Origin of the sequence: Streptomyces sp. LUP30, assembly GCF_001746365.1 — a bacterium.
In the GTDB taxonomy this organism is placed as follows: domain Bacteria; phylum Actinomycetota; class Actinomycetes; order Streptomycetales; family Streptomycetaceae; genus Streptomyces.
This window is the reverse complement of the sequence record NZ_MJAJ01000066.1, coordinates 1-43,495: the sequence shown is the minus strand read 5'-3', so window position 1 is coordinate 43,495 and position 43,495 is coordinate 1. Positions and strand designations below refer to the sequence as shown.

At 72.9% G+C, this 43,495-nt stretch carries 34 protein-coding genes, 1 tRNA gene and 1 pseudogene; 10 read left to right on the top strand and 26 right to left on the bottom strand.

Annotated features, from left to right (window positions below):
• On the bottom strand, window positions 1-637 hold a 637-nt coding region (locus BG482_RS35830; protein ID WP_141746697.1), incomplete at its 3' end, for a DUF2510 domain-containing protein.
• 302 nt (window positions 638-939) lie between these two features.
• On the opposite strand from BG482_RS35830, the gene BG482_RS35825 reads away from it, so the two are divergent.
• On the top strand, window positions 940-1,458 hold the full coding sequence (locus BG482_RS35825; RefSeq protein ID WP_069773394.1) for an SsgA family sporulation/cell division regulator: 519 nt from the start codon (window positions 940-942) through the stop codon (window positions 1,456-1,458).
• 17 nt (window positions 1,459-1,475) lie between these two features.
• Here BG482_RS35825 and BG482_RS35820 read toward each other — a convergent pair whose 3' ends face one another.
• Window positions 1,476-2,882, bottom strand: coding sequence for an FAD-binding oxidoreductase (locus tag BG482_RS35820; protein ID WP_069773393.1), 1,407 nt, complete (start codon window positions 2,880-2,882; stop codon window positions 1,476-1,478).
• A 92-nt stretch (window positions 2,883-2,974) separates the two neighbouring features.
• On the opposite strand from BG482_RS35820, the gene BG482_RS35815 reads away from it, so the two are divergent.
• Window positions 2,975-4,366 carry a lipopolysaccharide assembly protein LapB gene (locus tag BG482_RS35815; RefSeq protein ID WP_069773392.1) on the top strand — a complete coding sequence of 464 codons (1,392 nt, stop codon included), beginning with the start codon at window positions 2,975-2,977 and terminating at the stop codon, window positions 4,364-4,366.
• 93 nt (window positions 4,367-4,459) lie between these two features.
• On the opposite strand, the gene hppD is transcribed toward BG482_RS35815, so the two are convergent.
• Window positions 4,460-5,605, bottom strand: a complete 1,146-nt coding sequence (gene hppD, locus BG482_RS35810; protein WP_069773391.1) for a 4-hydroxyphenylpyruvate dioxygenase — start codon at window positions 5,603-5,605, stop codon at window positions 4,460-4,462.
• 125 nt (window positions 5,606-5,730) lie between these two features.
• Between hppD and BG482_RS35805 the strand changes: the two genes are divergently transcribed.
• From BG482_RS35805 to BG482_RS35785, 5 genes are all read left to right on the top strand, one after another.
• The gene (locus tag BG482_RS35805; RefSeq protein ID WP_176741552.1) at window positions 5,731-6,225 is read left to right on the top strand and encodes an Lrp/AsnC family transcriptional regulator; all 495 of its coding nucleotides are present in this window, start codon (window positions 5,731-5,733) and stop codon (window positions 6,223-6,225) included.
• Between the two features lie 6 nt (window positions 6,226-6,231).
• Window positions 6,232-6,879: an ABC transporter permease gene (locus BG482_RS35800; protein ID WP_069773390.1), complete on the top strand. Its 648-nt coding sequence runs from the start codon at window positions 6,232-6,234 to the stop codon at window positions 6,877-6,879.
• Window positions 6,872-8,110: a betaine/proline/choline family ABC transporter ATP-binding protein gene (locus tag BG482_RS35795; RefSeq protein ID WP_069773389.1), complete on the top strand. Its 1,239-nt coding sequence runs from the start codon at window positions 6,872-6,874 to the stop codon at window positions 8,108-8,110. Before BG482_RS35800 ends, BG482_RS35795 begins: the two co-directional genes overlap by 8 nt.
• Before the next feature lie 68 nt (window positions 8,111-8,178).
• On the top strand, window positions 8,179-8,991 hold the full coding sequence (locus BG482_RS35790; RefSeq protein WP_069773397.1) for an ABC transporter permease: 813 nt from the start codon (window positions 8,179-8,181) through the stop codon (window positions 8,989-8,991).
• Window positions 8,988-9,941, top strand: a complete 954-nt coding sequence (locus BG482_RS35785; protein ID WP_069773388.1) for a glycine betaine ABC transporter substrate-binding protein — start codon at window positions 8,988-8,990, stop codon at window positions 9,939-9,941. Before BG482_RS35790 ends, BG482_RS35785 begins: the two co-directional genes overlap by 4 nt.
• Window positions 9,942-9,948: 7 nt before the next feature.
• Here BG482_RS35785 and BG482_RS35780 read toward each other — a convergent pair whose 3' ends face one another.
• The 4 genes from BG482_RS35780 to BG482_RS35765 all read right to left on the bottom strand — a co-directional run bounded on the left by BG482_RS35780 (window position 9,949) and on the right by BG482_RS35765 (window position 15,897).
• Window positions 9,949-10,740, bottom strand: coding sequence for a PDZ domain-containing protein (locus tag BG482_RS35780; protein WP_069773387.1), 792 nt, complete (start codon window positions 10,738-10,740; stop codon window positions 9,949-9,951).
• A gap of 48 nt (window positions 10,741-10,788) precedes the next feature.
• Complete coding sequence (locus tag BG482_RS35775; protein WP_069773386.1) at window positions 10,789-11,439, bottom strand: IclR family transcriptional regulator; 651 nt, start codon at window positions 11,437-11,439, stop codon at window positions 10,789-10,791.
• A gap of 542 nt (window positions 11,440-11,981) precedes the next feature.
• The gene (locus BG482_RS35770) at window positions 11,982-13,781 is read right to left on the bottom strand and encodes a DEAD/DEAH box helicase (RefSeq protein ID WP_069773385.1); all 1,800 of its coding nucleotides are present in this window, start codon (window positions 13,779-13,781) and stop codon (window positions 11,982-11,984) included.
• Between the two features lie 652 nt (window positions 13,782-14,433).
• Window positions 14,434-15,897, bottom strand: a complete 1,464-nt coding sequence (locus BG482_RS35765) for an MFS transporter (RefSeq protein ID WP_069773396.1) — start codon at window positions 15,895-15,897, stop codon at window positions 14,434-14,436.
• Window positions 15,898-16,119: 222 nt separating this feature from the next.
• Between BG482_RS35765 and BG482_RS35760 the strand changes: the two genes are divergently transcribed.
• Window positions 16,120-16,191, top strand: a tRNA-Cys gene (locus BG482_RS35760).
• Window positions 16,192-16,445: 254 nt separating this feature from the next.
• Here the strand turns inward: BG482_RS35760 and BG482_RS35755 are convergent.
• The 8 genes from BG482_RS35755 to BG482_RS35725 form a co-directional block, all read right to left on the bottom strand.
• The gene (locus BG482_RS35755; protein WP_069773384.1) at window positions 16,446-17,627 is read right to left on the bottom strand and encodes an SUKH-4 family immunity protein; all 1,182 of its coding nucleotides are present in this window, start codon (window positions 17,625-17,627) and stop codon (window positions 16,446-16,448) included.
• A 173-nt stretch (window positions 17,628-17,800) separates the two neighbouring features.
• A complete protein-coding gene (locus BG482_RS45570) occupies window positions 17,801-17,932 on the bottom strand; it encodes a hypothetical protein (RefSeq protein ID WP_256096584.1) in 132 nt (43 codons plus the stop codon).
• Entirely contained in the window at window positions 17,929-20,238 is a 2,310-nt protein-coding gene (locus tag BG482_RS35750; RefSeq protein WP_069773383.1) for a xanthine dehydrogenase family protein molybdopterin-binding subunit, read from the bottom strand. The genes BG482_RS45570 and BG482_RS35750 overlap by 4 nt, the downstream gene beginning before the upstream one ends.
• Window positions 20,235-22,013: a 2Fe-2S iron-sulfur cluster-binding protein gene (locus BG482_RS35745; RefSeq protein WP_069773382.1), complete on the bottom strand. Its 1,779-nt coding sequence runs from the start codon at window positions 22,011-22,013 to the stop codon at window positions 20,235-20,237. Before BG482_RS35745 ends, BG482_RS35750 begins: the two co-directional genes overlap by 4 nt.
• Window positions 22,010-22,903, bottom strand: a complete 894-nt coding sequence (locus BG482_RS35740; protein ID WP_069773381.1) for a xanthine dehydrogenase family protein subunit M — start codon at window positions 22,901-22,903, stop codon at window positions 22,010-22,012. Before BG482_RS35740 ends, BG482_RS35745 begins: the two co-directional genes overlap by 4 nt.
• 250 nt (window positions 22,904-23,153) lie before the next feature.
• A complete protein-coding gene (locus BG482_RS35735; RefSeq protein WP_069773380.1) occupies window positions 23,154-24,791 on the bottom strand; it encodes a beta-N-acetylhexosaminidase in 1,638 nt (545 codons plus the stop codon).
• A gap of 466 nt (window positions 24,792-25,257) precedes the next feature.
• Window positions 25,258-25,557 (bottom strand): DUF3039 domain-containing protein, encoded by a 300-nt coding sequence (locus tag BG482_RS35730; RefSeq protein ID WP_069773379.1) that lies wholly within the window; start codon window positions 25,555-25,557, stop codon window positions 25,258-25,260.
• A 42-nt stretch (window positions 25,558-25,599) separates the two neighbouring features.
• Window positions 25,600-26,172 (bottom strand): YqgE/AlgH family protein, encoded by a 573-nt coding sequence (locus tag BG482_RS35725; RefSeq protein ID WP_069773378.1) that lies wholly within the window; start codon window positions 26,170-26,172, stop codon window positions 25,600-25,602.
• 289 nt (window positions 26,173-26,461) lie between these two features.
• Between BG482_RS35725 and murA the strand changes: the two genes are divergently transcribed.
• Window positions 26,462-27,808, top strand: a complete 1,347-nt coding sequence (murA, locus tag BG482_RS35720; RefSeq protein ID WP_069773377.1) for a UDP-N-acetylglucosamine 1-carboxyvinyltransferase — start codon at window positions 26,462-26,464, stop codon at window positions 27,806-27,808.
• Between the two features lie 81 nt (window positions 27,809-27,889).
• Here murA and BG482_RS35715 read toward each other — a convergent pair whose 3' ends face one another.
• From BG482_RS35715 to BG482_RS35665, 11 genes are all read right to left on the bottom strand, one after another.
• Window positions 27,890-28,171, bottom strand: a complete 282-nt coding sequence (locus BG482_RS35715; RefSeq protein ID WP_004000874.1) for an HU family DNA-binding protein — start codon at window positions 28,169-28,171, stop codon at window positions 27,890-27,892.
• Between the two features lie 298 nt (window positions 28,172-28,469).
• The gene (locus BG482_RS35710; protein WP_069773376.1) at window positions 28,470-29,888 is read right to left on the bottom strand and encodes an NAD-dependent malic enzyme; all 1,419 of its coding nucleotides are present in this window, start codon (window positions 29,886-29,888) and stop codon (window positions 28,470-28,472) included.
• 321 nt (window positions 29,889-30,209) lie between these two features.
• Window positions 30,210-32,603: a UvrD-helicase domain-containing protein gene (locus BG482_RS35705; RefSeq protein ID WP_069773375.1), complete on the bottom strand. Its 2,394-nt coding sequence runs from the start codon at window positions 32,601-32,603 to the stop codon at window positions 30,210-30,212.
• Between the two features lie 69 nt (window positions 32,604-32,672).
• Window positions 32,673-33,455, bottom strand: a complete 783-nt coding sequence (locus tag BG482_RS35700; RefSeq protein WP_069773374.1) for an anti-sigma factor — start codon at window positions 33,453-33,455, stop codon at window positions 32,673-32,675.
• A gap of 50 nt (window positions 33,456-33,505) precedes the next feature.
• On the bottom strand, window positions 33,506-34,027 hold the full coding sequence (locus tag BG482_RS35695; RefSeq protein WP_010039908.1) for a sigma-70 family RNA polymerase sigma factor: 522 nt from the start codon (window positions 34,025-34,027) through the stop codon (window positions 33,506-33,508).
• Between the two features lie 350 nt (window positions 34,028-34,377).
• The gene (locus tag BG482_RS35690) at window positions 34,378-34,968 is read right to left on the bottom strand and encodes an ABATE domain-containing protein (RefSeq protein WP_069773373.1); all 591 of its coding nucleotides are present in this window, start codon (window positions 34,966-34,968) and stop codon (window positions 34,378-34,380) included.
• Window positions 34,969-35,176: 208 nt separating this feature from the next.
• Window positions 35,177-36,352, bottom strand: coding sequence for a uroporphyrinogen-III synthase (locus tag BG482_RS35685; protein WP_069773372.1), 1,176 nt, complete (start codon window positions 36,350-36,352; stop codon window positions 35,177-35,179).
• Window positions 36,353-36,451: 99 nt separating this feature from the next.
• Entirely contained in the window at window positions 36,452-37,846 is a 1,395-nt protein-coding gene (locus BG482_RS35680) for a NarK/NasA family nitrate transporter (protein ID WP_069773371.1), read from the bottom strand.
• Window positions 37,847-38,006: 160 nt separating this feature from the next.
• Window positions 38,007-38,948: a hypothetical protein gene (locus BG482_RS35675; protein ID WP_069773370.1), complete on the bottom strand. Its 942-nt coding sequence runs from the start codon at window positions 38,946-38,948 to the stop codon at window positions 38,007-38,009.
• Between the two features lie 195 nt (window positions 38,949-39,143).
• Window positions 39,144-40,388, bottom strand: coding sequence for an acyltransferase family protein (locus BG482_RS35670; RefSeq protein ID WP_069773369.1), 1,245 nt, complete (start codon window positions 40,386-40,388; stop codon window positions 39,144-39,146).
• Window positions 40,385-42,466, bottom strand: a complete 2,082-nt coding sequence (locus tag BG482_RS35665; protein ID WP_256096585.1) for a glycosyltransferase — start codon at window positions 42,464-42,466, stop codon at window positions 40,385-40,387. Before BG482_RS35665 ends, BG482_RS35670 begins: the two co-directional genes overlap by 4 nt.
• An 879-nt stretch (window positions 42,467-43,345) precedes the next feature.
• Between BG482_RS35665 and BG482_RS35660 the strand changes: the two are divergent.
• A pseudogene (locus BG482_RS35660) lies at window positions 43,346-43,495 on the top strand (AAA family ATPase); the annotation flags it as partial.

Here is a 43,495-nt window from a genome sequence, read left to right as displayed (position 1 = left end):
CCTGGTGGGCCGAGCGCGGGGCCGGCGCACGGAAGGTGACGGTGCCCTCGTCGGGGACGAACCCGGGGGCGCCGGACGGGGCCGGGCCGGACTGGGCCGGGCCGGGCTGCGATCCGGCCGTCCCGGCGCCCGGCGTCGGGCGGCGGAAGACGAACGTGCCGCCGGAGACCACGTCCCCGCCGCCGGGGACGCCGCTGTCCTCCGGCTCCGCGGGCGGGATCGTCGCCATGCCGTCCGTGCTGGTCGACCGGCCCTCGGGCTGTGCCGGGGCGGGCGAGGCGGCCCGCGGGTCGGCGCCCTGCGGAGCGCCCCATGAGACGCGGCGGTCCTGTTCGCCGCCGAAGCCGGACTGGTGGGCGCGGTCCGCGCCCCAGGCGGAGGCCGGCTCGGAGCGGCCGCCGAAGGGGTCGGCCGGCGCGGGGTCCTCGTCGAAGAAGTGCGGGCCGGTCTCCTCGACGGAGGGCGCGGGCCCGCCGGACGGGGACGTGAGCGGCCGGCCGTCGGACGGCGCGGGCCGGCTGGTGCCCGGCACCCAGGAGGCGCCGTTCCAGTACCGGACGTATCCAGGGATGGAAGGGTCCGGGTAGTACCCCTCGCGGGGCCTGTCGTCGCCGGGGGCCGGGGTTGGGGCGCTCATGTCCGTCGTCCCGTATCTGCTCGGGGGTGGGATGGGGGACCACATTTATCAGACGCGCGCGTGAGCCAGGGCGGCTCTGGCCATACGGCCACCTTTCCGGGCAACCCCGTGCACGCTCTTCACACGTTCGAAACCGCCCGCCGGGGCCCGGCGCACACGGCCGACGGAAAAGTTCTCCGAACCCGCGTAATGGTTCCGGGTCCACGCCCTCTCCACTCGTACGGGCCCGCACGAAGGCCCGTACGACAGTCCGTGACGGCCCCCGGGGCCCGTCGCGGGTTCCGTTCCGAGAGGAGAACGTCATGCATCACACCGTGGTGGAACGCGAGCTGGAGCTGAAGCTCATCCTGTCGCCCGAGCGTGGCATCCCGGTCCCGGCCAGGCTCGGCTACCGCAGCGACGACCCGTTCGCCGTCCATGTCACCTTCCACATCAACTCGGAGCAGCCGGTCGCCTGGACGTTCGCCCGCGAGCTGCTCGTGGAGGGGGTCTTCCGGCCGTGCGGACACGGGGACGTGCGGGTGTGGCCGACGAAGGCGGAGGGCCGCAGCGTCGTGCTGATGGCGCTGAGCTCACCCGACGGCGACGCCCTCCTGGAGGCGCCCGCGGCCCAGGTCTCGGCCTGGCTGGAGCGGACGCTGCGGGTGGTGCCGCCCGGCTCCGAGGGCGAGCAGCTGGGCATCGACGACGCGCTGGCCGAGCTGCTCGCCCCCTCCCCCAGGCTCTCGCCCTCGCTGGAGCAGGGGGGACCGGTCCCGGCGGACGACGCGTGGCTGCGCGACCCGTGGCCGGGCGAGGAGACGGGGGACGCGGGTGAGTGAGCGAGGACCGTCGGCCCTCAGAACAGCTTGCCCGGGTTGAGGATGCCCAGCGGGTCGAACGCGGCCTTGACGGCGCGCTGCATCTCCACGCCCACCGGGCCGATCTCGCGCGCCAGCCACTCCTTCTTCAGCACGCCCACGCCGTGCTCGCCGGTGATGGTGCCGCCGAGTTCCAGGCCGAGGCCCATGATCTCGTCGAAGGACTCGCGGGCGCGCCGGCGTTCGTCGGGATCCGCCGCGTCGAAGCAGACCGTGGGGTGGGTGTTGCCGTCTCCGGCGTGGGCGACGACCCCGATGGTCAGCCCGTGCTTGTCCGCGATGCGTTCGACGCCCTCGAGCATCTCGCCGAGCCTGGAGCGGGGCACGCACACGTCGTCGATCATCGTCGTCCCCTTGACGGCGTCCAGCGCGACGAGCGCCGAACGCCGCGCCTGGAGCAGGAGTTCGGACTCGGCGACGTCCTCGGCGGGGACGACCTGTGTGGCGCCGGCCGCCTCGCACAGCGCGCCGACCGCGGCGAGGTCGGCGGCCGGGTCGGGGGTGTCGAAGGCGGCGAGGAGCAGGGCCTCGGTGGTCTCCGGCAGGCCCATACGGGTCAGTTCGTTGACGGCCCGGACGGTCGTGCGGTCCATCAGTTCGAGGAGGGAGGGCACATGCCCGCCGGCCATGATCCGGCACACCGCGTCGCAGGCCGCGGCGCCGGACGCGAACTCGGCCGCCAGCGCCAACTGGCGCGGCGGCTGCGGCTTCAGCGCCAGGATCGCCCGCACGACGATTCCCAGCGAGCCCTCGGAGCCCACGAACAGACGGGTGAGGTCGTACCCGGCGACGCCCTTCGCGGTGCGGCGGCCGGTGGACATCAGCCGTCCGTCGGCGAGCACCACGTCGAGTCCGAGGACGTACTCGGCCGTCACCCCGTACTTGACGCAGCACAGGCCGCCGGACGCGGTGCCGATGTTGCCGCCGATCGTGCACGTCTCCCAGCTGGAGGGGTCGGGCGGGTAGTACAGGCCGTGTTCGCCCACGGCCCGCGACAGGACCGCGTTGACGACGCCGGGTTCGACCACGGCGACGCGGTCCACGGGGTTGATCTCGATGATGCGGTCCATCCTGGTCAGGGACAGGACGATGCAGCCCTCGGTGGCGTTGGCGCCGCCGGACAGGCCGGTGCGGGCGCCCTGCGGCACGACCGGGACGCGCAGCTCGGTCGCCGTGCGCATCACGTGCTGGACCTCTTCGGCCGTGCGCGGCAGCACGACCACGGCCGGGGCGCCGGCCGGGCAGAAGCCCGCCATGTCGTGGGCGTAGGCGACCGTGACGTCCGGATCGGTGAGGACGGCCTCAGCGGGCAGGCCGGCCAGCAGGCGGTCGAGAAGGTTGCCCGTCACGTCGTCGCGCGGCGCTTCCAAACGGCTCATGATCACAGGTTCGCACTCGGGGCCATCGGTGTGAACCCCGCCCGGCGGACCCTTCCGCTGACGTCATCCGGTCGTCGTACCGACGCAGAGTGAACGCCATGGAGAAGGTCTCTCGGTTTCGTCGGCGGCTGCTCGTGGGCTCGCTCGTGGGGTGTCTCGCGCTGGGCGGCGGGGCGCTGATGTGTCTGTCCGGCGACGGGCCGGCCGGGCGGGCGCCCGTGGCCGCTCCCGGGGCGCAGGCGGGCTCGGCGGTCCGCGCGGGCACGCCGGCCGCGCTCGCGGATCTCGCGGAGCTGGTCGACGAGCGGGAGAGCCGGGTGCGGGCCCATCCGCGGGACGCGCGGTCGTGGGCGGTGCTCGGGGCCGCCTACCTGGAGCAGGGCCGGCGTACCGCGGACGTGGCCGCGCTGTACCCGAAGGCCGAGCGGGCGCTGCGGACCTCGCTGAAGGCGCGCCCGAGGAACAACGCCGACGCGCTCGACGGTCTGGCGGCGCTGGCCAACGCACGCCGTGACTTCCCGGCTGCCCTGGCGTGGGGTGAGGCCGCGCGCAAGGCGGCGCCGAAGCGCTGGACGACGTATGCGCAGCTCATCGACGCGTACACCGGGCTGGGCGACTACAAGAAGGCCCGCAAGGCCCTCGGCCGGCTGACGGCGCTGCACTCGGGGCCCGTCGTGCGGGCGCGGGCGGCGGGCGTGTACTGGGACCAGGGCCGGCGCGAGGACGCGCAGGCGGCGCTGGCGGACGCGGCGGCGGCCGCTTCGTCGCCGGCCGAGCAGGCGGCCTGGCTGGAGCGGGGCGGGGAGCTGGCGTGGGAGCGCGGCGAGCGGGAGAACGCGCTGCGGCACTTCCAGGAGGCGGTGCGGCTCGACCCCGACATGCGGGCCGCGCAGGCCGGGCAGGGGAGGGCGCTGGCGGCTCTGGGGCGGACGACGGAGGCGCTGAGCGCGTACCGGACGGCGCTGGCCGAGCAGCCGTCGCCGCAGTACGCGCTGGAGCTGGGCGAGCTGTACGAGTCGCTGGGGCTCGCCCAGGCGGCGCGGGTGCAGTACGACCTGCTGCGAACGCTGGTGCGGGAGGAGGCGGCGGGCGGGGTGGACGGGGAGCTGGTCCTCGGCCGGTTCGAGGCGGACCACGGGGATGCGGCCCGGGCGGTGCGGCGGCTGCGGGCCGAGTGGCGCAGACAGCCGGGGATCGCGGTGGCGGACGCGCTGGGCTGGGCGTTGCACCGGGCCGGGCAGGACCGGGAGGCCCTGAGGTTCGCCATGACGGCCACCGACCGGGTGCACGGGGGCGCGGTGCGCAGCGCGCCCTACGTCTACCACCTGGCCATGATCGAGCGGGATCTGGGCGCGGAGGGCCCGGCCCGGCGGCATCTGCGGGAGGCGCTGCAGATCAACCCGTACTTCTCGCCGCTGCTCGGACCGGTGGCCCGGGCGGCGGCCGGCCAGCTGGGCGACGAGCCGGCCCCCGCGGAACTGCCGTCCTGAGCGCGGGCCCGGGGCCGTCCTGGCCACCGGTCGCCGCTGCCGTCCCGCGGCGGCCGCCGCCGTCCTGGCGACTGTGTGTCGCGGGCCGCCCGACTACAGGTTGCCGCGCTTGGCCTGCTCGCGTTCGATCGCCTCGAAGAGGGCCTTGAAGTTGCCCTTGCCGAAGCCCATCGAGCCGTGGCGTTCGATGATCTCGAAGAAGACGGTCGGCTTGTCCTGGACCGGCTTGGTGAAGATCTGCAGCAGGTAGCCGTCCTCGTCGCGGTCGACGAGGATCTTCAGCTCGCGCAGGGTCTCGACGGGGACGCGGGTCTCGCCGGCCCACTCGCCGAGGGTGTCGTAGTAGGAGTCGGGGGTGTCGAGGAACTGCACGCCGGCCGCGCGCATCGTGCGGACCGTCTGCACGATGTCGTTGCTGTTGAGCGCGATGTGCTGGACGCCCGCACCGCCGTAGAACTCCAGGTACTCGTCGATCTGCGACTTCTTCTTGGCGATGGCCGGCTCGTTGATCGGGAACTTGACCTTCAGGGTCCCGTCGGCGACGACCTTCGACATCAGGGCGGAGTACTCGGTGGCGATGTCGTCGCCCACGAACTCCTTCATGTTGGTGAAGCCCATGACCTTGTTGTAGAAGCCGACCCACTCGTTCATCCGGCCGAGCTCCACGTTGCCGACGCAGTGGTCGACGGCCTGGAAGGTGCGGCGGGAGGGCGGTTCGACGATCGGGTCGGCGCTCGTGTAGCCCGGGAGGTACGGGCCGTCGTAGCCGGACCGGTCGACGAGGGTGTGGCGGGTGTCGCCGTAGGTGGCGATCGCGGCGAGGACGACCGTGCCGTGCTCGTCCTTGAGCTCGTACGGCTCGGCGATCGAGCGCGCGCCGTGCTCGACGGCGTAGGCGTGGGCGGCGCGGGCGTCCGGGACCTCGATGGCGAGGTCGACGACGCCGTCCCCGTGCTCGGCCACATGCCGTTCGAGGAAGTGACCCCAGGGGCCGGCGGCCTTGACGACGGAGGTCATGACGAAGCGGGCGGAGCCGTTGGTGAGCACGTACGAGGCGGTCTCGCGGCTGCCCGTCTCCGGTCCGGAGTAGGCGACCAGCGTCATGCCGAAGGCGGTGGAGTAGTAGTGCGCCGCCTGCTTGGCGTTGCCCACGGCGAAGACGACCGCGTCCATTCCCTTGACCGGGAAGGGGTCGGCCTGCCGGGCGGTGTCGGGAGTGTGGTGTGTGGTCTGCGTCATAGCCGAAGGGTCGCCCCGCTCGGCAAGGTGCGCAATAGTTCGCTTCATCACTGGGCAAGGTGTTCAGCGGCGGGGCGGTTTCGCCGGGCTTTCTGTACAGGATGACCATCTCGGAGGCGGGCGGTATGGCGATCGATCATCTGGACGGCCGGATCATCGTGCTGCTGGCCCGGGAGCCGCGGCTGGGGGTGCTGGAGATGTCCCGTCGGCTGGGGGTGGCCCGCGGGACCGCGCAGGCGCGGCTCGACCGGCTTCAGTCGAACGGAGTCATCCGGGGCTTCGGGCCGCAGGTCGATCCGGCGGCGCTCGGCTACCCGGTCACCGCGTTCGCCACGCTGGAGATCCGGCAGGGCCAAGGGGCCGATGTGCGGGCGCACTTGGGATCCGTGCCGGAGGTGCTGGAGCTGCACACCACGACCGGCAGCGGGGACATGCTGTGCCGGCTGGTGGCGCGCTCCAACGCCGATCTCCAGCGGGTCATCGACCGGGTCGTGGGCTTTGATGGCATTGTCCGGGCCTCCACCGCGATCGTGATGGAGAACCCCGTTCCGCTGCGGATCATCCCGCTGGTGGAGCAGGCCGCGGACGACCGGGAAAGGCCTGGCAGACCTGTGGGGTGAGCATCGTTGAGCTTCTGGGAGTACCTGGACGACCGGCGTCAGCAGCTCCTCACCGATGCCTGGCAGCACGCCGGTGTCGTCTTCCAGTGCATGGTCGCCGCGACCCTGATCGGGGTGGTGATCGGCGTCGTCACCTACCGCAGCAGCTGGGCGGCCGACCTGGCCACCACCTCCACCTCGACCCTCCTGACCGTCCCCTCGCTCGCGATGATCGGTCTGCTGATCCCGGTGGTCGGGCTCGGCGTGCCTCCGACGGTGATCGCGCTGACGCTGTACGGACTGCTGCCGATCGTGCGGAACTCCATCGTCGGACTGCGCGGCGTCGACCCCTCGCTGGTGGACGCGGCGAACGGCATCGGCATGTCCCGGCTGACGCGGCTGGCCCGGGTGGAGCTGCCGCTGGCCTGGCCACCGATCCTGACGGGGATCCGGGTCTCCACGCAGATGCTGATGGGCATCGCCGCGATCGCCGCGTACGCCTCCGGGCCCGGTCTCGGCAACGAGATCTTCCGCGGGATCGCCTCGCTGGGCAGCAAGAACGCCCTCAACCAGGTGCTCTCCGGCACGCTCGGGATCATCGTGCTGGCCCTGCTGTTCGACGCCGCGTACGTCGTCGTCGGACGCCTGACGATTCCCAGGGGGATCCGTGTCTGAGTCGCACGGCGCGTCGATCGAGCTGGAGAACCTCACCAAGCGGTATCCGGGCAACGCCGAGCCGTCCGTCGACGACGTCACCCTGGAGATCAAGGCGGGTGAGACGGTCGTCTTCGTCGGGCCCTCGGGGTGCGGGAAGTCGACCACCCTGAAGATGATCAACCGGCTGATCGAGCCGAGCGGCGGGCGGATCCGCATCGGCGGCGAGGACGTCACCGACATCGACCCGGTCAGGCTGCGCCGCAAGGTCGGCTACGCCATCCAGTCGTCCGGGCTCTTCCCGCACATGACCGTCGCGCAGAACATCGCGCTCGTGCCCAGGATGACCGGCTGGCCGAAGGCGCGGATCCGCGACCGGGTGGACGAGATGCTCCACCTGGTCGGGCTCGACCCCGGCGAGTTCCGGCACCGCTACCCGCGTCGGCTGTCCGGCGGCCAGCAGCAACGGGTGGGCGTGGCACGGTCGTTGGCGGCGGACCCACCGGTGCTGCTGATGGACGAGCCGTTCGGCGCGGTCGACCCGATCACCCGGGAACACCTCCAGGACGAACTGCTCCGGCTCCAGCGCGAGCTGCACAAGACGATCGTGTTCGTCACCCACGACTTCGACGAGGCGATCAAGCTCGGCGACCGGATCGCGGTGCTGCGCGAGCGCTCCCGCATCGCCCAGTTCGACACCCCGGAGGCGATCCTCACCCACCCGGCCGACGACTTCGTGTCCGGGTTCGTGGGGGCCGGAGCGGCGTTGAAGCGGCTCGACCTGAGCCGGGTGCGGGACGTGGAGATCACGGACTATCCGACGGTCACCGTGGACGATCCGCTGCAGACGGTCTTCAACCGGCTGCGGTCCTGCGGCAGGAACGAGATCCTGCTGCTGGACCGTCGGGGCCGGCCCTGCAAGTGGCTGCGCCGCGGGGACCTGATGCGGGCCGGGGGCTCCCTGGCACGGGCCGGGACCCCGGTCGGCGGCACGGTGACCCGCGACGCCACCCTGCGCGACGCGCTGGAGGCGGTGCTCACGGACAGCACCGGGCGGGTCGCGGTCACCGGGCGGCGGGGCGAGTACACCGGGGTCGTCGACATGGAGACGCTGCTGCACTCCGTCCACGAGCTGCTGGAGGCCGACCGGCTGGAGGCGCTGGCGGCGCGACACGCACCGGAGGAGGCCCGGACCGCGCAGACGCACACGCACACGCACCAGGAGGGGCCGGCCGGGAAGGCGCCGGTGTGAGCGCCTCCGAACTCGACGGCCGGCTGGACGACCCGCCGGACGACCCGCCGGACGATCTGCCGGGCGACCTGCCGGACAGCCTCCCGGGCACGTCGGCGCGGGAGAGGACGGAGCCCGCGTCCCGCCCGTCCGCTCCCCCACGGCGACGGCTGACCTGGCAGAAGCTGACCCTTCTGCCCGCCTTCCTGGTCGCGCTCCTGCTGGCGACCTGGCTGTGGTTCGAGCAGGCGGGCCTGGACACGATCACGGAGAACGCGCTCTCCGGCGGCCAGGTGTCCAAGGCGCTGTGGCAGCACATCCAGCTGACGGTGATCTCCACGTTCTTCGTGCTGGTCATCGCGATACCGCTGGGCATCCTGCTCACCCGGCGCAGGTTCCGCGGAGCGACCCCGGTCGCGCTGGCCCTCGCCAACGTCGGGCAGGCGACCCCGGCGATCGGTCTGCTGGCGCTGCTGGTGATCTGGCTGGGCATCGGCCGCCGGGCGGCCCTGGTCGGCATGATCGCCTACACCGTCCTGCCCGTGCTCTCCAACACGGTCGCCGGGCTGAAGGCGAACGATCCGACGCTGCTGGAGGCGGCCCGCGGGATCGGCATGTCCCCGTCCGGCGTGCTGTCCCGGGTGGAGCTGCCGCTGGCGGTCCCCCTCATCCTGGCCGGCGTCCGCACGGCGCTGGTGCTGAACGTCGGCACCGCGACCCTGGCGACCTTCGGCGGGGGCGGCGGCCTGGGCGTGCTGATCACGGCCGGCATCACCAACCAGCGCATGCCGGTGCTGGTGCTGGGCTCGGTCCTCACCGTCGCCCTGGCGCTGCTGGTCGACTGGCTGGCCTCGCTCGCCGAGGTGCTGCTGCGGCCGCGGGGACTGGAGACGGACGCATGAGAGCGGCGGGGTTCCTCGCCGGGGCGCTGCTGCTGACGGCCGGCTGCGGCCTGAGCAGCGGCTCCCCCATGGCCGACGACGTCTCGCCCGGCTCGATCGGACGGGGCGAGCCGCTCCGGGGGGCCCGGCTGACGGTGACGTCCAAGTCGTTCACCGAGAACCTGATCCTCGGCGCGATGATCGGCATCGCCTTCCGGGCGGCCGGCGCCGACGTGCTGGACCGCACCGGCATCCAGGGCTCCATCGGCAGCCGGGAGGCGGTCCGCAAGGGGGACGCCGACGCCATGTACGAGTACACGGGCACGGCCTGGATCACCTACCTGGGCAACAGCCGGCCCGTCCCCGACCCGCGGCGGCAGTGGCGGGCGGTGCGCGACGCCGACGCCGGCAACGGGCTGACCTGGCTGCCGCCGTCCCGGCTGGACAACACCTACGCGCTCGCGATGAACCAGGCGAACCATCGCAGGTACCGCACGAGAACGCTGTCGGCGGCGGCCGCGCTGTCCCGGTCGGACCCGGGCGCCGTGACACTGTGCGTGGAGGGCGAGTTCGCCAACCGGGCGGACGGGCTGCGGGGCATGGAGAAGGCGTACGGGATGGACGTGCCGGCGTCCCGGGTCACCCAGATGGACACCGGGATCATCTACACCCAGGCGGCGAAGGGGAGTTGCGCCTACGGCGAGGTGTACACCACGGACGGCCGCATCAAGTCGATGAAGCTGGTGGTGATGGACGACGACAAGGGCTTCTTCCCCCACTACAACGCCGCGCCCGTGATCAACTCCGGGACGCTGAGGAAGTGGCCGGCGATCGCGGGCCTGCTGGACCCGATCACCAGGAAGCTCGACAACACGGTGGCGCGGGAACTGAACGCCGAGGTCGACGTCGACGGGGAGGACCCGCACCAGGTGGCGCTGGAGTGGATGAAGGACCAGGGGTTCGTGACGTAGCCGCCGATCAGCAGCTGGGGACCGGGCCCTTGCCGTGTTCCATCGCGACCAGCGCCTCGACCGCGCCCTGGAGCGTGGTGACGGGGATCAGCCGCAGGCCGCCGGGCAGCTCGGACTTCGCGTCGGCGCACTCGTCCTTGGGCACGAGGAACACGGTCGCGCCGTCCCGCCTGGCGGCCTGCGTCTTCAGGGCGACGCCACCGACCGCGCCGACCTTGCCGGCGGCGTCGATCGTCCCCGTGCCCGCGATCGTGCGCCCGCCCGTGAGGTCGCCCCCGCTGCCGTCGCCGTCGAGCTTGTCGACGATGCCGAGCGAGAACAGCAGTCCGGCGCTGGGGCCGCCCACGTCGGCCAGCTTCAGCGTGACCTTGACCTTGTCGTCGCCGAGGTGCAGGTACTTCAGCGCGGCCTCCGTCGCCGCGTCCTGGGACTGCCGCATCTGCTCGGTGTTGTGCTGCTCGATCTCCTTGGTGCTCTGCCCGCTGGGGTAGACGGAGTCGCGCGGCATGATCGCCTGGTCGGTGCGGAACCAGCCGTCGATCACGTCGGGGAGCCTGACGTCGGTGTCGGGGTTGGTCGCCTCGATCGTCGTCATCCGCAGCTGCCCGCTCGTGTGCCGGGTGGGCGCGCCGGAGATCGTGATCACCTCGGCTCCCTTGTTCTCGCCCAGGACGTTCGCCGTCATGCCCGGCTGCGCCACCGAGAACGGCAGGGGCGCGAAGGCGGCCGTGGCGAGCAGCGCCACGACGGGCAGCGCACAGACGGCGAGGGCCTGGGGGCGTGAGAGGCGTGAGAGCACGGAGTCAATCTAACGCGGCGAAGCCCCGCTCCCGTGGCCGCCCGCCGGTCAGCGCAGGGCCTCGGCCACTTCCCGGGCCGCGTCCACGACCCGCTGGCCCACCCGCTCGGGCACCGCGTCCGCGAGCATCACCACGCCCACGCTGCCCTCGACGCCGGTCACGCCCAGCAGCGGAGCGGCCGCACCGCTCGCGCCGGCCTCCAGTTCCCCGTGCGTCAGGGTGTAGCCGGGCTCGTCCGCGGTACGCGCCGTCTTCTGCCGTGCGGAGAGGATCGCCCGGCCGGCCGCCCCCCGGTCCAGCGGATGCCGGAACCCGGCCCGGTAGGCCACGTGGTAGTCCGTCCAGGACGGCTCGACGACGGCGACGGCGAGCGCCTCGGTCCCGTCCACCAGCGTGAGGTGCGCGGTCGCCCCTATGTCCTCGGCCAGCGAGCGCAGCGCGGGCAGCGCGGCCTCCCGCACCAGCGGATGCACCTGACGGCCGAGCCGCAGCACGCCGAGGCCGACCCGGGCCCGGCCGCCCAGGTCGCGTCGGACCAGGGCGTGCTGCTCCAGAGTGGCGAGCAACCGGTACACGACGGTCCGGTTGACGCCCAGTTTGTTGGACAGCTCGGTGACGGTCAGCCCGTGGTCGGTATCGGCCAGCAGCTTGAGTACCTTCAGCCCTCGATCGAGCGTCTGGGAGGTCTCCGCGGTCACGACGCCCACTCCTTAAGTGGTGAGGTCGGCGGCCCTCCGTCGCGGCGGATGCGTCACCGAGTCCCGTCAGTGACGCGCCACAGAGGCCGCCGATCGACAGACGGGTCCGGCGTGTCCGGGCCCGGTCGCTTCACGGCTGCGCTCCGCGGCGGCGCTGCCACGGGGCGTGTGCGTAGCGGGACAGTAGCGAAGCAGGTTCGCTGAGCGGAAGGCTCCGTCCAGAATCCGGTCAGTGGCCGGTGGGGACTTCCTGCATTTATCCCGATACGTACGGAGCGCGGCCCAGGCGCGCGCGCCCCTGCCGGGGGGGGCGGGGAGAAGGCGGGGGACGGGGGCCGGAAGAAGGCGGGGGAAGGGGGCGCGAGCGGGTGGGCTCGATGCGGGTGGGCGGAGAGGACCGTCCGGTGAGCGGTGTCGTGGCACTCGCGCCGGACGCGCGGCGGCTCCCACGCGCCGGGGACGCCTCGGTGCCGGGTCCCCCGGCCCGTCGCCGGGCCGTCGGCGCAGGGTCCGTGGACCCCTCGGGACCCGTCGCCGGGCCGTCACCGCATCCGGGTCGCCCACTCCTGCACCTTGGCGATCCGCTGCCGCAGCTGTCCCGCCGTCGCCTCCGCGCTGGGCGGGCCGCCGCACACGCGCCGCAGTTCGGTGTGGATCACACCGTGGGGCTTGCCGCTCTGATGGACGTACGCGCCGACCATCGTGTTGAGCTGCTTGCGCAGCTCCATCATCTCCTTGTGCGAGACGACCGGCCGCCGCTCGGCGGGCAGTTCGAGCAGGTCCGCCTCGGTGTCCGGCTTCTTCCTGCTGTGCGCGATCTGCTTGGCCTGCCGCTTCTGCAGCAGCAGCTCCACCTGGTCGGGTTCGAGCAGTCCCGGAATGCCGAGGTAGTCCTGCTCCTCCTCGCTGCCCGGGTGGGCCTGCATGCCGAACTCGGCCCCGTTGTACATCACCCGGTCGAAGACGGCCTCGGACTCCAGCGCCTCGAAGGCGAACTGCTCCTGCTCGCCGGTGTCCTCGTCCTGCTCCTTGTTCGCCTCGTCCATCTCCTTCTCGGACTCGGCGTACGGATCCTCCTCACCCTCCTTCCTCGGCTTGTCGAGGGCGTGGTCGCGCTCGACCTCCATCTCGTTGGCGAAGGTGAGCAGGTCGGGCACGGTGGGGAGGAAGACGGAGGCGGTCTCGCCGCGCCGCCGGGACCGCACGAAGCGCCCGACGGCCTGGGCGAAGAAGAGCGGGGTGGAGATGGTGGTGGCGTACACCCCGACCGCGAGGCGCGGCACGTCGACGCCCTCGGACACCATCCGCACCGCGACCATCCACCGGTCGGTGCTGCCGCTGAACTCGTCGATGCGGTTGGACGCGCCGGTGTCGTCGGACAGGACGACGGTGGCCTTCGAGCCGGTGATCTCCCGGATGAGCTTGGCGTAGGCGCGGGCGGAGTCCTGGTCGGAGGCGATGACGAGCGCGCCGGCGTCCGGGATGGCCTTCCTGACCTCGGTGAGCCGCTGGTCGGCGGCGCGCAGCACGCTGGGCATCCACTCGCCGCGCGGGTCGAGGGCGGTGCGCCAGGCCTGGCTGATCGCGTCCTTGGTCATCGGTTCGCCGAGCCGGGCGGCGATCTCGTCGCCGGCCTTGGTCCGCCAGCGCATGTTGCCGCTGTAGGAGAGGAAGATGACGGGCCGGACGACGTTGTCGGCGAGCGCGGACCCGTACCCGTAGGTGTAGTCGGCGGCGGACCGCCGGATCCCGTCGTTGCCCTCCTCGTACGTCACGAAGGGGATGGGGTTCGTGTCGGAGCGGAACGGCGTGCCGGTGAGCGCGAGGCGACGGGTCGCGGGTTCGAAGGCCTCGAGACAGGCCTCGCCCCAGGACTTGGAGTCACCGGCGTGGTGGATCTCGTCGAGGATGACCAGCGTCTTGCGCTGCTCGCTGCGGTTGCGGTGCAGCATCGGCCGCACGCCGACGCCCGCGTAGGTCACGGCGACGCCGTGGTAGTCCTTGCTGAGCGGCCCGGCGCTGTACTCGGGGTCCAGCCGGATCCCTATCCTCGCGGCCGCCTCCGCCCACTGCTTCTTCAGGTGCTCGGTCGGCGCGACCACGGTCACCTGCTGCACCACGTGGTGGTGCAGCAGCCAGGAGGCGAGGGTCAGCGCGAAGGTCGTCTTGCCGGCGCCGGGGGTGGCGACGGCGAGGAAGTCGCGCGGCTGCTCCTGGAGGTACTTCTCCATCGCTCCCTGCTGCCAGGCGCGCAGCTTGCTGGCGGTGCCCCAGGGGGCGCGGCCGGGAAAGGCGGGCGACAGGTGGTGGGAGGAGGAGCTGGTGGCGGCGGTGATGGTCACGGTCTCCGGGTTCGGGGTCGAATCAAGAGGGTCCGCGCGAAGCGCGTCGGAAGGGCGGCAGCGGGTGACGGGCGGACGGGCGGGCGGCGTTTCGTCGACGGGCGACTCGGTGGACGGGGGACTCGGCTGTGTATGACAACCGGGCCACCCTACCGGCGGCCCGCCCGTGCCGACGCGCGAACGACGCGCGGTCGCCCGTGGTTGGGATCCAGGTCACAACGCCCGCAGCGGCCGCGCGATCGCGGGGATCCCGGACTCCACGCCCGACGCCACGTCGATGACCAGGTCGGACGTCGTCGTACGCGACCGTGCCGAACATCCTGGCCCTCGGCCGGTGCACGGCGGAGGTGAGGAGCCCGCGCGCCCGCGCCTCGGGCGCCCGTCCACCGAAGGCGACCCCCGCGGATCCCGGCGACCTCGGCGACGGTGAGATGGCGGGTGGGCCCGGAAGCCCCCGGTGCCGGGTGACCGTTCACTCCCCCGGCCTCCGCAGCAGGTCCGCCTGGGCCTGCGCGAGCCGCTCGGCCTCCGCGCGCACGCGCGCCTCCTCCGCCCGCAGCAGGTCGCGTACGGCGTCCAGCGCGATGTCCTCGGGCCCGCCGACCGGTGGCGTCGGCGAGATCGTCCAGGACGCGGCCGAGGGACTTGCACGTCACGGATGTCGCTCGTGCAGGCGGGTGGTCACCCAGGCTCCCAGGAGGGCCACCGTGGCCATGGGGAAAAAGACGGCGGCGAAGGCGGCGGGATGCGAGGCGCCGTCGGCGGCAGCGGCCGTCGTCGCGTGCGCCACGCTCCCGCCGCCCAGCGCGGCGAACGCGGCGCCGCCCACGGCCAGCAGCAGCACGTTGGACAGTCCGTCCGAGATCTGGAGGGCGGCCGAGTTGGCGCCCGCCTCTTGCGGGGCGGACAGCTTCAGCAGCAGCACGCTGGTGGAGGAGATGACGAGCCCCATCCCGAAGCACCCGAAGCCCCAGGCGACGGCGACCGTCCAGGCGGGCACGGCGGGCAGCAGCACACTGGGCGCGGCGGCGATGGCGGCGGCCGCCAGCACCATCCCGAGTGCCATCAGCCGCTCGCGGTACGGCTCGGCCCAGGTCCGCGACTGCAGCCATGACCCCAGGGCCCAGGTGCCGCCGCCGGCGGCGAGCGAGAACCCGGCCAGGGTCGGGCTCAGCCCCCGCTGCGTCACCAGCATCAGGGGCACGAAGGACTCGGCGGCGATGAAGGACCCGGCGGCCACACCGCGCAGCAGCACCACGGAGGGCAGGCCGCGGGCGGCCCGCCAGGTGCCGCGCGGCAGCAGCCCGCGCACGGCGGGCACGAGCAGCGCGAGCCCCGCGGCGGCGGGCACGGCCGAGACCGGCCGCAGATCCTGGGCGGCGTACTGCAGGAGCCCCGCGCCGAGGGAGATGGCGAGGGCGAGCCGGATCCGCCGCCGGTCGAAGGGCGGGGCGACCGTCCCTTCCACGGGTCCGCTCGCCCGCCGGCGTATCTGCGGCAGGGCCAGCGCGAGCGGTCCGACGACGAGGACGGGTATCCCCAGGAAGACCCACCGCCACCCCAGATGCTCGGTCACCGCGCCGGCGGCCAGCGGCCCGACCACGGACGGCACCACCCAGCAGGCGGCGAACGCGGCCATGATCGCGGGCCGCAGCCGCTCCGGATAGGCCCGTCCGACGACGACGTACAGCGCGACGATCACCAGCCCGCCGCCGAGTCCCTGCACGGCCCGCCCCAGGATGAACACCCACATGGCCTGGGCGCTCCCCGAGAGCAGCAGCCCCGCCGCGAAGGCCCCGATCCCGCCTCCCAGCGCCCCGAGCGGTCCCCGCCGGTCCGACAGCTGCCCGGCGAACACCATTCCGAACAGACTCGTCGTGAAGTACCCGGAGAACGCGAACGCGTACACCGACACCCCGTCGAGGTCCCGCGCCGCGACCGGCATGGCGGTCCCCACGGCCGTCGCCTCGAAGGCGATGAGCAGCACCACGGAGACGATCCCGACGGTGAGGGCCCGATGGGCCCGCCCCAGGACGGTCCCGTCCTCCTCGGGTCTCACGGCGCGGGACAGGACTTCGTCTGCGACACCGGTGTCGCGGGGTTCGAGGGCGGCCATGGTCGTCAGCGTAAGGGGCGTCACCGACATCGGCCCCTGTCGGAGGGCGGGTTCGCGCCCGGGACCTTGGTCCTACGACCACGGCCGTGCCGCCCGCTTCATGAACGGCGTGTGGCAGTCCCGTTGCGGCCCCGGCGCAGCCCTTGAACCCCTTCCCGCCCGGCCCGTACGGTCGGCGTACCAAGTCCGGACGGGGCGCACCACGAACCCCCTTCCCGACCCGGCCGTGTGCCCGAGTGGCTTAGGGACTCGCCTGCAAAGCGAGTTACGCGGGTTCGATTCCCGCCATGGCCTCGATCTCGCTCTGCCCTACCGGGCGGCGCGCAAGGGCGGTTCCCCTCGGGGGGCCGTCCTTTCGCGTGTGCGGGGACGGTTGAGGGGGCGTCAGCCTGCTGGGCAGCGGCCGTCGGTCGGGCGGCGGACTGACGTGGACCGCGGCCGCGGAGGCGATCGCGGCGGCCGTGGCGAGTGCGGTGACGACTTCCGCCGCACGCCGGGCGCCGGTTCTGTGCTTCCTCAGGGGGCGCCTCGGATCGGACCGTGCCCGGTCAGGCGGGCAGGCCGCCGCCCGTCTCGACGTCGAACACCGGGCCGCAGGACGTCGGGTCGACCGCGGCCAGGGTGCGGCACATCGTGTCGGCGAGCCGGTCGTAGGCCTCGGTCAGCGCGTGTACCGCCTCCAGGGCGCGCTCGCGCCGGATCAGCCAGAAGGTGAAGGCCAGGGTCGAGATGTCGGCGTTGAGCGGACGCAGCCCGAGGTCCGGCTCGCTCCAGGTCAGCACCGCGCCCGTGGCGCCGTCCAGGACGAGGCAGGTGTCGGCCGGCAGGCTGCCCAGCCGGATCAGCCGGTCGGCGCCGGCCGGGAGCCGCTGCTCCGTCAGGGCGTCGCCACGGACGTCGGCGCGGTACTCGGCGAGGGTCTGCAGTGGTGTGTCCGTCTCCAGCGAGAACCGGCAGACCTCCTCCGGCAGGCCCTGCTCGCGCAGGAAACGGCGGGTCGGGGCGTGCGTGAGCGTCCTCGGGAGGTCGACGTCCTCGAAGCGGACGACGGCGCCGGAGCCGAACTCCTCGTCCAGGAGACGGGCGGGCAGGTCAAGCGCCAGGCCGGATGTGGTGCAGGGGCCGGCCGCCAGGGCCAACGGGCGGACCACCGCGCCCAGCTGCCGGAAGAGGCCGGATCCGCCGGACCCGCCGTTCGAGCTCTGCGCGCGTTCCGTGCCGCCCGCGCCCGCCTCGAACACGGCCAGCAGTCGCCGCGTGGCCTCCGCCCTCGCCCGCGGGGCGAGCCGGCCGGCGTAGGAGGCGAACTGGCCGCGCAGGGCCGCCAGTTCGTCCGCCGCCGTCGCGAAGCGCGCCAGCTTCTCCAGGGAGGGGGCGAGCGGGCGGGCGTCCATCCGGTCGGGGTGGGCGTGCAGGAAGTACGTGGCCGAGATCTCGCCCCTCACTCCGTCGAGCAGGACGGCCGAACGGCCCTCCGGGTCACCCGCGGCGCCGACGACCGTGCGCGAGCGGTCCGTGTGCGAGCGGTCCCTGTGCGAGCGGTCCGTGTACGGCAGCGCGAACGGCAACAGGCCGCCGTCCACTGGCAGTCCGTGCAGGTGTGCCAGGCCGGGGCCGGTCGGCCAGTGGTGTGTCGGCAGTTGCGTGGCGTACGGGTTCAGCTCGTCCTCGGTGAAGATGATCGTCGGTGTGGCCGTCGTCGTGGCGGTGGTGGTCCTGGTCGTGCCCATCGGTCCCCCGTGCGGAAAGTTGCGTGCGCCGTCCCACTGCTCCGCAGCCTATGCGGACCCACTGACAACGGCGGTGACCGGCGACAGCGCCCGGCACCCGACACCCGGCACGCCCGACACCGGTCCCGCACTGAAGACGTCGGGACGTGCCCGAGAGTTCCCCCGACGGAGCCTCAGGTGAAGTAGATGCCGCCCAGCACCACGGCCACCGCCGCCGCCACGAACAGCAGGATCCAGGCCAGCAGCTTGCCGAGGCCCGGCGGGGGCTCGTAGCGCTGTCCGGGGTCCGGATCCGGCTCGCTCATCGGTCCGTCACCACGGCCGCCTGCGGCCTTATCGGCAGCCGGTTCACCGGGCGGCCCGTCGCGGCGCGCACGGCGGAGGCGATCGCCGCGGGCGAGGTCACCACCGGGACCGCGCTGGCCGCCTTCGCTCCGAACGGCGCGACCACGTCCCGCTCCTCGACCAACTTGACGATCCTGATGTCCGGGGCGTCCAGGGCCGTGGGCAGCGCGTAACCGGTGAGGTCGGGGTGGCGGATCAGGCCGCGCGGGGTGCGCAGGTTCTCCGTGAGCGCGATGCCCACGCCCTGGGTCACGCCCGCCTCGATGCGCGCGGTGAGCTGCGCCGGGTTCAGGATCCGGCCGACGTCCTGGGCGACCGCCAGTTCGACGACCCGCACCGAGCCCAGTTCGATGTCGACGTCGACGACCGCGCGGATCGCGCAGAAGGCGAGACCGACGAAGGCATCGCCCTGGCCGGCCGCGTCCAGGGGCTCGGTGGGATGCGGGCGGCACTGTGCCGTCGCCCACAGCTCCTTGCCCCGCATCTCCTCCGTGACGGGCGTCGACAGGACGCCGTCGTAGGAGGTGATCTTTCCGTCGGTGATCTGCAGCAGTTCCGTGGACATGCCGAACTTGTGCGCCAGGGGCTGCAGGAGCTGGGTGCGGACCATCTTCGCCGCGCGTTCCACCGCGCCGCCCGAGACCCATGTGTGGCGGCCCCGGCAGCCGGGACCCGCGGGGGGCTGGTCGGTGTCCACGGGGGCCACGTGCACCTCGTCGACGCCGAGCGTCTCCTGGACGATCTGGCGGGCCAGCGTCGTGAAGCCCTGGCCGGTCTCCACCGCCGCGCACAGGACCGTCGCGACGCCGTCCTGGACCTTCACGGTCGCCGTGGAGACCTCGTCGGCGCCCTCCGCGCCCAGCATGTGCACCATGCCGAGGCCGTAGCCGACACCCCGGCGGACCGCGCCCGGTTCGCCCGCGCCCTCGGGGCCGCCGGGCAGCAGCCAGTCCTCCTCGGGCGTGTCCTTGGGGAGCGCCGGAAGGGGGAACTCCTGGACGGCCTGGAGGAGTTCGGCGACGGGCGCGGGGCAGGTCACCGTCTGGCCGGTCGGCAGGACGTCACCGGTCGCCATGACGTTGCGCAGCCGCAGCTCGGCGGGGTCGACGCCGAGCTTCTTCGCCAGCTTGTCCATCTGCGCCTCGTAGGCGGCGCAGACCTGCATCGCGCCCTCGCCGCGCACATGGCCCGACGGCGGGTTGTTCGTGCGCACCGCCCAGCCCTCGATGAAGGCGTTCGGGACGACGTAGGGGCCGCAGGCGAAGGAGACGGCGGCGGCCAGGGCCTCGGCGGAGGTGTCGGCGTAGGCGCCCGCGTCGAGCAGGATCTGCGCCTCCACCTTCACCAGCCGCCCTTCGGCGTCGGCGTGGTGGCGGTAGCGCAGGAGCGTGGGGTGCCGGTGCACGTGGCCGAGGAACGACTCCTCGCGGGTGGCCGTGAGCTTGACCGGGCAGCCGGTCTTCAGGGCGAGCAGCCCGAGCGGGAGCTGGAAGCCCTGGTCCTCGCGGTCGGCGGTGGCGCCGGGCACTCCGGTGACGACGATCTTCACGCGTTCGGGTTCGAGGCCGTAGCAGGCGGCGGCCGTGTCCCGGTCGGTGTGCGGGTCGGTGGACGCCAGGTAGAGCTCCACGCCGCCGTCGGGACGGGGCACGGCGAGGCCGGCCTCGGCGCCGATCGGGGCGGGGTCTGCGCGGCCGATGCGGTACTGGCCCTCGACGACGATCTCGCCGGTCGCGGCCGGGTCGCCGTGGTGCAGCGGGATGTGCCGGATCAGGTTGCCGTCGGGGTGCAGGGCCTCGGCCTCGAAGGCCTGCTCGGGGTCGATCACCGGGTCGAGCACCTCGTACTCGACGATGACGGCGGCGGCGGCCATCCGCGCGGTGTCCGGGTGGTCGGCGGCGACGGCCGCGATGGGCTCGCCGTGGTGGCGTACGACGTCGGAGGCGAACACCGGCCGGTCGGCCGTGCCGCGGCCGTGCAGGGCGCGGCCGGGGACGTCCTCGTGGGTGACGACGGCCCGTACGCCGGGCATCTCCCGCGCGTGGGACGTGTCGACGGACAGGATGCGCGCGTGCGGGTGCGGTGAGCGCAGCACGGCCGCCCACAGCAGGCCCTCGGCCCACAGGTCGGCCGCGTACGGGAAGGTGCCCTCGGTCTTCGCGCGGGCGTCGGCGGGCTGCAGGGAGGCGCCGATGCCGTGCGGGACCGGCTCGGGGGGCGGGGACGCCTCCACGGGGCTCGTCGCGACGACTGCTTCGTTGCTCACGCCTGGCCTCCGTCCTGGCCCTGCCCGTACGCGGGGTCGTGCGGGTGGGGCTGCGCCGGGTTCTCGAAGGCCGACACGTGGACGCCGCCCCCGCCCGGGCCCGCCTGGTGGGGGATACGGGCCTCGTCGCCGTCCGTCTCGGCCTCCGCGGCGGCGTGCGCCTCGCGTTCGGCCACGACGTCCTGGACGGCCCGCAGGACGCCCCGGTATCCGGAGCAGCGGCACAGGTTGCCGCACAGGGCCTGCCGGGCCTCCAGTTCGGTGGGCGCCGGGTTGCCCTCCAGCAGGTCGTGGACGGTCATCGCCATGCCGGGGACGCAGAAGCCGCACTGCACGGCCCCGCACCGGGCGAGCGCCCGCTGCACGTCGGAGGGCTGTCCGTCGACGGCGAGGCCCTCGACGGTGCGGATCTCGCTGCCGGCGGTGGTGACGGCCGGGACCAGGCAGGAGGCGACGAGCCGGCCGTCCACCTGGACGTTGCAGGCCCCGCACTCGCCCTGCGAGCAGCCGTCCTTGGCGCCGGCGAGGCCGAGGCGCTCGCGCAGGACGTAGAGCAGCGACTCGCCGATCCAGGCGTCGGCGACGGGCCGGTCGGAGCCGTTGACGCGCAGCACGTAGGCGGCGAGGGGGTGTTCCTCGTGGAACGGCGGCAGGGCGTCGTCGGGGGCCTCGGCGGCGTCGGCGCCCGCCGGGGCCTGCGGGTCCCCGTCGGCGGCGTCGGGCTCGGTGGCGGTTCCGGGGTCGCCCGGGGTGTCGTCGACGGCCGGGGCGTCCTCGGGGGCGTCGGCCGGGGCGTGGGCGTCCGCGGGCGCGGCGGTGGGCGCCGGGCTCGGCTCGGCGGGGCCGTGGGAGGCCTCCGCGGGCTCGTGGAGGGACTGCCGGGCGTGGCCGGGGTCCCCGGCGGGCTCGACGCTCCCGTCGGCCTCGGCGGCCCGTCGAGCGGCCTCCGGGGGGCCGTCCGGGGCCACCGTGTACGCCTCGGGGGAGATCTCCGGGGCGTACGTCCCGGAAGTGTGCGGCTCGCTGTGCTCGGGGGCACGGCGAGGGTCGTGTTCCGCTGCCGCGGGGTCGTGGGGCGGCGCGTGCCCGGCGCTGCCGTGCGGGGGCGTGTGCTCCGGCGCGTGGCCGAACGGGGGCCGGTCCGCGCTCTGTGGGCCGGCCTCGTCGGCGTGCGGCCCCCAGGGCCCCTCGGCAGGGTCGGGCGCGCCGGTCGCCCAGGGCGCGGCCGCGCCGCCGGGCAGGGTGGCGGGGGGTGTGCCGCCCCACTGCTCGACCAGGGACGACGTGGTGAACTCGCCGGACTCGTCGGGCAGGTCGCCGCCCGCGACGGGGATCGACCACTGGCCGGTCACGTCGTGGCCGGAGGTGTGCGCGGACTGCGGTGCGCCGGGGGGCGCCGAGGTGTCGTCGAACGTCCACTGGCCGGTGGCGCCGGGGTGGTACGTGAACCGGTCGTCGCCGACCGTCTGCGGGGTGCCCTGCGGGGCGGGCCAGTCACCGGCGCCGGCCGGGGCGGCCCAGGTCGCGGAGGCGTCCTCGGGGGGCGCGACCGCTATCTGCGGCGGCACGTACCCGTGGCCCGGCGCGGCGAGCGGACTGTCGCCGCGGGCGGCCAGGAAGGCGTCGATGCCGCCTTCGGGGAGCTTGACGAAGGCGGTCGCGCCGTCGTCGTAGTCCCCCTGGGGCAGCGGGTCCCAGCGGCTGCCGCCCTGCGGCGCGCCCTGGTCCTGTCCGTTGTCCTGTCCGTGTCCGGGTCCGTGCTGGTCGTCGGTCACGACAGCGCCCTCCCCAGTGCTCGTCGGGCCAGCGCGGCGACGGTGCGCCGCAAGTGCAGTACGGCGGGCGGAAGTTCGGGTACGGAGCCGTCCACGCCCGGCGTCGGGTCGGGGATGCAGGCGGCGGCCACGTACTCCCCGAAGGCGGTCAGGGCCTCCGGGACGATGGTGCGGCTGTTGTCCCAGTCGATCAGCCGGGCGACCCACTGCTCCGCCTCCAGCGGACGCAGCGGCATCGGCGCTATGGCGCCGACGGCGCATCTGACGCCGCGCCGGGCGGGGTCGAGGACCAGCGCCACGGAGGCCACCGCACGGCCCGGACCCGTGCGTCCGGTGGCCTTGAGGAAGACCTGCGGGGCGTGCAGCAGCGGCACGCGCACGTACCCGATGAGTTCGCCGCCGCGCAGCATGTCCATGCCGGCCAGCAGGTGCGACACGGGGATCTCCCGGCGGGCTCCGCCCGGGCCCGCGATGATCAGGATCGCTTCCAGCGCGGCCAGCACCGGCAGCGCGTCGCCCGTGGGGGCGGCCGAGGCGATGTTGCCGCCCAGGGTGCCCGCGTTGCGGATCTGCGGCGGTCCCGCGGCGCGCGCCGCGGCGGCGAGCGCCGGGATGAGGGCGGCGAAGTCGGGACGGCCCATGCGCGCGTGGGTCAGTCCGGCGCCTAGGAGCGCGTGGCCGTCCTGGTACTGCCAGCCGCGGATCTCGCTGATCCGGCCGAGACCGACCAGGGCGGTGGGCCTGAGCTGCCCGGAGTTGACGGCGGCCATGAGGTCGGTGCCGCCGGCCACGGGCACGGCGGCGGGCATGGCGGCCAGCGCCGCCACGGCCTCGTCCAGTGTCGTGGGCAGCGTGACGGCCTGCGCCGCCTGCGGTGCGTGCGTGCTCAAAACCGGCTGCCCCTTCCCGCTGCCCCACCTGGTCCCACCTGTGTTGCCGTACGGTACGTGCTGACAGGGCGGACGTGGCAACTCTGGCACATGTTCGCCACACCAGAACGCGGGGGTCCGCTAGGAGGCATTCGCCCACGCCATCCGGGAGATGGTCCGTTTTCGCACGGCATCACCGGTGTGCGCGAATTGCCACTCTTCGGTGACCCTGCCGGGGTTTCTCCCCGCACGCTCGCGCGGCCGACGGGCATCACCGGTTCGGGGGCGGACCGTCGATCGGACGCCCGAGGACGCCGGGCCGCCGCTGCCACGGCCGGGGCCCGGACGGCGGACGGTAGCCGACGCCCAGGGCGTCGAGCCGCTCGTAGTGGGCCTCCATCCGCCGCTCGAAGCCGGCGAAGTCGCGCTCCGCCGGTACGGGCAGGCCGCTCCAGGCGACCTCCGCGAAGGCGGCGAGCCGGGGGAACGCCTGGTAGTCCACGCGCGTGTGGTCCTCCATCGCCTCGGTCCACAGGTTGGCCTGCGCTCCCAGCACGTGCCGCGCCTGCCGGGGCGTCAGCTCCGGCGGAACGGGCTCGAACCGGTAGACGTCCTCCAGGGTGCGCACGTACCCGATCGGCACGGGCTCGTCCGGGCTGTCGTGCTGGCGATGGTCGAGGTACACCTGCTGCTCGGGGCACATCACGACGTCGTGCCCGGCCCGGGCGGCGGCGATCCCGCCGACGTAGCCCCGCCAGGACGACACGGTCGCCCCCGGCGCGAGACCGCCCTCCAGGATCTCGTCCCAGCCGATGAGGCGACGCCCGCGCGCGGAGAGCCACTTGTCGAAGTGGCCGATGAACCAGGACTGCAACTGCTCCTCGTCGGCGAGCCCGAGTTCCCTGATGCGCGCCTGCGCGGCCGGCGAGGCACGCCACTCGTCCTTGGGGCATTCGTCGCCCCCCACGTGGACGAACTCCGACGGGAACAGCTCCAGCACTTCCTCGAACACCCCCTCGTAGAAGCGCAGGGTGTCCTCGGTGGGGGCGAGCACATGGGGACTGATCCCCCAGGTGTCCCACACGGAGAGGGCGCCGCCCGCCTCTCCGGAGGCGGAGACGACGTCGGTGTTGCCGAGTTCCGGATACGCGGCGATCGCGGCCTGCGAGTGGCCGGGCACGTCGATTTCCGGGACGACGGCGATATGCCGTTCGGCGGCGTAGGCGACGATCTCCCGGATGTCGTCCTGGGTGTAGAAGCCGCCGTGCGGTTTCTCGTCCCACAGGGGCGAGGCGCGATGGCCGAATTTCGTGCGCGTCCGCCAGGACCCGATCTCGGTCAGCCGGGGGTGCCTCTTGATCTCCACGCGCCAGCCCTGGTCGTCCGTCAGATGGAAGTGGAAGACGTTGAGTTTGTGCGCGGCCATCAGGTCCAGATAGCGCAGCACGCCTTCCTTGGGCATGAAGTGCCGTGCCACGTCGAGCATGAGACCGCGCCAGCCGAAGCGGGGGGCGTCCTCGACGGTGATCTCCGGCAGTTCCCAGTGCCGGCCGGGGTGCAGCGGGGCCCGGCGGAAGGCGTCCGGGCCGAGCAGCTGCCGCAGGGTCTGCGCGCCCCAGAAGACGCCGGCCGCGCTGCCGCCCGCGATCACCTGGTCGGGGCCGCCGAGGGACAGCCGGTAGCCCTCCGGGGGCAGCGCGGGGTCGACGGCCAGCAGGATGCGCCGCTCGCCGTCGCCGTGGCCGGCCAGGGGAAGACCGGTCGCCGCGCCGACGGTCGCCCGCAGCCAACGCGCGACGCCCTCGGTGCCGGGTCCCGCCTCCAGCCGGGTCCGCGCGTCCAGGCGGCCGTGGCCGCCGCGGCCGCCGTGGTTCCGGGTGAGGCGCCGGGGCGCCGGAATGAGATCCATGATCAGTCCCTGACCGCTCCGCCCGGTCCGCGGACCGGCCGTCGCTGTGCGAGTACGAAGAAACCAGAACCGGAAATAGCCGTGACCGTGCGGCCCGCCTCCGCAGAAAGCGCGTACACCTCGTTCCGCCGCCCTGCGCGGCCTTCCACAGTGCTTCCCGAAGGCCTCCCGAAGGGCTTCCGAAGGGCTTCCGAAGGACTTCCCGCGGGGCCTGCGGAACCGCTTTCCGAGGCTTTTGGGGCACGCGGACCGGAAGGACGGCGAGAAGGCGCCGCGGGGCCCCGGAACATGATCGGCGAGGCCGTCCCGGAGGGGAACCCGAAGGGAACCGGAACGGGAACCGGAATACGCGACAGCGGCCGCCGAGGCGATCGCGGGCGCCGACGCGGCCCGCAGGACGGCGAACACGCCGAAGGCCCCCGAACGCGCCGGAGCGCGTCCCGAGGGCCTCAGGGACGTGAGCGGGCTACTTCTTGTCGCCGCCCTTGCCCTTGTCGTCGCCGCCGCCCGCCATGGACTCGAAGATCTCCTTGCACATGGGGCACACGGGGTACTTCTTCGGGTCGCGGCCCGGCACCCAGACCTTGCCGCACAGCGCCACGACGGGCGTCCCGTCGAGGGCGCTCGCCATGATCTTGTCCTTCTGGACGTAGTGGGCGAAGCGCTCGTGGTCCCCGTCGCCGTGCGACACCTGCGGCGTCGGCTCCACGAGGGTCCCCGTCCCCGTGCCTCGCTGGGGCTGGGTCTCAGGCTCAAGAGTGCTCATGGCGCCAAGCGTACTGAAGCCGGGCGGGGATGCTCACGCGCATCAGTTGAGCGAGGCGTCGTCCGGATAGGTGGCCACCATCGCCAGCTCGCTGCGCTGGCGGCGCAGCACCTCGCGCCAGAGCCGCTCGGGCGCCGGCGAGGAGACGTCGCCGGGCTCGGACTCCACGACGTACCAGGCACCCTCCACCAGCTCGTCCTCCAGCTGACCGGGGCCCCAGCCGGCGTATCCGGCGAAGATCCGCAGGGAGCCGAGGGCCGAGGCGAGGAGTTCCGGCGGGGCCTCCAGGTCGACCAGGCCGATCGCGCCGTGCACCCGGCGCCAGCCGAGCGGGGCCCCGTCCGCGGCCGCGCCGCCGGGGATGACGGCGACCCCGAGGGCCGAGTCGAGGGACACCGGGCCGCCCTGGAAGACGACGCCGGGCTCGCCGGCCAGGTCCGCCCAGTCCTCCAGGATGTCGCTCACCCCCACCGGCGTGGGCCGGTTGAGGACGACACCGAGGGAGCCCTCCTCGTCGTGGTCGAGAAGGAGCACCACCGCGCGGTCGAAGTTCGGGTCCGCCAGGGCGGGCGTTGCCACGAGCAGCCGTCCTGTGAGCGAGGACACCTCGGTCATGCCAGACATGATCCCGCATCTTCCCGTGAAGTGGGGAGCCAATGCGGGGGACGAGGGTGAGGGCAGGTCGGGCGCGTGGGTGCGGTGCGGGCGCACGGGGCCGCGCGGGCGGGCGACGGTGACCCCATGTGCCCGCCGGGAAACCGTTCGTGTTGTGACACAGCCATGACGTCGCTGGGCGGTCCTCGGGCTTACGGCGCAGGGGCCGACGGCGATTACTCTGTCTCCTCTGGCCCTGCCCCGACCCAACGGCCCCTGCCCAATCCACCATCCATGGAACGCGAGACACATGACCGTCAACGGCTCTGACGACGTACTGGTTGTCCACGGCGGAACCCCGCTCGAGGGCGAGATCCGAGTCCGCGGTGCGAAGAACCTCGTACCCAAGGCCATGGTCGCCGCCCTGCTGGGCAGTGAGCCGAGCCGGCTGCGCAACGTGCCGGACATCCGTGACGTGCGGGTCGTACGCGGCCTGCTGCAACTGCACGGGGTGACGGTCCGTCCGGGCGAGGAGCCGGGCGAGCTGGTGCTCGACCCGACCTACGTCGAGAGCGCCAACGTCGCCGACATCGACGCCCACGCGGGCTCCAGCCGCATCCCGATCCTCTTCTGCGGCCCCCTGCTGCACCGCCTCGGCCACGCCTTCATCCCCGGCCTGGGCGGCTGCGACATCGGCGGCCGACCGATCGACTTCCACTTCGACGTGCTGCGCCAGTTCGGCGCGAAGATCGAGAAGCGGGCGGACGGCCAGTACCTGGAGGCCCCGCAGCGGCTGCGCGGCACGAAGATCGTGCTGCCGTACCCGTCGGTCGGCGCGACCGAGCAGGTGCTGCTGACGGCCGTCCTGGCGGAGGGCGTCACCGAGCTCGCGAACGCGGCCGTCGAGCCGGAGATCGAGGACCTCATCTGCGTGCTGCAGAAGATGGGCGCCATCATCGCGATGGACACCGACCGCACGATCCGCATCACCGGCGTCGACAAGCTCGGCGGCTACAACCACGCGGCCCTGTCGGACCGTCTGGAGGCCGCCTCCTGGGCGTCCGCGGCGCTGGCGACCGAAGGCGACATCTACGTCCGCGGCGCCCAGCAGCGCTCGATGATGACGTTCCTGAACACCTACCGCAAGGTGGGCGGCGCCTTCGAGATCGACGACGAGGGCATCCGCTTCTGGCACCCCGGCGGCCACCTGAAGTCCATCGCGCTGGAGACGGACGTCCACCCCGGTTTCCAGACCGACTGGCAGCAGCCGCTGGTCGTGGCGCTGACGCAGGCCACGGGCCTGTCGATCGTCCACGAGACGGTCTACGAGTCCCGGCTGGGCTTCACCTCCGCGCTCAACCAGATGGGCGCCCACATCCAGCTCTACCGCGAGTGCCTGGGCGGCTCGAACTGCCGCTTCGGGCAGCGCAACTTCCTGCACTCCGCGGTCGTGTCGGGCCCCACGAAGCTCCAGGGCGCCGACCTGGTCATCCCCGACCTGCGCGGCGGCTTCTCGTACCTGATCGCCGCCCTCGCGGCCCAGGGCACCTCACGCGTCCACGGCATCGACCTCATCAACCGCGGCTACGAGAACTTCATGGACAAGCTCGTGGAGCTGGGCGCGAAGGTCGAGCTGCCCGGCAAGGCGCTCGGCTAGCACTCACTCGGCCGAACGAACCACGATGGGGCGGTACCCGGAATCCGGGTACCGCCCCATCAGCGTTCTCAGCGGAGGCGCTTACTTGCCCTTGGCGGCTTCCTTGAGCTTGCTGCCCGCGGAGACCTTCACGCTGTAGCCGGCCGGGATCTGGATCGGGTCGCCGGTCTGCGGGTTGCGCGCGGTGCGAGCGGCACGGTGGGTGCGCTCGAAGGTCAGGAAGCCGGGGATGGTGACCTTCTCGTCGCCCTTGGAGACGATGTCGCCGACGACCTCGGCGAACGCGGCCAGCACTGCGTCGGCGTCCTTGCGGGTCACCTCGGCGCGGTCGGCCAGCGCGGCCACCAGCTCACTGCGGTTCATGTTGTTACTCCCGTGTTCTTCTTGCCGTTGAGGCGTGCCACGCGGCGGAGCCGCATGTGGGGCACAGCGAAGTCGATGTGCTCGCGCCCAGAGACGCATCCTGCCCCTACCTGCGGCGGGAAAGCCAATCCGGCACCCGCACGGAGGCGTGAGACAACCCTTGTGTGTCACACGAAGGCGCGCCAGGCCGCAACCCTAGAGGGCTGCTCACGGCGCGAGGTTCCGCGACGCGCCGTCGTGGGGGCCGCCGTGGCGATCCTCACAGCCGCCGCGGCCCCCACAGGCCATGCCACAGAGCCTACGAGGCCGAAGCGCCCGCCGCCTTCGCGGCCTCCCGCACCGCACCCGCCACCGCGCCCGCGACCTTGTCGTTGAAGACGCTCGGGATGATGTAGTTCGCGTTGAGCTCTTCGTCGCTCACGACCTCCGCCAGGGCCTTCGCGGCCGCGAGCATCATGTCGGTGTTGACGGTCCTGGACTGTGCGTCCAGCAGGCCGCGGAAGACGCCCGGGAAGACCAGCACGTTGTTGATCTGGTTGGGGAAGTCGGAGCGGCCGGTGGCCACGACCGCGGCCGTCCGGCGGGCGACCGCCGGGTCGACCTCCGGGTCCGGATTCGCGAGCGCGAACACGATCGCACCCTCGGCCATGGCGGCCACGTCGTCGCCGTCGAGGACGTTCGGGGCGGAGACGCCGATGAACACGTCCGCGCCGCGCACCGCCTGCTTCAGGGTGCCGGTGAGGCCCTCGGGGTTGGTGTTGTCGGCGATCCAGCGCAGCGCCGAGCCGGGGGCCGCGTCGACGAGGTCCTCGCGGTCGGCGTGCACCACGCCGTGGATGTCGGCGACGACCGCGTTCTTCACGCCGGCCGCGAGCAGCAGCTTGAGGATGGCCGTGCCGGCGGCGCCCGCGCCCGACATGACGACCCGCACGTCCCCGACGCCCTTGCCCACGACGCGCAGGGCGTTCGTGAGGGAGGCGAGGACCACGATCGCGGTGCCGTGCTGGTCGTCGTGGAAGACGGGGATGTCGAGGGCCTCGCGCAGCCGGGCCTCGATCTCGAAGCAGCGGGGGGCGGAGATGTCCTCCAGGTTGATGCCCGCGAAGCCGGGGGCGATGGCCTTGACGATCTCGACGATCGCGTCGGTGTCCTGGGTGTCCAGGCACAGCGGCCAGGCGTCGATGCCGGCGAACCGCTTGAAGAGGGCCGCCTTGCCCTCCATGACGGGCAGCGCGGCCTTCGGGCCGATGTTGCCCAGGCCCAGCACGGCCGAGCCGTCCGTCACGACCGCAACGGAGTTGCGCTTGATGGTGAGGCGGCGGGCGTCCTCGGGGTTCTCCGCGATCGCCATGCAGACGCGGGCCACACCCGGGGTGTAGATCATCGAGAGGTCGTCGCGGTTGCGGATGGGGTGCTTGGACTGCATCTCGATCTTGCCGCCGAGGTGCATCAGGAACGTACGGTCGGAGACCTTGCCGAGGGTGACGCCCTCGATGTGGCGGAGCTGCTCGACGATCTCGTCGGCGTGCGCGGTCGAGGTCGCCGCGATGGTGACGTCGATGCGCAGCTTCTCGTGGCCGGAGGCGGTGACGTCGAGGCCGGTCACCGAGCCTCCGTGGGACTCGACGGCTCCGGTGAGCTGGGAGACCGCGGTTCCGCTCGCGGGCACCTCCAGCCGGACCGTCATCGAGTAGGAGACGCTGGGCGCCGTTGCCATGGCCGACTTCCTCTGCACTGCTGGGTCTCGGGTTTGCCGTCAGATCGTCGCACCTACCGACGAGTACGTGAAAGCCGCCCTTGATTGCGATCGTTTTGTTCTCGGAGCGGCACATGAGAGAGGCCCACGCCACCAGGTGACGTGGGCCTCTCCGACGTTCATGACACCGACCCGCCATGCTCGCCTCGCGGCAAGTGGTCGCTCGTAGCGACGAAGGTTGGGCCCGGGGGCTTGGATCGGGCCGGTGTCACGTCCAGGCTAACAAACGGATGCCCGAACACCATTCCCGTCCGCGGACTTCATCGGAATCGGTCGGATTCCTCAGTCCCGGAGGAGGTCGGGCACGCCGTTCGCGTCGGGCTCGTCCCGGTCCCCCGACACCACCGTCAGCTGCTGGGTGGCCCGGGTCAGGGCCACGTACAGCACCCGCAGGCCCGCCGGGGACTCGTCCGCGATCTCCGCCGGCGAGACGACGACCGTGGCGTCGTACTCCAGGCCCTTGGCCTCCAGGCTGCCGAGGGCCACCACGCGGTCGCCGAGGCCGGCCAGCCAGCGTCTGGCCTCCTCGCGGCGGTTCATCGCCACGACGACGCCGACGGTGCCGTCCACGCGTTCGAGGAGGCGTTCGGCCTCCGCGCGCACGGTCGACGCCAGGGAGCCGCGGACGGCGGTGAAGCGGGGCACGACGCCCGTCGACCTGACCGCCGACGGGGACTCGGCGCCGGGCATGGCCAGGGCCAGCACCTTGGCGGCCAGCTCGGCGATCTCGGCCGGGTTGCGGTAGTTCACCGTCAGCTGGAAGCGGCGGCGGGGACGGGTGCCGAGGGCCTCGTCGCGGGCCTCGGCGGCCTCGTCGGGATCGGACCAGGAGGACTGGGCCGGGTCCCCGACGACCGTCCAGGTGGCGTGCCGGCCGCGGCGGCCGACCATGCGCCACTGCATCGGGGTGAGGTCCTGCGCCTCGTCGACGATGACGTGGGCGTACTCGGTGCGCTCCTGGGCGAGCCGCTCGGCGCGCTCGCGCTGGGTCTCCTCGCGCACCGGCATCAGCTCCTCCAGGCCGGTGAGCTGGTCCAGCGGGTCGAGTTCGCGTCTCTTGCGCGGGCGGGCCGGGACGCCCAGGAGCGCCTGGAGTTCGTCCAGCATGGCGATGTCGTGCACGGAGAGCCCGTCCCGCTTGAGGGAGCGGGCGACCTTGCGGACCTCGCCGGGGTTGAGGATGCGGCGGGCCCAGCGGCCGAGCCTGCGCTCGTCGGCCATGGCCCGCAGGACGGACTGCGGGGTCAGCTCGGGCCACCAGGCGTCGAGGAAGGCGATGAACGCATCCTCGGTGCTCACGTCCTCGTCGAAGGAGGAGCGCAGTTCGGCGGCGAGCTCGGGGTCGCTGTGCCGGCCGACCGCGCCGGAGCGCTCCCACAGGGCGTCCAGGAGGAGCTTGCGGGCACGCGGGCGCAGCAGGTTCACCGGGGCGGTGCCGCTGAGGGCGCTCTGGCGGACACGGTCCAGGTCGCCGGCCTCCAGCTCCAGACGGCGGCCGAAGGCGACGACGCGCAGACGGGTGGGCGTGCCGGCGGACCCGGGGGCCGCGTCGGGCGCGTCGGACTCGTCGAGGGTCGGCTGGGTCGGCCGGCCGGCGCCCCGGCCGCCGTCGCCGCCGCTCTCCAGGGCTCCGCGCGCGGCCTTGCGCAGCACCTTCAGCATCCGGTACGACCCCTTGGCCCGAGCGACCGCCGGGGAGTCGTACAGGGTGGCCTCGGCGCCGTCGACGAGGGAGCCGATGGCGCGGATGGCGACCTGGCCCTCCTCGCCCAGGGAGGGCAGGACGCCCTCGGTGTAGGCCACGAGCAGGGGCGTGGGCGAGACGATCAGGATGCCGCCCGCGTACCGGCGCCGGTCCTGGTAGAGCAGGTAGGCGGCCCGGTGCAGGGCGACGGCGGTCTTCCCGGTGCCGGGGCCGCCCTCGACGTACGTGACGGAGGCGGCGGGGGCCCGGATGACCAGGTCCTGCTCGGCCTGGATCGAGGCGACGATGTCGCGCATGGTGTGGCTGCGGGCCTGGCCGAGGGCGGCCATGAGGGCGCCGTCGCCGATGACCGGCAGCTGCTCGCCGCCGAGGAAGGCCTTGAGCTCGGGCCGCATCAGGTCGTCCTCGACGCCGAGGACGCGCCGCCCCTTGGAGCGGATCACGCGACGCCGTACGACACGCCCCGGATCGACCGGGGTGGACCGGTAGAAGGGGGCGGCCGCGGGGGCCCGCCAGTCGATGACCAGCGGCGCGTAGTCGGAGTCGAGGACGCCGATACGGCCGATGTGGAGGGTCTCGGCGATGTCTGCGGTGTCGTCGGGCCGGACGGCCCCCTCCGCGGGCTCCACGGCGGTGTAGGCGCCGTCCGGGCCCTTCTTGCCGTCCCTGCCGAGGAGCAGGTCGATCCGTCCGAAGAGGAAGTCCTCGAACTCGTTGTTCAGCCGGTTGAGGTGGACGCCGGCGCGGAACACCTGCGCGTCCCGCTCGGCGAGCGCACCGGGCGTGCCGACCTGGCCCCGCTGGGCCGCGTCGTTCATGAGGAACTCCGCCTCGTGGATCTTCTCCTCGAGGCGTCGGTACACCCGGTCGAGGTGTTCCTGTTCGACGTTGATCTCTCGGTCCCGCACCGAATCCGGCGCGTTTTCCTCGACCGATACGACCGCGGTCTCCTGCTGTGCCTGGACGGCCACCGGGCCCCCTTCTGACGTGCTGGGCAGCCGTCAACCGTACGCGAAGGGGGCCCGCGAAGCCATGCGCGGCTACGCGTTGATCTGGACGAGCTTCTTGCCCTCGAAGGTCATGACCTCGAAGTGGTCGATGTCGTTGGTCTTGAAGGCGGCGCCGCCCATGACGTAGAGCGGGTTCTTGGCCTGCTCGGTCTTGGCGTTGGGGAGGCCGTAGCCCCACTCCGGGACCGACCAGGAGGAGACCGTCTCGCGCTCGCCGTTCTTGCCGACGGCGATGAGCGAGCACTTCTCCGGGCCGGAGACGTTCTTGAGCTCGACGCCGATCTCGGTGCCCCAGGCCTTCTCGCCCATGGCGACGGTCGCCGAGACCTTGGAGGCGGGGTCGGTCGCCGAGACCCGGCTGCTGAGCGTGTCGAAGGTCGCCTTGGCGGTGTTCGCGGACTTGGTGGCGCTCGCCTCGACGCCCTTGCCCCCACCGTCGCCGCCGGTCGCCGCCAGCACGGTGAGCGGACCGCCGATGATCAGCGCGGCCGCGGCCGCCACCAGGAAGAAGGACCGGCGGCGCTTCTGCGCGCGGCGCTCGGACACCTCGTCGACCAGCCGTTCCGCGAGGCGCGGACTGGGGCGGGCGGACAGGGAGTCGCCGATCGCGGGTGTGCCGGTGCCCGGCAGGTCCGCGAGGGCGGCCAGCATCGGTTCCATCCCGGCAAGCTCGTCGAGCTGCTGGGCGCACCACTCGCACCCGGCGAGGTGCATCTCGAAAGCGGTTGCCTCGGCGTCGTCGAGGATGCCGAGGGCGTAGGCGCCGACGGTCTCGTGCTCGCTCGGGCTCGGAGATCCCACTGACCCCTGCATGGGACCAGACATACCCGAACCACCTGCTCCGAATCCCCCGTAACTGCTCATCACGCCGTCACCCCCCGCTCTTCCAGAGCCAGCTTCATCGACCGCAGGGCGTAGAACACCCGTGAGCGCACGGTGCCACTGGGTATACCCAGCGTCTCGGCCGCCTCGTTGACGGTACGCCCCTTGAAGTACGTCTCGACGAGCACCTCCCGGTGGGCCGGGGTCAGGTCGTCGAGCGCGTCGGACAGCGTCATCAGCCACAGCGCCTTGTCGATCTCGTCCTCCGCAGGAATGACCTCCAGCGGCGACGGGTCGACCTCCTGCGGCCGGGCCTGCCGGCTGCGGTGGCCGTCGATGACGATGCGGCGTGCGACCGTCACCAGCCAGGGGCGTACAGATCCGGTCGCTCGATTGAGCTGGCCGGCGTTCTTCCAGGCACGGATGAGCGTCTCCTGCACGACGTCCTCGGCACGCTGCCGATCTCCGGCAACCAGGCGCAGGACATACGCAAGCAGGGGTCCGGCATGCTCCCGATACAGAGCACGCATCAGCTCCTCGTCAGGTTCCGAGGGCTGGGACATGCGATGTCGGGCCCTCGATCCACGTTCATTGGCCACGGCCGCATCCTTGCGCACGCCCACCTCCGGTGTCCGGGGGTTCCCCCAGTCGGTCGCTCGACGACGGGTACGCAAGCGGCGTGTGGAGTGTTCAAAACAAGGGGACACTTTTCTTCCGGGTGTCATGACGAGGGGGACATGGGGGCACATTCCCACCTTCTTTTCTTTACATTTCCGCCACAGCGACAAGATCGGGCCGACTGCCCGTCGACCGGCGCGGGTAAACGGCGTGTAATCGAAATCACTTCGACAGTTGCACTCACGCAACGCACGAAAGCCGCATACCCGGCAGGGGGTTGCGCGCCGGCGCACCGTCAACTCCGGGCGAGCGCCGCCCGTCTGCGGTGCCTCGCCACCCGCTCCCGGTTCCCGCAGACCTCGCTGGAGCACCAGCGCCGGCGCCGCCCCCGGGACATGTCGACGTAGACGAGGGGGCAGTTGTCCCCCGCGCACTGCCTGAGCCCCGCCCGGGCCACCGGATCGGTGAGCAGCTCGACCGTGTCCCGGGCCACCGCGGCCAGCAGCGCGGCGCATTCAGGCGGCCGGTCCAACGCCCGCACGAGCGAACCGTCTTCGCCGCGCACGGCCCGCGGGGTCGGGGGCGCGGTCCGGGCCGCCTCGTTCACCCGGGCCAGCGCGCCGTCGTGGGCTCCGGCGCCGCCGTACGGCACGGAGCCGCCCTGGGCGAGCCAGCCGTGCACCAACTGACCGACGTTGCGGCGCAGTTCCCGGAAGGCACCCGGCCAGGCGGTGTCGACCCGGGTGAGCGGGGTGCCGGGCGGGACGAGCCCGCAGCCGTGGATCCACGCGCACAACGACCCGACCGAGTCGAGCCGTTCGAAGGGGTGCGCGGTCGCGAGCAGGTCGAGACAGATCCGTCCGGCATCGAACCGCAGCTCGTCCATGCGCGCGTCACCGCCAGCCGAGGAGCACCCCTGAGGAAACCGTTCCTCCCACAGTGCCCGGCCGCAGGCGCGACCGGAACCCCCCGGACTTCCCCGTACGGGCCGGTGCGGGGCCCGTCCCGGCCACCCGGCCCGGCCGCCGGACGACGCGCCCGCGGGTCTGCGGGGCTGGGGGTCTGCGGGGCTGCGGATCTGCGGGTCCGCGTGCCTACGCGTCCGCGTACTTCGCGTCCGAGGCCGGGTCCAGCGCCAGCCGGTAGCCCCGCTTCACCACCGTCTGGATCAGCTTCGGCGCGCCGAGGGCCGTCCGCAGCCGGGCCATCGCCGTCTCCACGGCGTGCTCGTCACGGCCCGAGCCCGGCAGCGCCCGCAGCAGGTCCGACCGCGGCACCACCCAGCCCGGCCGCCGGGACAAGGCTCTCAGCAACGACATCCCGGCCGGCGGCACCGGCCTCAGACACCCGTCCACCAGCACCGCGTGCCCCCGGATCTCCATCCGGTGCCCGGCGACCGGCAGCACCCGGGCCCGGCCCGGCAGCTCCTGGCACAGCAGCTGCACGAGCGGCCCGAGCCGGAACCGCTCCGGCTGGACGGTGTCCACGCCGCGCGCCTGCAGCGGCAGCGCCGTGACCGGGCCGACGCAGGCCGGCAGCACATCGTGGTCCAGGGCGCGGAGCAGCTCGGACAGCAGCCCGCGCTCCTCTGCGCGCGAGAACAGGGAGGCGGCCGCGGGTGCGCTGGTGAAGGTGATCGCGTCCAGTCCGCGCGAGACGGCCGCGTCCAGGAGCCGGTCGAGCGGCGCGATGTCCTCCGGCGGCATCCACCGGTAGACGGGCACCCCCACGACCTCCGCGCCCGCGGCCCGCAGCGACTCCACGAACCCCGGCAGCGGTTCGCCGTGCAGCTGGACGGCGACCCGGCGGCCCTCGACGCCCTCCTCCAGAAGCCGGTCGAGGACCTCGGCCATGGACTCGCTGGACGGCGACCACTCCTCCGTCAGCCCCGCGGCCCGCACCGCGCCCTTGACCTTGGGCCCGCGGGCGAGCAGTTCGACGCCGTCGAGCCGGGCGAGCAGCTGTTCGCCGAGCCCCCAGCCGTCGGCGGCCTCGACCCAGCCCCGGAACCCGATGGCCGTGGTGGCGACCACGACGTCCGGCGCCTGGTCGATGAGGTCCTTGGTGGCGGCGAGCAGTTCGCCGTCGTCGGCGAGCGGCACGATCCGCAGGGCGGGCGCGTGCAGCACCGCCGCACCGCGCCGCTGGAGCAGCGCGCCGAGTTCCTCGGCCCGGCGTGCGGCCGTCACGCCCACGGTGAAGCCCGCGAGGGGCCCGTGTTCGACGGCGCCCTGGGGGCCGATGGCCGGTTGCTGCTGTTCCTCGTACATAGCTCTCGTCCCGCTAGATTCGCTTTCCCGCCTACATGCCGACGAGCCTGTCAACGGCGCGTGACAGGCTCGGTTCGGCTTCATGTCGCCAGTGTTACGTCACACCTCGGCGTAGCTGAGCTGCGGCTTCGCCTCGGACGCCGAGCTGGACGCGGTCACCCTGCCCACCGGGCGGCGAAGGTATACGGCCCAGGTGACGACGAAGCAGGCCGCGTAGAAGGCGAGGAAGGCGACGAACGCGCCGGTGCCGGAGCCGTAGGAGAGGAACGACTGACGGAACGCCAGGTTGATGCCGACGCCGCCGAGCGCGCCGACCGCGCCGATCAGTCCCATGGAGGCACCGGACAGCCTGCGCCCGTAGGCGGCGGCCTCCTCGCCCTCCAGCCCCCTGGCGACGGCCTTCGCCTGGAAGATGCCCGGAATCATCTTGTACGTCGACCCGTTGCCGAGTCCGCTGAGCACGAACAGCACCACGAAGGCGGCGACGAAGAGGGGCAGCGACTTCTGCATGCTCGCGTAGACCAGGACGGCGGTGGCCGCGCCCATGCCGACGTAGTTGTAGAGGGTGATCTTCGCGCCGCCGTACCTGTCGGCCAGCCAGCCGCCCACCGGACGGATCAGCGAGCCGAGCAGCGGGCCGATGAAGGTGAGGTAGGCCGCCTGGAGGGGCGTCCGGCCGAACTGGTTGGTCAGCACCTGCCCGAAGGCGAAGCTGTAGCCGATGAACGAACCGAACGTGCCGACGTAGAGGAAGGACATGATCCAGGTGTGCGCGTCCTTCGCGGAGTCCATCGCGGCGCCGGTGTCGTTCTTCAGGGTCGCCAGGTTGTCCATGTACAGCGCGGCGAGCGTCGCGGCGAGGACGATCAGCGGGATGTAGATGCCGAGCAGCACACGCGGCCCGCCGCTCGCGCCGATGACGGCGAGGGCGATGAGCTGGATGACCGGCACGCCGATGTTGCCGCCGCCCGCGTTGAGCCCGAGCGCCCACCCCTTCTTACGGAGGGGGAAGAACGCGTTGATGTTGGTCATGGAGGAGGCGAAGTTGCCGCCGCCGATGCCCGCGATCAGGCCGACCAGCAGGAACGTGTCGAAGGAGGTCCCCGGCTTCATCACCGCGAACGCGGCGACGCTGGGGATCAGCAGCAGTCCGGCGGAGATGATCGTCCAGTTCCGTCCGCCGAAGAGCGCGACGGCGAAGGTGTACGGCACCCGGACGACCGCCCCGACCAGCGTCACCATGGACGTCAGCAGGAACTTGTCGGCGGGGGTGAGGCCGTACTCCGGTCCCATGAAGAGCACCAGCACGGACCACATGGTCCAGATCGAGAACCCGATGTGCTCGGACAGGACCGAGAAGAAGAGGTTGCGGCGGGCGACCTTCTCGCCCTTCTCGTTCCAGAAGGCCTCGTTCTCCGGGTCCCACTCCTCGATCCAGCGGCTCCCCTTCCTCGCGGGGGACGGGGGTGCGGGGGCTGTACTCGGGGCTGTCATGGCGCCTCCACGTGCTCCGGGTTCGGGTGATTCGGGGGGATGAGCGGTGATGAGTCCCGAAGGTAGGGAGGGCGCGTTTCCGTGCTGTGGCTGTGGGTGACCGGAAAGGAACGTTGCTCTCACCTTGCGCGCAGGCCCAGTGAGAGGTCGCCGCGAGCGCTCAGCTCCGGGGCGGCTGCCCGTAGGGCTGGGGAGGCTGCGGCGGGTACGGACCCGGGGGCTGCTGGGGGTGGGCCTGGGGGTACGGCTGGGGCTGGGGCTGCGCGTGCTGCTGGGGATAGGGCTGCTGCTGGGGATACGGCTGCTGCCCGTACGGCGCGGGCTGGGGCTGGGCGTACGGTCCGGGCTGCTGCTGGGGGTACGGTCCGGGCTGCTGCTGGGGGTAGGGCTGGGGAGTCCCGTAGCCGTCCGGGCCGGTGGGTGCGCCGCCGTACGGCCCGTGGGGACCGTAGGGCCCCGGGGCCTGGGGCGGGATGCCGGCGCCGTACGGGTTCTGGCCGTGTCCGGCCGCCATGGCCGGCGTCAGGTACCGCACCTGCCCGCCCGCGTCGGTCACCGGGACGAACCCGGCGGCCCGCAGCCGGGCGGCGGCCCTGGCGTTGCGGCGGCGGTTGACGCCGAAGCCGATGCCGCAGATGACCATCAGGACGACCCAGGTGACGGCGGCGACGACGAAGTCGGTGTTCGTGCCGCCGAGCCGCACCCCGAGGATCGCGCAGCCCGCGGTGGCGCCCAGCGCGCCGTACCCCATGCGCTTCTCCGCGTTCTTGCCGGTGAGGTCGAAGGTGATGCGGGTCCTGAGGAGTTCGAAGGCGTCCGGGGCCGACGGCGGCAGGGAGACGCCGTCGTGGGCGTTCGGGTACTGCGCCCAGTTCTGGGCGGCCCGCGCCCGTGCCTGCGGGGCGGGGTCGGGGACGATCAGCATCTTCAGCGCGCTGTTGCGCGACCCGCCGTGCCGGACGTCCACGTACTCGTAGCCGAACTGCTGGGCCACGCACGCGAGTCGGGCCAGCTTCTTCACCGAGGCCATCGGGCTGGTGAGCTCGACGGGCTGACCTCCCGCCATCGACCGCAGCATGTTCCGCACCTGCCGCTTGCTCACCGGCACTCATCTCCCCCACCGGCCGGACTCTCGGACCGCCGGACCACTGTTCACTTGCGCAACGCCGGGCAGTCTTCCACACGCCCACCGTCCGCACCGGAGGCGGCCGACCCGGCTTGACCTGGCCTTTACGCCGGAGGACCGACGGGGGCGCGACCGTTCGGCCACGCCCCCGCGACCGTCGAGCACCCCGTCTCAGGCGCGGTGCGTGCCCGTCCGGCCGTCCGGCCACAGGCGGGGCCGGCGGCGGGCCGCCAGATCCTCGACCCAGCCGAAGCAGACGACGCAGACCGCGGTCAGCAGCCAGACGGCCGGCAGTTGCGGCCACGGGCTCTGCAGGATCCAGGGAGCGTCCGCTTCCAGCCACGGCACGTCCCACAGGCGGTCCCACAGACCCTCCACGACCGTGATGCACACGTTGTGCCACAGATAGATCGTGACGGCGCGGGAGTTGAGCAGGGTGATCAGCCGGTCCCAGCGCCGCAGCCGGGCCGGCCACTCGCTCCAGGACGGGCTGATGTGCAGGAGCAGCAGCACGGCCGCGAAGGACCACAGGGACTGGCCGAACGGCATGTCGTCGAGGTCGTGCCCCTCCCGCAGATCGTGGCTCAGCGCGTACCAGAGGCCGAGGGCGGCGACCGCCGGGGCCAGCGAGGGGACGACGTAACGGGGCAGCCTGCGCAGGACGCCCTCCTGACGCGCCATGCCCAGCAGCCAGCACGCGCCGAACGTCCCGAAGTCGCTGAGGTTGGACTCCAGTCGCCATCCGGGCACCGTCAGCGCGCCGAACTCCAGGGCCGCGCACAGCCCGATCGGCGCCAGGATCGTCGGCCAGGGCAGCCGGCGCAGGGCGCGCAGCAGCAGGGGCGAGAGCAGCACGAACCAGAGGTAGGCGCGGATGTACCAGAGAGGAACGCCCAGGTCCGAGGACCAGCCGTCGCCGATCAAGCCCTGAATGCCGGAGAGGCCGTCGGCGTACGGCGGGTCGCTCACCGGCAGGATCCAGAAGGTGAGGTGGAACCACCACCAGCCGGGGTGCCCCTCGGCGTCCGGGCCCCAGCCTCCCGCGAGCATGCCCGTCACTCCGACCGCGCCCAGCAGCCACAGCGGGGGCAGCAGCCGTCGCAGCCGTCCGCGCGCGACCTCCAGCGCGGGCCGTCTGCTCAGCGAGCGGGCCATGAGGTCGCCGGCGAGCGCGAACATCACGCCCATGGAGGGGAAGACGACGGGCAGCCAGGCCCAGCCCATCAGGTGGTAGAGGACGACGCGGAAGAGGGCGACGGCGCGCAGGAGGTCGAAGTAGCGGTCGCGTCCGCCGCGCTTCTTCTTCCCGCCCGCCTCCCCCGCCCCGTCCTCGCGCGCCGCCGGGACGGTGTTCTGCGTCGGCGGTCCGGGCAGCTCGGGCAGCTCGGCCGTGGTCTCGGTCGGATGGGTGCTCACAGGGCCGTCCCTCCGTCCAGGCTCGCCGCCGGCGCGCCCGGAGGTGCGGCCACCTGTCCCTTGCGGCGCAGCTTCTGCCAGCGCAGCCGGCCGCCGGTGAGGGCGGTGATCCAGGACTGGAGCAGGACGATGTACATCAGCTGGCGGTACAGCATCTGCTGGAGCGGGAGGGAGATCAGCGGGGTGAGCCGCTCCTTGTCGAGCACGAAGGCGTAGGCCGCGCAGCCGGCCTGGACGGCGAGGACGCCGAACCAGGCGGCGACGGTCCTGCCGGTCGGGCCGAAGACCAGGCCGTAGACGAGGAAGAGGTCGATGAGCGGGGCGAGCAGCGGGGCGACCACCATGAAGAGGGAGACGAGGGGCAGGCCGACGCGGCCGAAACGGCCCGACGCTCCCCCTTCGACGAGGGCGCGGCGGTGCTTCCAGATCGCCTGCATGGTGCCGTAGCACCAGCGGTAGCGCTGTGACCACAACTGCTGGACGGATTCGGGGGCTTCGGTCCAGGCGCGCGCCTTCTCCGCGTACACGACGTGCCAGCCGTCCCGGTGGATGGCCATGGTGATGTCGGTGTCCTCGGCGAGGGTGTCGTCGCTCATCCCGCCGACGCGGTCGAGCGCGCTGCGGCGGAACGCCCCGACGGCGCCCGGGATGGTGGGCATGCAGCGCAGGACGTCGTACATGCGGCGGTCGAGGTTGAAGCCCATCACGTACTCGATGTGCTGCCAGGCGCCGATGAGGGTGTCCTTGTTGCCGACCTTGGCGTTGCCGGCGACCGCGCCGACCTTGGGGTCGGCGAAGGGCTGCACGAGCTCGCGGACCGTGGCGGGCTCGAAGACGGTGTCGCCGTCCATCATGACGATGAGGTCGTGCCGGGCGTTGGCGATGCCCCGGTTGAGCGCCGCGGGCTTGCCCGCGTTGAGCTGGCGGACGACGCGGACGCCGGGCAGCCGCAGGTCCTCGACGATGCGGGCGGTGCCGTCGCTGGAGCCGTCGTCGATGACGAGGATCTCGATCGGGTGCTCGCTCCTCATCAGCGAACGCACCGTGTTCTCGATGCACTTGGCCTCGTTGTAGGCCGGGACGAGCACGGACGCCGGTTCGGTGACAGGCGCGTCGGGCCCCCAGACGAACCCCTTGCGCCGGGTGCGGCGGGTGTGGGTCGCGGACAGCAGCAGCATCAGGCCGAAGCGGGCGAAGACGAGGACGCCGATGACGGCGAGGCCGACGACCAGGACGCCGGTGATGTCGTCGGAGGCCGCGACCAGGAAGACCCAGGCCTTGCCCTTCCACAGGTCGATCCCGGTGACCGGGGTGTGCGCGCTGGGGGCGTGCAGCGCCTCGGTGAGGTTCTCGAACCGGTAGCCCTTTCCCTGGAGTTCGGGCAGATAGGTGTCGAGGGCCTCGACGGTCTGGTGGCGGTCGCCGCCGGAGTCGTGCATGAGGACGATCGCGCCCTTGCCGCCGTGCGGCGTGGCGTTGCGGATGATCTGGCGCACGCCCGGCCGCTGCCAGTCCTCGCTGTCGGCGGTGGTGAAGACGGTGAGGTAGCCGCGGGTGCCGACGTACTCGGTGACCGGCCAGGACGCGTTGTCGAGGGCGTCCGCGGTGGAGGAGTAGGGCGGCCGGAAAAGGGAGGTCCGGATGCCCGCCGCACCCGCCAGGGCCAGCTGGTTCTGGGTGAGCTCCCAGTCGATGCGCTTCTTCGACTGGTAGGAGAGGTCGGGGTGGTTGAAGGTGTGCAGACCGATCTCGTGGCCCTCGTCCACCATCCGCCGGACCAGGTCGGGGTAGCGGGAGGCCATGGTGCCGGTGATGAAGAAGACGGCGTGGACGTGGTGCTTCTTCAGGACGTCGAGGACCTCGGGGGTCCACTTCGGGTCGGGGCCGTCGTCGAAGGTGAGCACGATGCGGTGGTCCGGGACCTCCAGGCCGGTCTGCCGTCCGCCGCGGGTGTCGACGACCGGGCCGCCCTCGAGGATCTTCTCGGGCACCTTGTCGGAGGCGGCCTCGGGGTGGATGCGGTAGTCGGCCAGGATCTCGCTGTGCACGTAGCCGCGCAGCATCAGCATCGCCATCATCGCGAAGAGCACGAGCAGCGGCAGCAGACGGCGCAGCCGGAGGGGCACCGGCCGGCGGCGTCCGGCCCGCGGTGCGGAGCCCTGGGGTGCGCCCGCGGCGTGCCCCGCGGCCCGTCCGCGTGCCTGCCGCGAACCGGACCGCCGGGCGGCCCGCCGTCCGCCGGGCGGCTCACCCCCCGACGGTCCCTCCGGCGGCGAGGAGGTGGGCGCGGCCTGGCCGCCGGTCGCGGGCGCGGGCTGCCCGACGAGGGATCGTCGGGTCGAACGCCGGCTGGTACGTGGTGCCATGAGAGGTGGTTCTCCGGGGACGAGAGGACGGACGGACGGGCCGCGGCAGGGACTGCGCGGCGGGGTCGGGTGGCGCGGGGCGGACGGTGAGGGCCGATGCGCCCGGAAAGGGGCCTGGCGGCCGGGGCCCGGTGCGTGGGCCGGGTCACGGGAGAGCACGAGGGAGCCGGCCGTCGCGGACCGGGTCACGGTCGGACGGCTGGGTTTCCGGTCACCGAGGGCGAGTGGACAGCGGGCCGCGGGGTTCGAGCGGCACCGCCGGGATCGAACCGCCGGTCGCGGCGGCGCAACCGGCCGGGCACCCGGGCTCGGGGCCCTCGGCCCGCGCTCGGGCGCGCCGGTCGGCTGCGTGTCCTGGAACGCCGGTGCGGGCCCGGACGCCGGTGCGGTGTCCGCGGGCGGCCCGCCGTCCGGCGGGCGAAGCTCCGGGACGGGCCGTGCCACGGGCCGTTCGCCGGCTCGGACTCAACGCCCTCGGTCCGCCGGCGTCCCGGCGGACCGGCTCAGGCTGCCGGGCTGGAGGCCGCCGGGGCCGGTTCCGGCGGGCCGCCGGCAACGGTGGTGGAGGCCCCTCCGGCCGGGGACGGCGAGGAGGCCGCCGACTACGACGTCAAGAAGGCCGAGACCGGGATCATCTACATCGACGAGATCGACAAGGTCGCGAGGAAGAGCGAGAACCCCTCCATCACGCGCGACGTGTCGGGCGAGGGCGTCCAGCAGGCGCTGCTGAAGATCCTGGAG

Bases quoted from the DNA above. Each gene is read 5' to 3' on its own strand.
- murA (WP_069773377.1), top strand. From the start codon at position 26,462: ATGACCGTCAACGGCTCTGACGACGTACTGGTTGTCCACGGCGGAACC.
- BG482_RS35680 (WP_069773371.1), bottom strand. From the start codon at position 37,846: ATGACAGCCCCGAGTACAGCCCCCGCACCCCCGTCCCCCGCGAGGAAG.
- hppD (WP_069773391.1), bottom strand. From the start codon at position 5,605: ATGACGCAGACCACACACCACACTCCCGACACCGCCCGGCAGGCCGAC.
- BG482_RS35700 (WP_069773374.1), bottom strand. From the start codon at position 33,455: ATGCAGGGGTCAGTGGGATCTCCGAGCCCGAGCGAGCACGAGACCGTC.
- BG482_RS35725 (WP_069773378.1), bottom strand. From the start codon at position 26,172: ATGACCGAGGTGTCCTCGCTCACAGGACGGCTGCTCGTGGCAACGCCC.
- BG482_RS35765 (WP_069773396.1), bottom strand. From the start codon at position 15,897: ATGGCCGCCCTCGAACCCCGCGACACCGGTGTCGCAGACGAAGTCCTG.
- BG482_RS35710 (WP_069773376.1), bottom strand. From the start codon at position 29,888: ATGGCAACGGCGCCCAGCGTCTCCTACTCGATGACGGTCCGGCTGGAG.
- BG482_RS35685 (WP_069773372.1), bottom strand. From the start codon at position 36,352: ATGTACGAGGAACAGCAGCAACCGGCCATCGGCCCCCAGGGCGCCGTC.
- BG482_RS35815 (WP_069773392.1), top strand. From the start codon at position 2,975: ATGGAGAAGGTCTCTCGGTTTCGTCGGCGGCTGCTCGTGGGCTCGCTC.
- BG482_RS35785 (WP_069773388.1), top strand. From the start codon at position 8,988: ATGAGAGCGGCGGGGTTCCTCGCCGGGGCGCTGCTGCTGACGGCCGGC.
- BG482_RS35730 (WP_069773379.1), bottom strand. From the start codon at position 25,557: ATGAGCACTCTTGAGCCTGAGACCCAGCCCCAGCGAGGCACGGGGACG.
- BG482_RS35825 (WP_069773394.1), top strand. From the start codon at position 940: ATGCATCACACCGTGGTGGAACGCGAGCTGGAGCTGAAGCTCATCCTG.
- BG482_RS35695 (WP_010039908.1), bottom strand. From the start codon at position 34,027: ATGTCCCAGCCCTCGGAACCTGACGAGGAGCTGATGCGTGCTCTGTAT.
- BG482_RS35715 (WP_004000874.1), bottom strand. From the start codon at position 28,171: ATGAACCGCAGTGAGCTGGTGGCCGCGCTGGCCGACCGCGCCGAGGTG.
- BG482_RS35690 (WP_069773373.1), bottom strand. From the start codon at position 34,968: ATGGACGAGCTGCGGTTCGATGCCGGACGGATCTGTCTCGACCTGCTC.
- BG482_RS35805 (WP_176741552.1), top strand. From the start codon at position 5,731: ATGGCGATCGATCATCTGGACGGCCGGATCATCGTGCTGCTGGCCCGG.
- BG482_RS35665 (WP_256096585.1), bottom strand. From the start codon at position 42,466: ATGATGGCGATGCTGATGCTGCGCGGCTACGTGCACAGCGAGATCCTG.
- BG482_RS45570 (WP_256096584.1), bottom strand. From the start codon at position 17,932: ATGAGCGAGCCGGATCCGGACCCCGGACAGCGCTACGAGCCCCCGCCG.
- BG482_RS35755 (WP_069773384.1), bottom strand. From the start codon at position 17,627: ATGGGCACGACCAGGACCACCACCGCCACGACGACGGCCACACCGACG.
- BG482_RS35735 (WP_069773380.1), bottom strand. From the start codon at position 24,791: ATGGATCTCATTCCGGCGCCCCGGCGCCTCACCCGGAACCACGGCGGC.